Below are 57,671 nucleotides of genomic sequence, written 5' to 3'. Positions count from 1 at the left end.
AAGCTCGAATATATTGATATCGGCGCGGGTGATTACACCTTACTGGTGGAATCAGGCGTAGGGATGGGGGTTGGTTACTGGCAGCCTTTGTTAGCGGATTTGGCCAAGCTGAATGTCAGAACCATTGTTTACTCCAGAGCCGGTAATGGCCAGTCTGGCAGTGTTGATGATATCTCACTGCAGGCGTCGAATAACCGCCTTGCTCAACTACTAAAAATTATCAAGGCTGACGATAACAAACTCATACTGCTTGGGCATTCTTTTGGTGCTTTGCATGTGCGCACTTTTGCCGGCAGCCACCCTGAGAAGGTTGCCGGTATTGTGTTGCTTGACCCGAGCCATGAAGGTTTTCATAACGCACTTAGTGCGTTAGATAAAGATTGGGCAGACAGAGATAATTCCCGTCTCAATAAGATGTTGCAACAACAACCGGAGTGGCAGCAACTGCAACAGCTTTATCACAGAAATGCCGTGGCTGATAGCGATTTCACCCAAGAGCTGCCGGCTGTGTTGGTAACGTCATCCCGGTTAAATGAGAGCAATTGGTGGATTGGCCATAGTCCGCAAGGCAAAAAAGTTTGGCGGCAATTACATGCATCCTTGATTGATAAAAACCCAAATGCTGTGCATTTTGTTACCGATAAGTCTGGCCATAATGTGCCGTTAGACGATAAGGCGTTAACGCTTAAAGCGATTGATACGATGTTGCTTATGCTAAGTGCGGGTTAGCTCGTTAGCGACTAAAAGCATGCTGAATAAATCGCATATTGGAGCGTGAATGAATATCACTGTTAAGGAAAAATTACCTCTGCTGTTTCTGCTGGCTATATCGCTTAGCTGGGGCTTTTATTATCAGGGTGAGCATTGGCTTAATAACTACAGCGCTGGAAACTTTGAATGGTTGTTTTTGCTGGATGCTCTGCTGGTATTGCCGCTGTTGTGTTTTGTTTGTATTAAAGATAAAAAGCAAGCGGCGGTTAAAGCGGCATTACTGTGTGGCATAGCGGTTTTGGTAGGCAGTTACATTATTCCGGCGCAAAGTAAATTTATCTGGCACTACCTTGAGTCCGGCCGCTATCTGCTGCTTGCATTTATCCTGCTGTTCGAACTTGTTGCGATGCTGACGGTGTATCTGGCTATCAGTGCAGCTTTGCGACAGAAATCGGAACCGGAGCTGGCTATATCAAAACCGATACATCGCCTGTTAGGTAAAGGTGTAACGGCCGGATTACTTGAGTTTGAAACCAGAATTTGGACCTACGCTTTATTCGCAAAGCATATTAGTCCGGCACAGTTTCACGGTGAACAGCATTTTAGCTATCACCTGAAAGATGATGCTAAAACTAATGCCCTGGGCTTTATTTTGCTTATTGCATTGGAAATTCCGCTGGTCCATCTGCTGCTGCACTTTACCTGGTCGCCACTTGCGGCGAATATTGTCAGCGGATTAACTCTGCTTAGTTTGGTTTTCTTTATTGCTGAATATCGCGCTATGGCAAGAAGGCCACTATCAGTGGACAAAAAAAATCTGTACATCCGCTTCGGTATTTACAACACGCGGGTTGTAGCACTGGACAACATTGCCGGTGTAGCGCTCCACCGTAGTTATATTGCAAGAGGCGCTGACAATAAACGATACAACTTTGCAGGCCATCCTAATGTCGCTATCGAGCTGCGACAATCAGACAACACTATTAAACATCTGTATTTAGGTGTAGACCAACCGCAGGCGTTTATCGACTGCCTTCAGTTTTACATACAAAACAACCAAAGGAATGAATAACGTGCAAGATTCAATATGTAAAGCTTCGCTGCTGGTGTCAGCTTTGTTGTTATCGGCCTGTGCCACTAAGCCTGCTGCGCCAGAGCCGGTGGTGCAAGCAGTTGCGCAAATTCCTGCGCCGGCGAAGGTTATCAAAAAAACGGTATACACCGGCCAACCTTACACACCGCAGTTATGGTCCGGCCATAAAGTACTTACCTTGTCTGCACAGCAATGCGCGGCGAAAGGCAAAGCGGTGCTTGAAACCATGCAGTTTGGCTCTGTGGTGCAAAACGGCAACTATGTGTACGGCAACCACCTGCAAAATCGCGCTGCGGTTAAATGTGTAGCACTTGATAATGGCAGTTTTGTTTATGTGGCCGTTGCGGGGAAGACGAAAAAGGCTGTTGAAGCGCTGCGCAACGAGATTGTCTGGCAGTTTTAATTAATGGATATTGTCTATTTTACAAGGAGTAATAGTGAGCATTTCGTTGCGTGAAGTAAACCGGCAAAACTATGAAGCGGTGTGTGAGCTTGAGGTTACCACTGAGCAAGAGCCTTACGTAGCTTGCAATATGTGGTCTTTGGTGGAGGCTGCTTATAACGAAGGCCACAGCTGCAGGGCCATTTACCAGGCAGAGCAGCCGGTGGGATTTTTTATGTGGGTAAAAGAAACGCCGGAGCTTATATCTATCTGGCGTTTTATGGTTGATAAACAACATCAGCAACAAGGTATTGGCCGCGAGGCTATGGCGCTGGCGTTAGCAGAAATCAAGCAAGATGCTGATATTAAACAGATTGAAATTTGCTACAACCCGCAAAACCCGGTAGCTAAAAGCTTTTACAGCAGCTTTGGTTTTATTGAGCAAGGGCTGGATGATGAAGGCGAAGATATGCTGGCGCTAATTACGCTATAAAAGGTTTTTTACACCAGCAGGCAAATGTAAGGCTACTAACGGAGACTAATGTGACTTTACTTAAGCAGAACGGGCTTTGTGCGGCCAAGCCATATGTATATGCCGTATTGGCGTTGCTATTGCTGCTATCCGGCTGCACGGTAAAGCTGATTAGCAGCTATGATGAAAAAACCGACAATGCCGTCACGGCGCTGCAAAAAGACGTAACGCTGTTTTTTATCACGGTACAAAGCCAGGCCGGATCGCCGGAGTGTGGTTACAGCAACCATATTGGGTTTTATCAGCAGGCTAAAGTCGATCTCAGTGCCATAGCGGTGCGAAGCAAAGCCATTGCTGATAACGAGATAACCGTGGAGCAGGTAGAGCTGTTGCAAGACAGCCTGACTGCTTTGGAGCAGTTGCATCAGTTGGGTTGTTTTACGCCAAGCCAGGTAGATAACCTGCGCAGCAGCTTTGACAGCAGTATCACCGCCATTTTAAAACTTGAACTGGCGAAAAAGCGCGGCCAATAACCGGTTAGATTAAGGAAATAGCATGAGCTTAAATGTGGCAGAACTCAGCGCTACTATGCTGCAGGCGTTTAACAGTGAACTGTCGGATAAATGGCCCGACATTAAAGACTATGCCGCTGTGGAGGCCAAAAAGCTGGCTGAAAACCTGGTGATGATAGAGCGCTTACAACTGGCCGGCGAAATTACCCCGCAGCAAGCCAGGCTGCATCATCAGATCCAGCGCAATGCCACACGCACCGTGTTGCTTACGGTTACCGGGCTAAGCCGTGTGGCGGTGGAGCAAGCGATAAACGCGGCGATGGATGCGCTCAGAGACAGCGTAAATGGCGCTTTGAATTTCAGCTTACTTTAACAAACTCATTCAGTACTTTATAAGGGAGTAAATATGTACAAGGGCGCCTGTCTATGTGGTGAAGTCGCAGTTGAAATTAACGGGCCAATCAGCAGTATTATTCATTGCCACTGTTCGCTGTGCCGTAAATCCAGTGGTACGGCTTTTGCCACCAACGGCTTTGTACAAAGCACAGATTTTGCAGTAGTAAAAGGCGCAGCAAGCTTAAGCCAATTTTCCTTTAAACCCGGCCGGCTGCGGCATTTTTGCCGTAACTGCGGCTCGCCGGTATACAGCAGTAATGCAGACGACCCAGCGCGTATCCGCATCCGGCTGGGCATCTTAAACAGCGATATCAGCGAGCGGCCGCTATCACATAACTTTTACAGCTCCAAAGCCAATTGGGAAGATTTAGACGCTAACTTGCCGCGCTATGATAGCTTTGAACCCGGCCGCAGCTGAAATTAGCAGCCCGGTCGCTTTATTGTGTTATGTTAACAACTTAAGTTCATATCAAGTACCACAACACTATGCTTGCGCGCTACCGCACCGAAACCGTGCCGGGTAGGGTGTATGCTCAGCTGACGTTAGCCTTAGCCGGTTCGTGATCAATACGCCAATGTAGCGAGGATTTGTATGTCAGTAAAACCCCAACCGCATCCGCAGCAGAATCATCTGTTGGCAGCATTGTCGCCGGAGGTGCAGGCACGGCTGTTTCCGCATTTGGAATTGGTGCCGCTGCCGCTGCGGGCCTTAATGTACGAGTCCGGCCGCGCTATGGCACACGTGTATTTTCCCACCGACTCTATAGTGTCCTTGCAATATATGATGGAAAACGGCGCCTCGACAGCAATTTTGGTGGTGGGTAATGAGGGCTTACTCGGCATTTCGTTATTTATGGGCGGCGAGAGCACACCCAGCCGATCTTTGGTGCAAAGTGCCGGTTTCGCTTACCGCCTGCCCAGGCATCTGGTGAAAGAAGAGTTTAACCGTCACGGCCAGTTGCTGCTACTGATGTTGCGTTATACCCAGGCGCTGATCACGCAGATGGCACAAACAGCGGTGTGCAACCGGCACCATTCGATAGATCAGCAGCTGTGTCGCTGGTTACTGCTGTCGATGGACCGGTTGTCGCATAATCATCTGACCATGACGCAGGAATTTATCGGTAATATGTTGGGAGTGCGGCGTGAAGGCGTTACTCAGGCCGCGTCTAAATTGCAGCAATTGGGCGCTATATCTTATTCGCGCGGTTTAATTAAAGTGTTGGATCGCGCCAGGCTTGAAGCACTCAGCTGCGAATGCTACGGTGTGGTAAAAAAAGAAACCGACATTCTGTTGCCTTATCTGACTCAGCGACAGGTGCTCAAGGATGCGGCTGTTATTCCGGTAGCAACGCTGCCAACAAGGGCCGCCGGCACTTAGAGAGCGGCAAAATGGCTATCAGCATAGAAAACGGCCAACATTATTATGATTTTGATTACAACTTAAAGCCTTGATCTAACTTACTGCCGTGGGCAGTAAGTTTCGCTATTGACATCAGGATCAATTGCATACAACTAAATTAGCAGCTATAAAAGAACTACTCACTGAGTATTAAAGTTGTTAAGGTAGTAATACTGCTGTCATGGAGATGCAAAATGATAACAATGCGATGGATCCTGCTGCTGTGCGTCAGTTTAATATCATTACCGCTGTTAGCAAAAACCGGTATCAGTTTTAATACTGAACAAAATAAACTCTGCTGGCGCATGATAGAACAAAAAGCACCCGGCCATTGCCGCCTGCATTTTAGTGGCGTAAGCGCGCCAGCCGGCAACCAATTTGCCGACCGTGAGCAGGTATCACGTGCCTTTAGTGATTACCTTAGCGTACGCAAAGATTTCCCTACCTCTTTTCAGCAGTTAGAATTTGCGCTGCAATTTTTTTACTACAGCTTAGAGCGTTTTCCGGTACGCGACAGCCTGAATTTTATCCGCAGCAATGACGGCACTATTCAACTGAGTATGAGTATCCGCACCTCAAACACCGGCGGCTACAGCTTTGTATTGGCCGACAGCGACGCACAAATCCGGCAAATCATGGCTACGCTGCAAAATGATAACGCGGCCAAAGCCAGCAATTATCATCGTACTATCGCTAAATTGTTTGCCGATTAAATCTTAGCGCAACAGCATTAAACAAGCCGGTATTTATTACCGGCTTGTGTGTTTTTGTACCTTTAATTACCTAAGGTTAACCTTGGCGCGGAGTCGGCAAAGGCGACTGTGGCCCGTTGCTGGCGCTGCGGTAACAGCGCTGCCGTGCTGTGTTTAATGCCGTCAACATAAAACCAGTCACACTGCAGCTCTGTTGGGCTAAAGGTTAACAGCATAAAGCCTCTGTCGTACAAATTAGCGTATTGCAGCGCCGGTACTAACTGCACTAAGCCGGCTTCCGTGGCTGCGGCGGCAGCTCTGTCAGCCAGATTAATATACTGCTCAAGCCCGGGCGAGGTTACCGACGAGGTAGCCAGCTCAACGCCAACTGCTGTGCCATCGCTAAGATCCAGATGGCTGGCCCAGCTGTTATGGGTATCACCGGCCAGTACCAGCAACTTTTTACCCTGTGCCGCAGCTTGGGCAAGAATTTGTTCGCGCTCGGCCGGATACCCATCCCAGGCATCGAGGTTATAAGGGATCGCCGGCAACTGCAGCAACGCGATAACTTCCGGCGTTAACCGTTGCTGGTTGGCCTGTAGGTAGGCCAGTTCATTGGTGGTCAGCGTCGGGTCGCCGGCTTGTGCCCGGGCCGCCAATTGGGCTAAGGCTGCCAATTCGGCAAAGTCATTAATACTCAGTTGTTGCAATGCTATGGCGGCAGGTAGTTGCATGCGGCCCATTAATACCTGTTGTCCCAGTACCTGCCATTTGGCGTCTGACTGTTGCAGTTTATCCAGCAGCCATTGCAGTTGTTCAGCACCAAGCAGGGTGCGGTTGGCCTGGCCTAAATCACTGCTAAAACGGGCGGCATCTAACTGGCCGCTTACCGGGTCAATATAGTTGCCATAGGCCAGTTGTTCGTCGCGGCCGATAATGCGGGTGTCCAGCATTAACAAGTCGACCAGAGAACCAAAGCGGAACTGGCGGTAAATGGTTTCCTGATCGGTACTGCTGACAGGGCGAATCGGCATCCATTCAAAATAGGCCTGTAACGCCGCCAATTTGCGCGCGGTGAAGTCGCCCTCATCGCTTTGATGGTTTTCGGCGCCTTCGCGCCAGGTGTCATTAGTAATTTCATGGTCATCCCACACCGCAATAAAGGGTGCAGCTGCATGAATTTGCTGCAGTTGCGTATCGGTGCGGTACTGCGCATAACGTTGGCGGTAGTCGGCCAGGCTGAGTATTTCTCTGTCCGGCTTTACTACGCGATTAAGCGCCACTGCATCTTCAGAGGCATAGCCGTCGGCGCCGTATTCATAAATATAATCGCCAAGGTGAATGGCCGCGTCTAAATCGGTGATTTCTGCGGCTTTAGCATAAACATGAAAGTAACCGGCCGGATAATTGGAGCAGGAGAACACCGCCAGTTTCACGGAGCTGACATCGCCTTGCGGCAGGGTTTTACCGCGGCCAACCGGCGAGATAACAGTACCGGCGATAAAGCGGTAAAAATACACTGTGCCGGCGTTAAGGTCACGCACGTCTATTTTTACGGTGTAGTCGCTGTCTGCCGAGGTTTGGCTGTCGCCACTGCGAATCAGGTTGGTAAAACCGGCGTCTGTCGCCACCTGCCACTGCACCGGCACCTGAGCGGCATCGGCGCTGAGCCTGATCCAGAGAACTAACGCATCATTGGTAGGGTCGCCACTGGCAACGCCATGCAAAAACTGCACGCGGTACGGCAGCGGCTGTGGCGCGCGGGTGTCACTGCTGCAGCCCAACAGGCTGGTTGAAATCACCACGCTGCCAAAACCGGCAGCGGAGGCTTTAATAAAATCACGTCGGGTAAGGGTTGGCATTATTATACTCCTGAAATATCCGGCGCCAGCTAACCAAATCTATATGACGGTTGTGTGAATAAATAATAATCATAGTGTTACAGTGTGGGTTGGAAAAAAAGCCTGCTGACACACTTTGTCAGCAGCTTGAGGTAAACTGCAGCACAGGCCCCGGTAGAACAGTAAGTACTATGGATAAAACAGCGCGGTTATTTCGTTTAATGGACAAGTTGCGGCATTACCGGCATCCGGTAACGGCAGCAGTATTGGCAGAGCAATTACAGGTGTCGGTACGCACGGTGTACCGCGATATTCAAACGCTGATCACCCTCGGGGCGGGCATCGACGGTGAAGCCGGTATTGGTTATATCCTCAAAAGCGGCTTTTTTCTGCCGCCACTGATGTTTGACGAAGCCGAGCTGGAAGCCTTGGCCCTGGGCTTGCGCTGGGTTGAGGGACAGGGCGATGACGAGTTAGTTACGGCTGCGCGCAATGTGCTGGCAAAAGTGGCTGCCTCGGCACCAACAGATTTACGTGACCGGATCCATGATATAGGTTTGCTGGCCTTTCCGACCCGCGATGACAAAGGGGCGGCGTTTTTACGCCAGGTGCGTGAAGCCATCCGCCGTGAGCGCCGGTTGCAAATCAGCTATATCCGGGAAGACGGCACCGCCAGTGAGCGCATGGTGTGGCCTATTATGCTGGCGTTTTTCGACCGCAGCCGTATGCTGGTAGCCTGGTGCGAACTGCGTAACGAATTTCGTCACTTCCGGTTGGACCGGATTGGCCAGCTTGTCGTAGCAAAAGAGTCTTATCCGCGCCGGCGTATGCAACTCACCCGCGAATGGCGGCTTGAGATGAAACATCAACATCAGGGAGCATCGTAATGAAATCAACCGAACAAGTTACCGGGCAGCTTACCGAACAACAATGGCGTGAGCGCTTAACCGACGAGCAATACCGTGTCACGCGGCTTAAGGGCACAGAGCATCCGTTTAGCGGCGACTTGCTGCATAATGAACAAGCCGGTACTTATCATTGTGTATGTTGTGGGGCAGAGCTGTTTAGCTCAAACACCAAGTTTGATGCCGGTTGCGGCTGGCCCAGCTTTTATCAGGCGGTAGAGGGCCGGGTAAAATATCAAAAAGACAACAGCCATGGCATGACACGCACTGAAATTCTCTGCGCCAACTGCGATGCACACCTGGGCCATGTGTTTGACGATGGCCCGGCGCCCACCGGCCAGCGCTACTGCGTAAATTCAGTGTCGTTAAGCTTTAGTGATAGCGCAGAATAAAATTGTTGTAACTGTTGTCGTAGGCTTTCAACTTCTATTACAATACGCGCCGTTGGAGCATCAGCGGCGCAGACCGTGCTTTGGCATCACCGATTAATTCATCTTACTGAAGTAAAAGGCCTCTACACATGACCCTATCGCACGCAGAGCAGTACCAGAAAAGCTGGCAGGAACGCCAGGAATATGCCGAGAACATGCAGCCAATTATCGGCCGCTTATACCGTAACAAAGGTATTGAAGTGGTGGTGTATGGTCGTCCGCTGGTTAATGCCACCACTATCGACATTATTAAAGCCCACAAAAGTGTCGAACGGTTTGAAGGACAAAAACTGCGCCTGCGCGAGAGTTTTCCGGTACTCGAAGCGATAAGCAAAATGAATTTAGCCCCGGGCCGCGTAGATATCGGTAAGCTGGCATATGGCTATATTTATAAAAATGCTGCTAACGGCACTGAGCTGGAGCAGTATTTAGCGCGTGAACTGGCCGAACTGCTGGATCATGAAGATCAGGTTAAGCCGGTCGATGTGGTGCTGTACGGTTTTGGCCGTATCGGCCGCTTGTTAGCCCGCTTAATGCTGGAGCGCTCCGGCCCGAGCAGCAAACTGCGTTTACGTGCCATAGTGGTGCGCGGCGGTAAAAAAGGTGACCTGGAAAAACGTGCCAGCCTGCTGCGCCGCGATTCTATTCATGGCCCCTTTAACGGCAGCATCACCGTTGATGAAGAGAACCAGGGCATTAAAGCCAACGGTACCTTTATTAAAGTGATTTACGCCAATTCGCCGGAGCTGGTTGATTACACCCAATACGGTATACAAGATGCCCTGGTGGTAGATAACACCGGTATTTGGAAAGACGACAAAGAGCTTAGCATTCACTTTAAGAGCACAGGTTCGGCTAAAGTATTATTAACTGCGCCGGCCAAAGGTGACGTGCCGAATATCGTTTACGGTGTAAACCAGCATATGATTTTACCGGAGCACAAAATTGTCTCCGCGGCCAGCTGCACCACCAACGCCATTACGCCGGTATTAAAGGCGCTGGAAGATGAGTTTGGTATCCGTAACGGCCATGTTGAAACGGTGCATTCGTACACCAACGATCAAAACCTGATTGATAACTTCCACAGCGCCGAGCGCCGTGGTCGTGCTGCACCGCTGAACATGGTACTAACCTCTACCGGTGCGGCAAGCGCCGTGGCCAAGGCCTTACCGCAGTTAAAAGGCAAGTTAACCGGTAATGCTATTCGTGTGCCGACACCAAATGTATCTATGGCGATTTTGTCACTGAACTTAAACCGCGAAACTAACCGCGATGAGATGAACGATTTTCTGCAGCGCACCTCGCTGTTCTCCGAGCTGCAGGATCAAATCGATTTTACTGCTTCTACCGAAATCGTGTCGTCAGATTTGGTCGGCTCACGCTACGCCGGTGTCGTCGACTCGCAGGCCACTATTGTAGATGGCGATCGCTGTGTGTTGTACGTGTGGTATGACAACGAGTTCGGTTACAGCACCCAGGTGATACGCGTAATGAACGATATGGCCGGCATTAAGTACCCGACACTGCCGATAGCGCGTTAAAACGTTACTTTACCGAAAAGCCGCTTTTAAGCGGCTTTTTCTTTAGCGCTAACCTGTTAGAATCCGTTTTAATAATCTCAGGGCCGGCGGCGGTTGCGTAGCTGCCGGCTTATGTTAGTCTTTTCACAGTTTCAATTAATGGATCCGATTATGAAAATCAGCAGCAATTTTGACAGCGGCAATATCGAAGTATTACAGGCCGACTCTCCGGACAACATTCAACTGGCCATCCGCAAAGACAATCAATCCGACTTTTACCAGTGGTTTCACTTTCGCTTAAGCACTGAGCATGCCCAGTTGCATACGCTAACCATCACCAACGCCGGTGGTTCGGCTTATCCGGATGGCTGGAAAGATTATCAGGCCGTAGCGTCTTATGATCGGCAAACCTGGTTTCGTGTTGACACCAGCTTTGATGGCAAAGCCTTAACCATTAAGCATTTTCCTGAAGCTAACTCGGTGTATTTTGCTTATTTTGCGCCTTACAGTTACGAGCGGCATATGGATTTACTGCACCAGGCACAGTCTGACTATAACTGTCAGTTAGTTGAGCTGGGCGAAACCTTAGACGGCCGTGATATGAGCCTGCTAATTGTCGGTGAGCCGGAAGAAGGCAAAAAGAAAATCTGGATCACTGCGCGTCAGCATCCGGGTGAAACCATGGCCGAGTGGTTAATAGAAGGCCTGCTGGACCGTCTGCTCGACGAAGATGACGGCGTGGCGCGCGCACTTCTGGACAAAGCGGTATTTTACATAGTGCCGAATATGAACCCGGATGGCTCGGTACGCGGCCATTTGCGTACTAACGCTGCCGGCATGAACTTAAACCGCGAGTGGCTGAACCCGTCGCTGGATAAAAGCCCGGAAGTGTATCTGGTGCGGCAAAAAATGTTGGAAACCGGTGTTGATCTGTTCCTTGATATGCACGGTGATGAAAACCTGCCGTATAACTTTGTTGCCGGTAGCGAAGGCGTGCCTTCCTATAACGAGCGCATTCAACAGTTGGAAACGCTGTTTAAACAAACCTTGCTGGCGGTAACGCCGGAGTTTCAGACCGAATTTGGTTATGAGTTAGACGCACCGGGACAAGCCAATATGACCGTCGCTACGGCTTGGGTGGGAGAGCAGTTTAACTGTCTGGCTTATACGGTAGAAATGCCGTTTAAAGATAACGCCAACCTGGCGGATGATGCCTATGGCTGGTCTGATATCCGCTCAATGAAACTGGGTCAGGATATGCTGCCGGCCGTGCTGGCGGTGGTAGATAAACTGCGCTGATAACCTTGATGTTAACCGGGGCTAAGCGTTTGCTGTTAGTGTCAGTAATACTGACGCTAAGCAGCTGTGCTGCAGTGCAACACTGGCTGGCTGTATCGCCATTGCCGCTTGGCAGCCAAACTGAGACACAGCGCCAGGCACTGCTTAGCGGCAATGCTGTGGGGCAGTTGGATGTCAGCTGGCCGGAGACAAGCAGTAAACGCGCTCTGGTGAATAACCGGCGCAGTTTTACCGCCTATCGTCAGCAGGGACAGTTGCTGGTAGATTTAGGCAGCACCCAAGCTTTTACCTTAAGTATTAATGGCACTGTACTGCCAATAACCGCGCCGGCAGCGCTGGGCCGCTACCTGACGCTGGATATCAGCAAGGTAACGCGTGACGGCCTGAACCAGCTGGAACTGCTGGATATCCAGCCGCTGGGTGCGCAGCTGCGCATAGTGGTGCCTTATCCGCGCTTAGTTGACGGCACAGCAGAAGATGCCGCTATGTCTGTGCAGACTTTAGCGCAGTTAGATCAGCTGATTGAGCGCGAAATAACCATGGGCTTTGCCGGCGCTGTGTTGCTGATTGCCAAAGACGGCAAGATTGTTAAACACACTGCCTACGGCTATGCCAGCCGTTATGACACCAGCGGTAAAGCGCTGGCGCAGCCTGAGCCGATGCAGACAGATACCTTGTTTGATCTGGCCTCTAACACCAAGATGTACGCCACTAACTATGCCATTATGCAGTTGGTGCACAGCGGGCAGCTGGATATTAACCTGCCGCTGCAACATTACCTGGCCGAATATCAGGGCGATGGCCGCGAGCAGCGGCTGGTGCGGGATTTACTCCTGCACAATGCCGGCTACGAGCCGGAAGTGCATTTTCATAAACCGGATAACCATCATGGTGCGGCGTTTTACTCTACCGACCGTGCCCGCAGTATGCAGCTGATTGCCACCCGGGTGCCCTTTGTGCGCGAGCGCGGCGGCAAAGCGGTGTACAGTGACATCGACTACATGCTGCTGGGGCTGTTGATTGAACGCATCAGCGGTATGCCGCAGGATCAGTACCTGGAACAACAGCTGTACCGGCCAATGGGGCTGAACCACACCCTGTTTAATCCACTGCGCAAAGGTATAGCAGCAACACAGATCGCCGCCACTGAGCTGGATGGCAACAGCCGTGGTGGCCGTGTGCAGTTTCCGGCAGATCAGGGCGGGGTAGTGCGCGGTACCGTGCACGATGAAAAAGCCCGTTATGCGTTTGACGGCGTAGCCGGCCATGCCGGTTTGTTTTCTACCGCCCGCGAAACTGCTGAGCTTGCCATGCTGGCCCTGCACGGCGGCTATGAGTTAACGCCGGTGTTCAGTCAGGCCATTATCCAGCAATTTGTCCGGCCGTCGGTTAGCGACCATACCGTGGGTCTGGGCTGGCGCACGGCGGTGCAGGGCGATTTAAACTGGCACTTTGGCCCTTATGCCAGTGCTTATGCGTTTGGTCATACCGGTTGGACCGGAACCGCTACGCTGATTGATCCGTATTACGGTTTAGTCGTGGTGCTGCTGACCAATAAAAAGCACAGCCCGATTGTGGCGCAAGGCGACGACAGTTATTATTTTGCCGGCGATCAGTTTGAAACTGGTATGTATGGCAGCATCATGAGTAAAATATACCAGGCAATGCAGTAGGCGGAGCAAGCCGCCGCAATTTAGATTGGAGTACCATGGCTATTATTTCCTGTCCGTTTTGCGGACAAAAAATTTCTGATAAAAGTCCGCAATGCAGCGGCTGTAAACAAGACCTGAGCAATCTGTCGGCTGAAAAGCTGGAGTCGCTGGCCCGCGATAAGCGTCTGAGCAAATCACAAAGCCTGATGAATCACGGCATGTTGTCTATGCTGTTGTTTTTGGGTGGCTTTGGCTCCATATACTGGTTTTCGCCGGCGCAGGGCAGTTTGCAGCAAATTGCCTTTATGGGCCTGAGCGCTATCGGCTTTTGCTGGTACATTATTACCCGCATCCGCATTATGTTGTTGAAAAAAGGGCGCAAATAAATGCCGTTTAATGCCTTAGTGCAGGCGATGACACCTGACACCTATGAAAAATTGGCAGAAGCCGTGGCCACCGGCCGCTGGGCGGATGGTAATGCCATGACAGAAGCACAACGGGCGCACAGTTTGCAGTTGGTGATGGCGTACCAGGCACAGGTACTAAAATCAAACGAGCTCTTTACCATCGGCGCCGATGGTCAGATGATACAAAAATCCAAAGCCGAACTAAAAAAACAATTCGAAACTCAGCCGACCATTGCAAGGTTCCCGCACGATGATCTTTAAACGTTTTTTCAAACCGAAGTGGCAACACCCGGATGCCGCTGTGCGTCAATTGGCCATCACAGAACTTAATACTGATGAGCAGGCGCACAAAACGGTGCTGCATGAGCTGGCGTTTAACGACGGTGCTGAAGCGGTGCGCAAAGCAGCACTGCTCAAACTGAACGACTTTGCCCTGTGGTGGCAAGCCAGCAAACAGGACAGCGCAGAACGCCTGCAGCAACTGGCCGAACAAACCCTGATTAAACAGTTGCTGCACAATCAGGTCGAGCCGAAATTAAAGCAGCAATTTATTGCCCAGTGCAACCGCAGCAGTATTTTGGAGCAACTGGCGCAAACTGAAACCGACGCCGGCATTAAATTCAGCCTGTTACAGCGTTTAAATAAAGCCGAATTGAATGTGAAAGCACTGCAGGATCCGGTGCTGCAACCAGCGCAAAAGCAGCAGTTGCTGGCACAAATAGAGGATGAAAAACTGCTGGAAAAATTGGCCAAACAGCTCGATGGCGAATTATTGGTCAGCCTGCAACACAAACTGACACAGCTGCAGGAAGAAAAACAAAAGCCGCAACTGCTGCGTAAACAATTAACCCTGTTACTGGCAAAGCTGAATGCAGCGCGCGAGCGGGTTGATCTGGCAGAGCTGCCGGCACAACTGGCGGAGTATCAAACACAGTGGCAACAGCTGGAAGCAGAATTGCCGTGTCTGGGCAATGAAGCTGCAGAGTTTCGCGCCAAGTACGACAAAATTGTGGCGCAACTTAACCAGTGGTTAGCACCGCGCTTAGCAGAGCTTAGCCAACAACAGGCTGAGCAAGCCGCCGCCGCGGCCAAAGCAGCAGCACAACAGGCGCTACAGCAGCGTATTGATACGCTGGAGCAGGCGCTGCAACAGGCGTTATTGGCGACTGACATCAGTGCAGCGCAGCAGTTAGAACAACAGCTAAGCGGCCTGGCAACAGAGCTGGCCGCAGCTGAGGTAACAAATAAAACCGCGCTGCATAACCGCATCACTCAGTTACAGCAGCAGTTAACACAGCTGCCTGAATTAGCAGAGCAGTTAGCCGCCTTAACCCGTATCGTGGCAGATTGGGCGTCTCAGCCGCTGCCGGATACGGCAGAAGCCTTTGCGGCGGTAGCAGAGCAATTGCAGCAATGGCAACAGCAGTGGCGTCAGTTAAGTAAAGCCATGATCATTGCCGTGCCGGCCAGTTTATTGCAGGCAAAAAATGCCCTGGCACAGCAGTGGCAGCAAGCAGAAAAAGCCTTTAGTCAGCAAGCAGAGAAAACCCAGCGCCAGTGCCGTAGCAAGCTGGCGCAGTACCGTCGGTTATACAGTGCCGGTAAGTACAAAGTATTGTTTGGCTTATTTAAAGGCATTGAACAGGATTACCAGCAGCTGACTGCGGTACAGCAGGCGCAGTTGAGTAAAGACTACGACTTTGCCCGCGATAAAATGGCCGAGCTGGCCGATTGGCAGGAATATATTGCCACGCCGCGCAAGCAGCAGTTGTTGCAACAGATGCAGCAGCTAAGCAGTGAGCTGACAGAAAACCAGATGCGCCAACGTGCCGACGAGGTAAAACAGGCCAGAGCACAATGGAACAGTTTCGGCAAAGCCGACCCGGCGTTAGAAGCAGAGCTGAACGCGGCCTTTGACCAAGCGTGTGAACAAGCGTTTGCACCGTGCCGTGCCTATTTTGCTGCGCAGGATGCGCTGCGCGCTGAGCATGTGCTGCAACGTCAGCAAATTATCAATCGGGCACAACAGTTTGCCCTGAGCCAGCCGGATGCCAAAGCGCTGGATGCCGGGCTGCAGCAGCTAAAGCAAGCCTGGCAGCAAGCCGGTGCCGTTGATAAACAGCAGTTTGCGGCACTGAATGAGCAATTTAACCAGGCGTTGATGCCACTGCGTGAGCAGCTGAGTGCCTTGCAGCAACAAGCCGCTGCGGCAAAGCAGCAGCTGATTGAGCAAGCCAAAGCGGCAGTTAATCTGGCAGAGCCTAATCAAACCGCTAAGGTGCTGAAAGAATGCCAGCAGCAGTGGAAAAGCACCGGCAATGCGGCGCGTAAGCAGGATCAAGCGCTGTGGCAGCAATTTCGCGCCGTTTGCGATGGTTTCTTTAATGCCCGTTCAGAGCAGTTTGAGCAGCAAAAACACGCCGAACAAGCGCAGTTAAAACAGCTGGAAGCGGAGCTGGCAGCGTTAACTGCTGCAGTGGATGCCGCTGATGCCCCCGATGCTCTGGCACAGCTACAACAACAGTTGCAGGCGTTTCCGGCCGACAGCGGTGCGGCGCAGCAAGCGGTACGCCGCTTACAGGACAAGCTCACGCAGAAACAGCAACAGTGGCAGCAACAACAGCAGCAGCGTGAGTTTGCCCTGATGTTTGATCTGCTGGCCGCTAATGATGTCAGCGCAGAGCAATTAGCTGCCGGCTACAGAGAGTATTTTAACAAGCAGCAAGAGCAGCAATTCAGCCGGGCGCAACTCACCCTGGCGCTGGAGCTGATAGCCGATATGCCGTCGCCGCCTGGTGAACAAAGTGCGCGGCAACAGGTGCAGTTATTACTGTTATCGGATAAGCATAATCAGGGTAGTGCGCTGGATAAACACAGCCTGCTAAAACGCTGGCTGCAGTTTGGCCCGGTTACTGAAGCCGAGTTGCCGTTGCTGGCACGGGTTAAGCTGCTGTTTAGCTGAAAAGCAGGTGCGGCGGATCAATTTACCCTAAGCTAACCGTTGAAGGCATGGATGCCTGAGTCGAGCCCCCATGGATGGGTTTACGGCGTGTTAGTGTGGGTAAATTGGTCCTGTCGCCTTAGTCAAAAGTAAGTTCTCCGCGTAAGCTTTGCTGCATTTGTTGGCGTATTTGCTCTGCACTAAGCGGTTTGCTCAGCAGGTAATGCAGTTTGGTCAGCGCGGCTTCCAACGTCATATCGTAGCCGCTTATTACGCCGCTTTGTTGCAAAGCATTGCCGGTAGCATAACCCTGCATATTTACCGTGCCTTTAAAACATTGGGTACAGTTAACTATTATTAAGCCACGCTCTGTGGCATCGCGCAGGATTTGCAGCAGCTGTGGCCGCTGTGGCGCATTACCGACACCAAAAGACTTAATAATCAAGGCCCGTACCGGCGCAGCGGTCATATTACGGATCATATCGGTGTTAATGCCCGGATACAGCGTAACCACACTGATTGGCTGCGGTACCACAGAGGCCAGGGTTAACGGCGCGGCTACTTTGGTTTGGCTTAATTTACCGGCTACCAGGTTGATATGTATGCCGGCTTCGAGCAGCGGCGGAAAATTCGGCGAAGCAAAGGCATTAAAGCCATTGGCATCGGCTTTAGTCGCGCGGTTGCCGCGAAACAGCTGGTTATTAAAAAACAGTGCCACTTCAGCAATCGGGTAGTTGGCCGCCAGGTACAACGCATTGAGTAAATTAACCTGGCCGTCCGAGCGCATTTGCGCCAACGGAATTTGTGAGCCGGTAATAATCACCGGTTTCTGCAGATTTTCCAGCATAAAAGACAGCGCCGAGGCGGTATAGGCCATGGTGTCGGTGCCGTGCAGCACCACAAAGCCGTCGTAGTTGTGGTATTGCTGCTGAATATCTTCAGCAATATGGCGCCAATGCTCCGGTGTCATGTCAGATGAATCAATTACCGGATGGTATTCGTGAATATCAAACTCCGGCATTTCCGCGCGATAAAATTCCGGCATACTTTTAACGGTATCGGTTAAAAAACCCGGCACCGGCACATAGCCCTGCTCTGAATGCTGCATACCTATGGTGCCGCCGGTGTAGGCGACATAAATGCGTTTTCTGCTCATAATGCTCAAATTGGAATTGAAATAAAAATGCCCGGTGGGTACCGGGCATTGTAATAGACTTTGGTGTTACTGTCAGTGGTTAGTGATTGCTGTTAGCAGCGTCAGTTGACGCTGCAGCTAACGCAGTAGGAATATACGCCATTCGGATCGTTAAACTGGTTCAGCAACACAAAATCCTGTTTCAGCTGTTGGGTTAACTTGCCAAGCAGTTTTTGCTCGGCACTGATCGCAGTCTGCGGTAACCAGCCCCGGGCTTTGGCTTCGCCCAGCAGATCTTTAATCATTTGCTCAGCCGGCGTCAGTTTATGCTGCACAACTTTAACGTCATAGTTGCTCAGGCCGGCTTTTTCTGCCGCGGCTTTGATGGCGTCATCAATAGTGCCGAGTTTATCCACCAGGCCCAGCTCCTGTGCTTTACGTCCGGTCCAGACACGGCCCTGAGCCACACTGTCTACTTCAGCGTTGGTCATATTGCGGTTTTCACCCACCATGGTTAAAAACTCGGTATAACCGCGTTCAATCAGTAATTGAAACAAGTCTTTCGCTTTTGGCTCCAAGCCTTTAAACAGTGGTAAGCCGGCAGATAACCCTGCCAGCTCAGTAGTGCCGACACCGTCAACATTCAGGCCCAGTGTAGGCATAGCTTGCTCTGCGGTGTGCAGTAAACCAAAGATGCCGATAGAGCCGGTGATAGTGGTAGGCGCGGCCCAAATTTCATTCGCCGGTGCGGCTATCCAGTAACCACCGGAGGCGGCAACAGAACCCATAGAAGCGATTACCGGCTTGCCGGCTTCGCGCAGTAAGCTGATTTCCTGGCCAATCACTTCTGATGCGTAAGCACTGCCGCCAGGGCTGTCAATGCGCAGCACTACGGCTTTTACTTTGTTATCGTGGCGTGCCTGGCGTAACAGAGCAGCGGTAGTATCACCGCCGATAGTGCCGGCTTTGGCGCTACCATCAACAATTACGCCACGCGCTACTACTATGGCAACTTTGTCGGTCAGCGGGTTATCAAATTGCTGTGCCGGAATAACTAAATCGGCGTAATCCGCAAAAGTAACGTGGTTATAGGTGTGGTCGTCATTTTCACCGACGATAGCAATCAGGTCGCGGCGAAAGGCTTCGCGGCTTTTAATCTGATCAACCAGACCGGCGTTAACGGCATACTGGCTTAAATCGCCTTCGGCCGCGGTAAGTTTTTCCAGCAGGGCAGCGTAGGTTTCGTCAAAGTTATCTACGGCAAAGCCGCGACGCTGTGCTACCTGCTGTTTATAATCGCTCCACAGCTCAGTTAACCAGGCAACGTTAGCTTCTTTGGCTTCATCTGACATATCGTTGCGCAAGAATGGCTCAACGGCAGATTTATAAGTACCGACACGGAATACATGGGTGTTAATTTTCAGTTTTTCCAGTGCATTTTTGTAGTACATCGGGTAGCTGCCGTAGCCTTCCAGAATAACCGCACCCATAGGGCTTAAGTTAATTTCATCGGCGTAGCTGGCCAGGTAATATTGGTTCTGGCCATAGTAGCCGCCATAGGCCAGTACTTTTTTGCCGCTGGCTTTAAAGCCTTCAATGGCAGTACCTATCAGTTGCATTTTATCCAGCGAGGCCCGGCCCAGCATGGATAAATCCAGCACCAGTGCCTGAATGCGGTTATCTTTGCCGGCTTTGTTAATTACGGTGATGACGTCACTTACCAGCACTTCCGGCGATTCTTCCTGGCCGCCGATGCTTTCGTTTACCGCAGTGGCGATAGGGTCGGTCCAGCGTTTTTCTTCTACCAGATCGCCGTTAAGATCTAAGATCAGGGCGGCAGTGTGCGGCACTTCCACTTTATCGTCACCGCTGAAAATCGATACGGCTATTAAGGCCACTATAGCGATAAACAGCACGTTAAGAATAATGGAACGAAAGCCGCGGTAAACCCGGGCAATGGCGCTGAACAGCCGGCGGATCGGGCCGGGACGTCTCTCTGTCATAGGTAATTCCTGTTTAAATATCACAACTTGTGCATAATGCTATGCTAACCAATTTAGCGTTAAAGGCTAAACGGAATTTGTAAGTAAATGTGTTGCTGTAGCTAAGCCAGGCGGCACAGCTTGCTATACGTTAGCAAAGCAGCTAAAGTCTGCCCCAAACAACAGGTACGACCAGAGAGGGTGATGTGGCATACCAAAAATTATTACAACCACTGGACTTGGGTTTCACCACGCTGAGAAACCGCGTCATTATGGGCTCGATGCATACAGGGCTGGAAGAAGAAAAACACGGCTTTGCCAAATTAGCGGCCTTCTATGCCGAGCGGGCCAAAGGCGGTGTCGGTTTAATTATTACCGGCGGTATCAGCCCGAATTTTCGCGGCAATTTGGTGCCCTTTGGCAGCCAGCTGAGCTTTTGGTGGCAAACCGGTAAACATAAGCAGGTGACCCAAGCAGTGCATCAGCACGGCGCGAAGATTTGCTTACAGTTACTGCACGCCGGCCGCTATGGCTATCATCCGTTTAGCCTGGCACCAAGCAATATTAAATCACCCATTACACCGTTTAAGCCGGCACAAATGTCGGCCAGGCAAGTAAAGAGCACTATAAAAGACTTTGCCCATGCCGCGGCACTGGCCAAAAAAGCCGGTTATGACGGCGTCGAGGTAATGGGCTCGGAAGGTTATTTAATTAACCAGTTTATTTGCTCGCGCACCAACCAGCGTACCGATGAATGGGGTGGCAGTTTTGACAAGCGCTGCCGCTTTGCCATTGAAACGGTAAAAGCCGTGCGGCAGCGCTGCGGCGATGATTTTATTATTATCTACCGTTTATCAATGCTGGATTTAGTGGAAGACGGTAACAGCTATGATGAAGTGGTGGCGTTAGCCAAAGCGATTGAACAGGCCGGTGCCACCTTAATTAACACCGGTATCGGCTGGCATGAAGCCCGGGTGCCTACCATAGGCACTATGGTGCCACGCGCGGCTTTCAGCTGGATCACCGAACGGGTAAAAACCCAGCTGAGCATTCCGGTGATTGCCACTAACCGCATTAATGATCCCCAGGTGGCGGAAGATATTCTGGCCAACGGCCAGGCCGATATGGTGTGCATGGCGAGGCCGTTTTTAGCCGATGCCGACTTTGTTAACAAAGCGGCGGCCAATCAGGCCGAACTGATTAATACCTGTATTGCCTGTAACCAAGCCTGTTTGGACCATGTGTTTCAGAACAAACGCGCCAGCTGTTTGGTGAATCCGCGCGCCTGTTATGAAACTGAACTGAATTTTACCGCTGCGGCAACGCGGAAAAAAATCGCCGTAGTGGGCGCCGGCCCGGCCGGGTTGGCGTTTAGTGTGTATGCTGCGCAGCGCGGCCATGAAGTGCATTTGTTTGATAAATCGCACCAAATTGGTGGCCAATTTAACTATGCCAAGCAGATTCCGGGTAAAGAAGAATTTCATGAAACGCTGCGTTATTTTGGCCGCATGCTGGAGCTGCACGCGGTAAAACTGTTTTTAAACAGCGAGCAAACCGCAGACAGCTTAAAAGCCGCCGGTTTTGATGAGGTGGTGCTGGCCAGTGGCATAGTGCCGCGCGATATCGGCCTGGCCGGTAGCGACCATGCTAAGGTACTGAGTTACTTAGATGTACTGCGCGATCATAAAGCCGTGGGTAAAAACGTGGCTATTATCGGCGCCGGCGGTATCGGCTTTGATGTCGCGGAGTATTTGACCGAGCCACATTCGTTAACCTTACAGCCGCAAGCCTGGCTAAAAGATTGGGGTATCGATCAAAGCTACCAGGCCCGCGGCGCCTTGCTGCCGGACGAGCTGCCGCAACCGGCAGAGCGCAAAGTCTTTTTGCTGCAACGCAAAAGCAGTAAAGTGGGGGCCGGCCTGGGTAAAACCACCGGCTGGATCCACCGTGCTTCGCTAAAGAAAAAGGGCGTTGAAATGATTGCCGGGGTTAACTACCTGAAAGTCGATGATAACGGCTTGTGGGTAGAGATAGCCGGCGAAGAGCGTTGTTTAAATGTCGACAACGTAGTCATTTGTGCCGGTCAGGAGCCGCAGCGTGCGTTAGTTGCCGGTTTAACCCAACTTGGCATTCGCCCGCATCTGATTGGCGGTGCCGATGTCGCCGCCGAGCTGGATGCCAAGCGGGCTATCCGTCAGGGCGCAGAGCTGGCTGCTGTGATCTGATATAAGGCACCTGTCTGGTGCCTTGCTCTGCACTACATTAGTGAAGCTTACTAATAAAGGCACCATTTTGGTGCCTTTGTCATGTTTAAGACATTTACGGCTTTTATCTTGTGCTGGCGCAAACAGTTATGCATATTGACTGCTGGCCTTTTCGCCATGCAGGCTGCTATTCTGGTATCAGCTTTGCAAACTGCTTATAAAACACACACAGCAAGCACAACAGGGAGTTTCTATGTCCGGGGTATTAACCATGATACTGGCAGGCGGTGAGGGCACGCGCTTAGCCCCGTTAACCGGTGTCAGAGCAAAACCTGCAGTACCGTTTGGCGGTAACTACCGCATTATCGATTTCGTGTTAAATAACTTTGTAAACTCAGATTTACTGCAAATATTTGTTATTACTCAGTTTAAATCCCACTCTTTAATGAAGCATTTAAGCCGTGCCTGGCGGGTTACCGGTTTAACCAACCGTTTTATTGACCCGATCCCGGCGCAAATGCAAACCGGTAAACACTGGTATTTAGGTACAGCTGACGCCATCTATCAAAACCTGCATTTAATTCATGGCCTGGACCCGGAGCATGTCTGTGTGTTTGGCGGCGATCATATCTACAAAATGGATGTACGTCAGATGCTGGATTTTCATCGCCACAAGCAAGCCGTGCTTACCGTAGCCGCTATTCCGGTGCCGGTAGAGCAGGCGCATGAATTCGGTGTAATTGAAGTTGATGCCGATGGTAAAATGATTGGTTTTGAAGAAAAGCCGAAAACCAACCCGAAAACCATACCCGGCAAGCCCGGTTTTGTACTGGCCTCAATGGGTAATTACATTTTTGAAGCCAAAACCCTGGTGTCGGTATTAGAGGAAGATGCCAAACAGCCCGACTCGAAACACGATTTTGGCCATAACATTATTCCGGGGCTGTATCCGGCAGGTGAAGTGTATGTGTATGATTTTTCCTCCAATACCATTCGTGGTGAGAGCGAGAGCAGCAGCGGTTACTGGCGTGATGTCGGCACCATAGATTCGTATTACGAAGCTAATATGGACCTGATTTCAGTTGCGCCGCCGTTTGATTTATACAACAAATACTGGCCGCTGCGCGGTTATACGCCACCGGTGCCGCCGGCTAAATTTGTCCACGACGAGGCTAACCGCACCGGCCAGGCTATCAGCTCTATGGTGGCATCCGGCTGTATTGTCAGCGGCTCTATTGTGTATCAGTCCATTTTGGGCTTTAACGTGCATGTGCACAGCCACAGCTATATTGAAAAATGCGTGCTGATGGGCAACAACGATATTGGCCGCGGCTGCCGTATTCGCCGCGCCATTATTGATAAAGATGTAAAAATTGCGCCCGGTACTATTATCGGTGAAGACCCGGTGCTGGATAAACAGCGCTTTCATGTGTCGGCCAGTGGCGTTATCGTGATCCCCAAAGGCGCGATGATTGGTTTTGACTAAGCCGGCAGTGTAAGCGCAGATATTGAAAAGGGCGGAGCAGTAGTGCGGATCTTGTTTATATGCAGTGAATATGAAGGCCTGATTAAAACCGGCGGCCTGGCCGATGCGTGCCGTGGTTTGGCGCAAAGCCTGTTGGCTGCCGGGCATCAGGTAACAGTGGCATTACCGCGTTATGGCGCTTTGTATCAACACAGCACCGTGGAGTGGCAATCGGTGTATTTTAATCTGGCCGGGCGCGAGTTTGGTTGTGCTGTACGCCACTTTAACCTTGATGGCGTGGATATAGCGTTGGTGGAGCACGATGATTTTTTCCGCCGCGACCGGCCGTACGACGACGGCGAGCATGGCTACAGCGATAACCCGTTACGGTTTGCCTTTTTTTGCAAAGCGGCATTAGAGTGGGCGCAGCAAACAGAGCAAAAGTTCGATCTGATCCACGGCCACGACTGGCAAAGTGCCGCGACAGCCTGGTATTTAAAGCAGCATTACGCCAACAGCAGCCTGGCACAGGTGCCTTTTGTGTTCAGTATTCATAACGGCGCTTATCAGGAAAAGTGCGCGCCGCATTGGCGCCGGGAGCTGGATATTGAACCGCAGCGTCATGACGAGTTAAATTTTCTCGCCACGGCGCTGAGCTACGCCGATAAGCTGAACACTGTAAGCGCCGGTTACCGCGACGAGCTGATGCATGAGCCGGAAGCTGCAGGGCTATCGGGTTTGTATCAGCAGCGGGCCGCCGATTTTACCGGTATTTTAAATGGCTGCGATTATGCCATCTGGCATCCGGCCAAAGATCCCTACCTTAGCGCCAACTATGATGCCGGTGATTTAAGCGGCAAAGCCCGCTGCAAAGCGGCAATACGCCAACAATTACAGCTTAGTGAAGAAAAAGTACCGTTATTTGTTGCGGTAAGCCGTTTAACGGGGCAAAAGGGCTACGATTATTTGCTACCGGCACTGTCATTGTGGCTGGCACACACCGGGGCCCAGGTAGTGGTAATGGGCACCGGCGAGGCGCGTTATTGTAAAGCGCTGACGCTGTTACAGCAGCAATTTCCGGCGCAGTTTCGTTTTGTGCACGGCTTTAGTGAAGCTATGGCGCATCAACTGGAGGCGGCCGGCGATTTTTTCCTGATGCCATCCTTGTTTGAGCCTTGTGGTTTAAACCAGTTGTACAGCCTGCGCTATGGCACAGTGCCGCTGGTGCGGTTAACCGGTGGTTTAAAAGATACAGTTAAGCCCTGGCCGGTACGCGGCGCTAGCGGTATTGGTTACACTGAGCCGGATATCAGCGCCACGCTGCAAGCATTAAAACAGGCTGAAGAGTTGTACAGCAAGCCACGCAGTTACCGCACTGTGCAGCAAAACGGCATGGCACAAAATTTCAGCTGGCCAAAGGCCGCAGAGCACTATGTGGCGCTGTACCAACAGGCGTTATGGGTAAAAGCGCATTAAAAAACAGCAAACAGGTTGCAAGCCCGAAGTGCGGGCGTTACCTTGCCATAATCTGATGTTAAGCTTACTGTTAATTTGCAAGGCGGCACGCCGCTAACTTCATCGGGGTTTTTTATGGATGCATTGACGTTACTTACCGGGCGTTTTTCTTCAGCGCGTTTAACCGAACCGGCGCCGTCCGGCGAGGCACTGGATAATATTAAACGTGCCGCACTGCAGGTGCCGGATCACGGTAATTTACGCCCATGGCGCTTTGTTATTGCCGAAGGGCGCCAGGCTCTGTGCCGCCTCGGGGATATTTTTGCCGAAGCAGCAGTAGAAGACGATCCGGTTATTGCCACTGAACTGTTAGAACGGGCGCGGCAACTTCCGCTACGCGCACCTATGGTAATTATCTGCATCGCCAAAGCGGTAGAGCATGCCAAGGTGCCGTTAATTGAACAGCAACATTCTGCCGCCTGTGCCGTTATGGCGATGCAACAAGCTGCCTTCGCTCAGGGTTTTGGTGGCATTTGGCGCACCGGCGCTTATGCCCAGCTGGATTTTGTGAAACAAGCGCTGGAACTGGGCGAAGACGATGAAATTGTCGGCTTCCTGTATTTGGGCACGCCCAACAGCGAACCGGCCAAGCGCCACACGCCGGACCCGGCCGAGTTCTTTAGCTACCTCTAAGCTGCTTTAAAGCAAACTAACAGCCGGGCGTGTAACCACAACGCCCGGCTTTTTATTGCCTGCTATACCGCACGCCAACCTGCATTACTGCACAGTTATATTTATCAACATCGGCAAAACAGCCGATATATACCGTTTACACGGCACATATATATATTGCGCATGCAAAATACTTTCGATAAGTTAAATGCTTACTGAAGCGGGCCGCAGAAATATAATGCATGCATGTTTTTCCAGAGTGCGTGATAACCGCGTTAGATTTTTCCAAGTCTTTCAATAAATTAACTGTTATTGTTTAAGTTATCGGAAATTGGAAAACAGGTAAGCCCAAAAACAGAATATTAATCGATACAGTGTAAAAGGAAATATATGAACGAAATCGATAATACGAAGCAACCTGGCGCGTCTCAAGGTAAGCAGGTCGTGGCTGCGTTGAACCAGAGTGATCTTAGATCCATTTTTCATCTGCTCGTAGGCAAGCCAGATTCAACACAGCAACAATTTGCGCGGAGAGTGCATGTAAACGTTCATGCTATATGTGATTTGCATGAACGGATGAAAGATAAGCTTGCGAATCATAGAATAGAAGGCCTCGTTGCGACAGTTGATGTAAGTTTCGAGGATAAGACTACTATAGAGTTTGGTACGTGGGTAGAGTTTGAGGCGTTTCGCTGGACGGGGCCAAAAGAGACTACCGACGTCCGCTTGCGATGGGAATTCCTTGTGGCTGTGGAAGGATATGAAGTACCTCAGCGGCATGCAGTCACGGTTAAACTTTCTCCCAAGATGAAGCCATTCGAGTTTATGCGTGCTGTGTTTTCTAAAGATCCGAGTGAAATCGATAGTATCGAAATGGAGGCCGTGCCAATCATATGCAGAGTTGATTTTGTTAATCATGTGCTAAGCAAAGAATTACTAGCCATTGTCGATGAGTGGGTTCAAGGATTACCTCAACCATATGTAGTTAATTCTTGGTTTTCGTGGCTTGAGAATCATCATGGGATTACTTTAAATTTTCTGCGCTACTCTTCGCCATTAATTGCTGGGATAGCTGCGTACATGTCATTAGAGTTTTTGTTCGCGTCTTCAACTTCATTAGGGGCACCGATTTCCCTTGGCGACTCATTAATAATATCCAAGTGGGCATTGGCGTCGATTTTGATAGTGTACTTGATTGATAAGGCGTCCAGCGTAATCTCGCATAAGGCGTATGAGTCTATTCAAAAATATGGCAGTTACAGAATGTTCCAGCTGACTAACGGTGACACTTCTGGGGCACAGAAACTGCAAGCGCGAAACAACAAGCAAGTTAGAAATTTTCTACTTAATTTGAGCATCTCGCTGATTATTAATATTATCGGCGGTGTTGTTGTTTTCTATGGGTGGTCTACTTAACAAAGAACCTCAGGGTCAGATCTTGCTTTTTGCTCACTTGATGGAAGCCTCAGGGTCAGGTCTTGCTTTTTGACTTTTAAATCAAACTATCAATAAGCAAGACCCGACCTCGAAGTGCATCAGTTGATTGCCGCTTTTTCCAAGCTGGTTGTCACCAATTGCCGTTATTCGCCGCTGTACCATATTCCGTTTGACAATACCCTGCTGGGTTGTAAAAATGCGCTCATTGTAAATTTATTGTTTAGTAAAATAGCATTTTTATAAACAAGGTGGCAGGATGCTGGACAGACACTACGACGGCGTAATACTGGAAGATAAATGGGGCAAAACCTATCTGTGCAGCAGTTGTTTACTGGCTTACGCTGACTTGGGCGAAGACAGCCTCAGAGAAGTAAAAGACCTGCAGTTTGGCCGCTATTTTCTGCATGATTTAGAGCCGCATTGGAACCACCGTGCAATTTGGGCGCAAATGTATCAACACGCTAAACCGTGGCAGTTTGATTTATCCAAACTAAGTAATTTCCAACTACGCGACGCCCTGATAAAAATGTTCGCCGCTGATGAAATGCGTGTATGGCAACTTACTGAAGGCTGGGGCCAGCCACCGGAAGACAACGGCATAGGCGAGGGCGGCTTAGCAGCAGATACCGGCGGCGCTGGCACAGCCCCTGCACCGCCAACCAGAACAGCCAAACCAGGCGGTGGTGTAGCCGCAGAAAAATCTGCACAAGAACCAGTGCTCCATGAATCGTCTTCTAAACAAACTGAAGCCGCTGCAACGAGAGAAGAGCTTGAAAAGAGTATCTTGACGTCTGTCGGTGAGGGTTTTAAAAATAGTCCTTTAAGGCAGGAATATGAGCAGGAAGTTGCAGCATTGAGTAAATATGCAGATGAAATAAAATCAGGTAGCACTTTGGAAGAGCTGGAGAAGCTGGCAAATGAGGCGAATGAGGCTCGCCGGCAACTTGGTGTTAAGTATAAGAATGCAACTCCAGAACCTTTGCGCGACTTTATTTATGAAGTCAACCGCGCAAGGTACGATGGTGATCCTTTGGGACCGACGGTTGATTACTTAGTTAATGTAAAAGATAAATCGTATACAGATATAATACGATCAGCATCAAGACCAAACCCTGATGTTGACAAACTACTTGCGGGGTTCGCTGACTGGTTGAAGAAACAGCCGCCGGAATATTTGATTAAGCATCAACCATAGAAGAACACAGATGAATACAGAAATTATCAAACATAAACGTTTACAAGGTTCTTTTTTGGAAAGAGACACCCGCACTGGTTCTGTCTCTGAAATACAGGTATTACCACCAAACCAACTACCAAGAAAGAAAGCCTCGTATATCAAACATGACGACAGGTTCATCGGCGTTTTTGCCTCTGCGCAAGGTCCGGTACTGTTTATTGATGAAAAAGTATTTCTGTTTGCTGACCCATCATGGGCTGTTGAACTGATACAGGGTAGTGATAAAAACCAATTTAAATTATTACAGCAAGGGCAAATGGTCTACAACGCAGAATACCAACCACCTCAGCCTGACGATCTTGATCCTTGGTCTGACGCAGAGTCGGTAGATTTATTTGCCTGGGTAGTTGCAAAAAGACACGATAAAGAGATCTTCCAAATGTGGACTGTAAAATAGGTAAAGAGGTTGTCGGCGAGTAGCTAGATGGCAATATAGAGCAACTATGGCGGGAATTGACTCCGCCCGCTCTTCAAACGGCAAACGGGCGCATATAAATGATTCTCTCAATGCCTTTTCAACGAAGCATCAAAGTTAAGTTTGAGCCGCAATCCGGAAGCCACATGCAGATTTCAACGGTAGAAAATGTATCCGGGAATTTGCATCAAGTTAATGGCCATACAGTTGCCCTTTATGCTTTGGATGGCCAGCTATATCTGCAGATCGATACCAAAACCTGGCCATTCTCTGCTCAGCAACTGAAGCTTAGCTACCACCACAAGGTGCCGCAGCAACAAACTCATTTTGCTTTAACATCACCAACAGGTGACTTTGCCATCGATTATCCGGCATGGTGGGCTAATATCCCTGATTTTGAGCTTGTTGAGCCAGAGATGGATAAAGACGAGGATTATCTGGCGCATATTTATGAAGTATGGCAAACACCCTCTATTCAGCAGGCTCTGTTGAAAAAGTGGGCAGCCTAAACTGACTGATGGTCAGACGCATAAAATGACATTTGAACTCAGAGAAAAATTGCTGCTCCGACTTTTTTCTTCTCTTGAATACACAGAGCAGTTTTCTGAACATTTTATTGAATTCATTGATACCGGTTTGTTAGCGCTGGCGCAGTACGACGCTTTGCCGGTAAAACCGACGACAGCAACAAATTACAGCGAAATTAAGAAAGATGCGGATCTGTGGCATTTGAAAGTTAAGCCTAACTTTATCCGGATGAGGCAAGGAATGATTGAAGCTTTGGTAGAGGCAAAGCAGGGAGATTTCTCCTATGTCAGAGCAGCCGCCGGTAACTTCAGGGGGCTGAGCCGTGATATGGACGGCATTCGTGAAGCCTTTATGGATTACATCGAGCCGGAGATAAAACAACGCTATTTTGAGTTGTGGAAGAAAGCGGACTATGGGGCTACAAACATCTACCTGACTTTTAGTAACTTTTGGGATCCAGGTCAACCATTGAAAGAGAAAATTACCGGGCCAATTGATGAACAACGGTTACTCAAATACTTGCAACCAAGCGAGAAACCATAGCCTTAATCTCAATGAACGATACGGTAAAAAAAGGTACTCTGGGTGCATTTGAGGTACTGGAAATGCCCGGAAATATTCTGGTAACTCCGGTATTGCAGGAGAGCGACATATGGCCATCGGAATGCAGCTTAAATACCTTAACGAGAGCATAACTCTGTTGCATGAAAGCAGGTAACTGCAATATTAAGTCTGAGCTGGCACATATAATTTTATGCCATATCTGAATACTGATGCACTACCAGAAAATCATGTTGTTGAAGCGGTAGTACACAGCATTTTCACTTGCTTAGCTGCAACATAGAATTTAATCCGCAAGAAAAAGTAGTTTCTGTTTACGCTATGCGAGCTGAGAAAACGAGCATGCTTTAAGGTGAGTCAATTGAATAGAGATTATCTAATCAAATCAGGAAAGGAACTAGTAAAAGAGCTGCTTCTGCGAGCTGCAGGCTTTAACGGCAAATCGTCTCAGCATGATGAACTTTCATGGGAAGCGGTTGGTGTCGAAACCAGAGTCACAAAACTTGAGCAAAATGATCATGACCCGATCATAGTCGAAGCTGGTGAAAATGATGATTGGGGCAAAGGATTGTTTGCTCATAGCCCCGAACAAAGTAAAAAGGTAGCCGAATTCTATCGGAAACTCTATCAAGAATTGGGCACCAAGCAAGACCATTGACGGGACGCTTTGGCACTGCGGAAGCCTTTCAATGTGTCGTGAACACAGAGGATTAATGTGGTTTTGGGTGATTTGGTAAGTGCCCGTTGTCGCGATTTTATCGGTGAATGAGGATCGTCTTGAGAGAACTAACCCCCCGGGATAAAAAAGATATTGAGGAATTCAAACACACGACCGGCTCGGAGCTGATTGAATTAGAGCGCTACTTGTCATGCGAATGGGAATGGCATGAGCTTTGGGACTTCAATTTTGGCCGCATTGATCCCTTAAAGTTTGATTGTAAATGTAGATTTGAGGGCGTTAGGGCATTAAGAAGGCGTAAAGGATATCCTCACAGCATCGAGTATTTAGAGCGCTTCGGTTGTACTTTCACTCTGGTTAAAGGTGGGGAGAGTTGGTTTGTGGATGCTTATTACAGATGTTCGTGTGGACAATACTGGAAAGAAGTGTTTGTTGAAGCAATGCAGTACATGGGAAATCATGCTTATCCTATTGAGCAGGCAGAGTTAGAGCAAAGCTAACTTAGAGCAATAAAAAAGGCGCTGTTTAAAGCGCCTTTTTTGTATGTTGTGTATTGGGAATAAATGGGTCCAGATGAAAATTAAAAAACTGAAGAAATCATGTTTAATTTTCATCTGTCCCTAATGGTGCTAGTGGTTTCTGACCGGTTTTGTCTCACGATTGTTATGAATGTAAGCCATTTCAAAGAAGTCATTGTGCGTATCTAATGTTTTAAAAGTTATGCTATTGTTAATCGTGCTGGCCTAAAGTACTTTATTTTCAACAAAGACGGTATGGCTCTGGATGCAAAACTAACTTATTTTCGCGAGAGCCAGCACATCGTGTGGAAGTGTTTACAGAGGCATTATGTCTATGTGCGCACGCATACTCGACTTTCAAATATGGATCAAGAATTTCGAAAATGAATACTCATGCTGACATAACTCAAAAAAGTAAGACCCAATCTGCTGCAAATGCAGCTTTTAAAAAGCAAAACTTTGGTGAGTCTACTTTTCAGTTCGTGAACAATCGATCTGAAGCAATTGCACAAAAAAAACTGCAAGAGGACGCTAACAATAGCCCACAAGCTCTGCAGTCGAAGGCTGTTAGGGAAATGGTGAACAATAATTTTGCTCAACAAAAGCAGCCAATCCAAAAGAAAGAAAACACGACAGTTTTACCTGATAATTTGAAAACCAGGATGTTCCCCGGTAATGAAGCTGATGTTGTACAGCGAGTCATAACCCACGACAGTGGAGAAGAGATGAGCTATAGCGAGATGTGGGAAGAAATCGGTGCGGCAGTTGATGGTACTCCAGGCCAGGCTCTTCTGGAAAATTTTTGGGAGTCCTCAATTCCTTATACGCTCAGTCAAGTTATGGATCGTCTGTATGCTCACCCTATAGGTCTCTTAGGGGAACCGTCTATAGAGAATGATAACATGCGATATGGAGCATTGTATTGCCACACTGTAGTTAGTTCGACCGGAGATCTTAGGCATCTAAACGGTATGAAATGCAGGGAAATCGTGATGACAACATCACCTGATATCAATGTGAACGCTCCTGATATCATCAAGGAATTTTCGATAGTTAACAATTCTGGTCAGTTCAATGATACTCTTTTTACTCGACGAGATTTAGTCAAGATCATTGTAAATACTGCCAGAGAGCAGGGACTCCATTTGGTTCGTTTGGTTAGTATGCAGACATTCCAATGGCAGAATAACATAACACTCGAGTGGCAAGACTTCGCGAAGATTCCGATTGTTTTTGGCGTAGTTCGATTGCAAAGCGACAGTTTAATGGCCTATACCTCAAGTAATGGAAAGATTTCCACTGAACCTTACCAAGAAGATGAGTAAAGAACTCAGAGAGAATAAAGTATTGTCACATCGGAATAAACGGGGTCCGAATAAACGGGGTCAGATAAAAATTAAAAGGCTTTTATCTGACCTTAATCATTTCAAATTGGATATCAAATGACAAAAAGTAGTTTGCTTGCCTCGCTATATTTATTTCTCGCGGGCGCCGCCTGTGCCCAGACTTCAGCTATCGATACCCATGCCGCAGTTGATGCTCAACTGCGCGCTAACGCACAAGAACATGGCATTCCCGCACAGGCCGTGCTGGTGCTGCACAACAGCGATATTCTGTACCGCAATGCTACCGGCACGACCGCATTAGAAGGCGGCACACCTGTAACGCCGAAGACAGTTTTCTCTGTCTACTCAGTAAGCAAGCTGTTCGCTATCACCCTCACTATGCAATTGCAGGAGGAAGGAAAGCTGGATATTTCTGCTCCAGCCTCACGCTATGTCGGGAGTCTGCCGCATTCCTGGCGCAATATCCGTATCGATCAGTTTTTAAACCATGTCTCGGGCGTACCTGAATATTTCGACGGTAATGATTTCTCGCGCCCGTTTCCACCCAGCCTGGAAGCCGTTTTTGCAAACTTAAAAGATCTGCCTGTATCTGCGCCGGGTGAGCGAACGCGCTACACCAATACCAATAACCTTGTCATTGCAGCTGTTCTGGAGTCCGTAACGGGGACGCCATACCGCACACTGCTGCGCCAGCGGATCATTGAACCGCTTGGCCTGCAGGAGACGTGGTTCGATCTTGCTGACGTGCCCAAGGCTCGCCTTGTTGACAGCTATCGGGCGCAGGAGGGCCAGATTGTGCCTGATATGTCGATCGCGTGGCCGGATTACAGCGCCGCGCACGTAGGGGGTTACATGACACTGGATGACGTGGGCAAATTTATGTCCGCCATCGCGCATGGACGTCTTGTTTCCAGGGCGGAACTACTGCGTCTTTGGCAGCCCTATAAGTTTGCTAACGGTAATGTCGGCTTTTTTGCAACCGGCTGGGATTATGGTGAGTCGGGTCGTTGGCACGAGGTTGGCCACGACGGGGGGGCCAAGGTGCGGGTGCGCATCCTGTTCGATGAGAATCTCGATGATCATTACATCGTCATCTATCTGACCAACGGCAATAAAGATGGTGTCTGGTCGCGTACGCTTGTCGACTCGGTCCAGACACTGATATTGCCGAAATAGCTGTAGCATGGCAAAGTTGTCCCACCAACATTTAGCTTAAGCGGACGTGGGGTAAACCGGCAGCCGGCTTCGCCGGACAAGGCCCGTGACTGCGGCGTTTGGCGCTTACGTCCCTTGCTATATTTTATAACCGTGTTTGTAGGCACTCAGTGATTGGCTATGTCAGCCCGGCTGAGTTTGAGCGCAAACTCGCATAACCTAGAGTCTACTTTTTATAGATAAGAACAGCGTATCGAGAGATGATCAAAATCAACAAATGGACAGGAACGGTTAATGTGGGCGGCTTTAAAATTAAGCCAAGTACAAAAATTACAGATCTGCCAGAGTCATTCGAAATAGGTCAAGAAATGATCGTTCAAATAATACGGGATAAGGTCCCTTGCAAGTTTTCCTCATACGCTGAGACCGCCGATAACGTTGAAACTAGAGTAAACCTAAGATTTGAGCGAAACGAATTAGTAAGCGTTTTTATTCATCTCACTGACTTATCGAAAAACTATATAGAAGCAGATGATTTTTACTCAAGTACACAAGACCGTAAGCAAATGCATCTTAATTGGTTGCAGTTAAAACTCGGCAAAGAGCAAGGGTCTTATTCAGTTTATAAGTGGGGTAAGGCAGGCGTAGCTCAAGACCGAAGTGATAATGTCCATATATTCTTGCATTATCAAAACAATAGTTGGGCGCGCTAATGCGCGCCGCTACTTTTGGCGCTATTTTCTTACGAGGCAAAAATGGATTTTGATTTGACTGCAAAATTTTTGCTGGGTGCTTTTTCAGCACTTGGAACGATGGCATTAGTTTTCTTCAATCTCAGCCAAACGAGAAAAATTAAGGCTGAGCTGTTGGAAAAATTTGAAGATGCCGTTTCTCGAGCGAATAAACACTCGGTTACAGAGCTATTTCGATTGATTCATGGTTTACGGATGAACTATGCCGATATAATTGAACTGGTTAAACACGATAACTGTTCAAAGATCATATTTTCGCTCAAAAAAACTCCGGGCCTTGTTTCTTATCGTGGCGGAAAGTTTCGTTACTCTAAAATAGCAAGTAATCGAATTTTTAGGTTTGTAGATAAGTTCTTCATGCGTCTGAGTATTTTCACTTTCAGTGCATTTACTCTGTTCTCTTTTGGCGTGCTAATCTTCGGTAAAGGTACAACTGCAGTTGTAGGATTCGTATTCTTGATACTCAGTTCAATGATGTTAGCGTTTCAGCTTCGTCAAAGAAATTATGATCAGATGGTTTCAGATTTAGTTGAACCAGAACATAACAATTTAATTCAGCAGACCGAAAATGTGTCGGCTGATTAAGGAGTTATGAATCATCATGAGCATCAAGCGACTTAAACATGTAGCTCAAAATTTCGGCCAAATTTTTTGCGGCTGGGAGCTGATGTTCGACTACAAAACATTGGCGGAGCTTGGGTCAGGGGTCCTATCTATCGACATCCTCCGTCAAGAATGTAAGCACAATGATAAAGAAATTAAGCCACTAAAAATTGTTGCTGGCATCCACAATTGGATGGTTAGCGACCTTGAGGGCAATAAATTATCAATTGGTGACATTGATATCGCAGAGCTAAAAGTGGAGTTCTCAACAAATCGGCAGGTTGGTCAAAAGTTACAAGGCGCAAGCTGGGCTGACCCGACGAAGCACTTTATAAGTTGCGCCCTTAAGTGCAATAGTATTGTAAAGTCAAAGGGGCGCGAGTTTACTTCAATCTATTACGATCAAGAAGAGTGGCCGGAGAGTTATTCGTGGGTAAATTCATAACAAGGCTAAGCACAATAGGACCTCGATGCATTTGCCTGTGTTTACGGTGTTAGAGTTTCAAGGGGCAGCATGAGTACTGAACAAAAGGCCAAAGAGTTAATTGCCATATCTATAGAAATATCCAAGGGAAACGTGCCGGAGTATCAGTCCAATGAAACCTTCACTTCCGGCGCGTATGACCTGCTACTTTTCAATTTATCTGATGGATCCAATTCCTTTGATTTACTGCAACAGATATGCAATGAATACCAAACAATCAAAGAAGAACACAGAGCGGCATATCTAGGCTTGCTTAAACAGGCAGTGCAATCAGCTCAAACCACTGAATTGCCAAAGGGTATGCAAAATATCATTTCAGCGAATAGTGAGTTAGCAGCTGCAAAGGAGTTGGCAGTGTGGTATCGCATAAAGGTTTAACAAGGCAAAAAATGGATACATCTGAACACTGCAAAGAAGTCTACGCATACTTTGGTCTCGCAATGTATCGAGCGCAATGTGTTGAGCAATCAATAGTTCAGTTACTTATTTTCTTTGATTTTTTTAAGGAGAACGTGCCTAAATTCGAAAGTCGTGCGAAATGGGAAGCAGATTTTGACCGATTTGATGGTGCTTTGTCGAAGAAAACTATGGGCCGCTTATTGGGTGCAATAAAAGAAATAGGTGTGCTCAATGCCGATATTGAAAATACTCTTTCTTTGGCGTTGCAGAAAAGAAACTGGTTGGCGCATGCATACTTTGTTGATCGTGCTTTAGATTTCATAAACGAAGCTGGCCGAAAAAAAATGATAAATGAACTCGAAGATGCTATTAAGTTATTTAATTCAGTTGAAGATATTTTAAATCCGATTTCTAAATCTGCTTCAATTAAGTACGGTTTAACTGACGAGATATTGGAAAAGCTTCAAAAAGAAATGTATGAGTCTGCAAAAGGTGAGCTTTAAGAAGGCGTCAACATCGCTCCTTTTGTCGCTGGATCTCAATCGCTGCGCGGCTTTTCGGCCGCTGCCGGCTGAGTTGCTTTCTTGGAAAACATCAAGTAATAAACAGCAGGGTTATGCTTAAACTAAAATTTATTGTGTTATTAATCAGTATCTTGGGCTTACTGGTTTTCGCTTTTTACGCCAACGAAGCAAGAAAGGAAGTGTATTATCTTTGCGGCAATGTTAGTAAAGGCACTGCTTACTCAAGTGTGATCCGGCAATTAAACACGGTTAATTTGTCGGAATACAAAGTGGAAAACCTGCAGCAGGGTAAGCGCGTTATTCACAGCAGCGCACTGCATTTTCACTTGCTTAGCTGCAATATAGAATTTAACCCACAAGAAAAGGTGGTTTCTGTTTCATATGGTTAAGCATAAGCAACCGGTATGTTGAGCAATAAAAAAGGCGCTGTTTAAAGCGCCTTTTTTGCATGTTGTGCATCGGGGGTATTAAAACTCTGCGTTGCCAGGCGTACGCGGGAAAGCGATAACATCGCGCACGTTACCTACACCGGTAACGTATGACACTAAACGCTCAAAGCCCAAACCAAAACCGGCGTGGGGTACTGTGCCGTAGCGGCGCAGGTCGCGGTACCAGCTGTAGTCTTCTTTATCCAGGCCCATTTCCGCCAAACGCTTATCAAACTCTTCCAGACGCTCTTCACGCTGGCTGCCACCGATAATTTCACCAATACCCGGCGCCAATACGTCCATTGCCGCTACGGTTTTGCCGTCGGCATTTAAGCGCATATAAAAGGCTTTAATGTCTTTCGGGTAGTTTTGCATAATGATAGGTGCGCCGATGTGCTCTTCAGCCAGGTAGCGCTCGTGCTCAGATTGCAAATCGACACCCCATTCCACAGGGTATTCGAACTTCTTACCGCAGGTTTTTAAAATTTCGATAGCGTCGGTGTAATCCATCCGCACAAAAGACGAGTCAACCAACTGCTGTAACCGCGTTACGGCGGTAGGGTCGATACGCTCGGCAAAAAAGGCCATATCATCGGCGCGCTCGGTCAGTACGGCTTTACACACGTACTTCAGCATATCTTCTGCCAGTTGGGCGATGTCTTTTAATTCGGCAAAGGCCACTTCCGGCTCTATCATCCAAAACTCGGCTAAATGGCGGCTGGTGTTGGAGTTCTCGGCACGGAAAGTAGGGCCGAAGGTGTAAATTTTTGACATGGCACAAGCATAGGTTTCGCCGTTTAACTGGCCGGATACGGTTAAGAAGGTTTCTTTACCGAAGAAATCTTTGCTGTAATCAATGTTGCCTTTATCAGTACGCGGCAGGTTTTCCAGATCCAGCGTGCTGATGCGGAACATTTCCCCGGCGCCTTCTGCGTCTGAACCGGTAATAATAGGCGTGCTGATCCAGTAATAGCCCTGCTCATGGAAAAAGCGGTGTACCGCCTGAGCTAAACAGTGCCGTACCCGGGTAACGGCACCCATAATGTTGGTGCGGGCGCGCAGGTGCGCGTGTTCACGCAGGTATTCCATGCTGTGGCGCTTCGGTGCCATAGGGTAGGTGTCCGGGTTTTCTACCCAGCCTAATACTTCAACCACAGTAGCCTGCAGTTCAAATGCCTGGCCCTGGCCTTCAGAACGTGCCACAGTGCCGGTTACCGCCACTGAGCATGAGGTGGTCAGGCGTTTTACTTCAGCTTCGTAATTGGGTAAGTCTGAAGGGGCTACGGCCTGTACCGCATCGAAGCAGCTGCCATCATGAATAGCTAAAAAGGAAATACCGGCTTTTGAATCGCGGCGGGTGCGGATCCAGCCTTTAACGGTGATTGATTCACCAACGGCATAGCGACCAGCTAAAACATCTTTAATAACGGCGTGCGTCATGCAACAAACTCCAGAGGGTGTAAACTTAGACAACTGCGTAAAGCGGTAATGATACTGAGCCAGGCGCACAAAACAAGTAAAAGTTATCAGGACTTTAAAATTGACCACAGAGCAGGAAAAACCGGAAAAATATGAGCGTCGCCAAGGGCCGGATCTGTTATGTCGGGCCTTTAACTGGCTGGCGGTATTTGGCTGGTTATTATTTATTGCCGGTATGGTGGTGGCGCATTATGCCAGCCCGGATCTGGATACCGGGCTGGTGCGTTACTGGGGCATAGAAATTCGCAGCGACTGGCATCCGCAGCTAACCGTTTATCTGCAATACCTGCTGTGGGCCGTGGCGCTGGTCAGTGCTTTAAGTTTATCGTTAAACCGGCTGCGGTTGCGCCGGCGCGGCGATCATCTGCACTTTAATATAGTGATGTTACTGCTTAGCAGTATAGGTTTGCTGCTGTACCTGTATTGGCAGGTCTGAGTTAAACTCCGGTTACTGTCCGCATGGCTGCAGTAAGTTGGCTTAGCTGCTCAGGGCGGATAATAAACGGCGGCATTACGTAAATCAGCTTGTTAAACGGCCGGATCCACACCCCCAGCTCAACAAATTGCTGCTGCAGTGCACCGACATCTACCTTGTTATGCATCTCCAACACTCCAATAGCCCCCAACACCCGTACGTCTTTTACCAGTGGCGATTGGCGACAGGCGGCCAGTTCCTGCTTTAATTGTTGCTCAATAGCGGCCACCTGCTGTTGCCAGTCGCCTTGTGCAATCAGCGCTAAACTGGCATTGGCCACCGCGCACGCCAGCGGGTTGGCCATAAACGTAGGGCCGTGCATTAAACCGCCGGCCCGGCTTTGGCTAATACCGCGCGCCACTTCATCGGTGCACAGTGTGGCCGCCAGCGTGATATAACCACCGCTGAGTGCTTTACCCACACACATAATATCCGGCGCTATGCCGGCATGCTCGCAGGCAAATAACTTGCCGCTGCGGCCAAAGCCGGTGGCAATTTCATCGGCAATCAGCAACACCTTATATTCATCGCACAAAGCTCTGGCGCGGCGTAAAAATTCCGGGTGATAAAAGCGCATGCCGCCGTAGCCCTGTACTATCGGCTCTAAAATCAGCGCAGCGATTTCAGTGTGGTTTTCTGCCAGCAGTTGCTCAAGCGGCGCTATGTCACTGTGTAAAAACTCGCCGTCAAAGCGGCTTTGCGGCGCCGGTAAAAAGTAATGCTGTGGCAGCAAAGCAGCGAACATATCATGCATGCCATCGACCGGGTCGCATACCGCCATAGCGGCAAAAGTATCGCCATGATAACCCTTACGCAGGCTGATTAACTTCTGCTTTTGCGGTGTCTCACTGGCCAGCCAGTACTGCAGCGCCATTTTAATCGCCACTTCTACCGCGATGGAGCCACTGTCGGCGAGAAATACCTTGGTTAAATTTGGCGGCACCATACTCAGCAGTTGTTTACATAAATCAACCGCCGGCTGATGGGTAATGCCACCAAACATTACATGCGCCATTTTGCCAAGCTGCTCTGTAACTGCAGCGTTAAGGGCAGGGTGATTATAGCCATGTACCGCCGACCACCAGGATGCGGTACCGTCAATTAAACGCTGAGCATTTTCCAGTATCAGTTCACAACCTTTTGCTGCCACTACCGGATACACCGGCAAGGGATCTTGCATCGAGGTATAAGGGTGCCAGATATGGTTGCGATCAAAAGCTAAATCAATGCTCATTATTTAACCTGTAGTAAAGTTTTAATTCTGGTCAGCGTTGACAACGCGAAGGTGGCGGTTAGACTAGCCGAAAACACCTTTAACCTCAATTTAAACAGGGATTTTTATGCAGGCTGTTGTCCGCCACGACTGGACCCTCGCGCAGGTCAATGCACTTTATGCGCTGCCGTTTAACGATTTATTGTTTCAGGCGCAAACGGTGCACCGCCAGCACTTTAAACCGAATGAAGTCCAGGTAAGCACCTTGTTGTCGATTAAAACCGGTGCCTGCGCCGAAGACTGCAAATACTGCCCGCAAAGCGGCCACTACAATACCGGGCTGGAGCGTGAGCGTCTGTTGGAAGTGGAAAAGGTGTTAACCCAAGCCAAAGCCGCTAAAGACAAAGGCGCCAGCCGCTTTTGTATGGGCGCGGCCTGGACCAACCCGAAGCAGCGCGATATGCCGTACATTATTGAAATGGTGCAGGGCGTAAAAGCCATGGGGCTGGAAACCTGTATGACACTGGGCATGTTAACCGGTGAGCAGGCGCAAACCCTCGCCGGTGCCGGGCTGGATTACTACAACCACAACCTGGATACCTCACCGGAGTTTTACGGCGAAATTATTACCACCCGCACCTATCAGGACCGCTTAGACACCTTAAGCCACGTGCGCGATGCCGGTATGAAAGTATGCTGCGGCGGTATTTTGGGCATGGGCGAGAGCGCTAACGATCGCTCGGCGCTGTTAATGCAGCTGGCTAATTTGCCGGAGCATCCGCAAAGTGTGCCGATTAACATGCTGGTAAAGGTGGCCGGTACGCCGCTGGAAAATGTTGATGATTTAGATGCCTTTGAGTTTATCCGCACTATAGCAGTGGCGCGCATTATGTTGCCGCAAAGCCATGTACGCTTATCGGCCGGCCGCTCACGCATGAACGAGCAAATGCAGGCGCTGTGTTTCTTCGCCGGGGCTAATTCGATTTTCTACGGCGATAAATTGCTGACCACCGATAACCCGGAAGCCGATGCTGACATGCTGTTGTTTGCCAAACTGGGTATTCAGCCGGAGCAGCGCCATGATGTGTCTGACGAAGCGCATGAACTGGCGCTGGCCGATGCGATACAAGAGCAGGCTAACCCGCCACTGTTTCACGCGGCACAGTAAGCATGTTACAAGCCAGGCTGGCACAGTTAAGCCAGGCGCTTGAGCAGCGCGCCGCCCAGCAGTTACTGCGCCGCCCGGTAACCCTGGATAGCTACAACGGTAGACTGGTAGGTGTTGCCGGCAAAAGTTATCTTAACTTTTGCGGTAATGACTATCTGGATCTTGCCACAGCAGCACCGGTGTTGCAGGCCTATGCCGATGGCGCGGCACAGTTTGGCGCCGGCAGCAGCGGCTCGCCACTGGTTACCGGCCAGCATGCGGTGCATCAGCAGCTGAGCGACAGCTTATGCGACTGGCTTGGAGTAGAGCGGGTATTGCTGTTTTCCTCCGGCTTTGCCGCCAACCAGGCTATGCTGCTAACGCTAAGCAGTAAAACGGATACTTTATTGCTGGATAAACTCAGCCACGCCTCGCTGATAGATGCGGCGCGGCACAGTGACGCCGGTTTTAAACGTTTCGCCCACAATGACGTATCTGCCTTGCAGTTGTTACTGCAGCAATATGAACAGCCTATGGTGGTGACCGAAGGTGTGTTTAGTATGGATGGCGACAGCCCGGATCTTAGAGCAATGTTGGCGCTGTGCCATCGCTTTGATGCACCGCTGCTGTTGGATGATGCCCACGGCTTAGGCGTATTGGGGCCTGAAGGCAGAGGCACTGCCGCGGCACAGGGCATTGCGCAACGCGAGCTGTTTTGCACTATGGCCAATTTTGGTAAAGCACTGGGCGCAGGCGGGGCTTTTATCGCCGGCAGTAAAACGGTGATCGATTATATCGAACAATTTGGCCGGCATTATATTTACAGCACGGCGTTGCCACCACCGCTGTGTGCGGCGGTACTAAAAAGCATTCAGCTGTGCCGCAGCGACAGCTGGCGGCGCGACAAACTACACAGCAATATCGCCTTGTTTCGCCGCCTCGGCGCCGATCTGGGGCTGCTTAATTCGCACAGCGCCATTCAGGGCCTGGTGCTGGGCAGTAGTGAGCGCGCTGTGGCCGTCAGCAACCAGTTAAAACAACAGGGCATTTGGCTTAGCGCCATTCGCCCGCCAACAGTACCCCAGGGCAGTGCCCGTTTACGTATTACGCTAAGTGCAGCGCACACGGCAGAAGATATTACACTGTTGCTGCAACAATTAAGGCAGGTGCTATGACCGCAGTTAGCGCTGAAACCGCAGAGGGCTTTATCCGCCAGGTGGCACACAGTTTTGGTAAAGCCTGCGACAGCTATTTACCGGCCGCCCGGCTGCAACAACAGGTGGCACTGGATGCGCTGGCACTGTTGCCGGCGGATAAACAGGGCCATTTACTCGATTTAGGCTGTGGCCCGGGTTGGATCCATCCGCGCTTTGCGTCTTATTGCAACCAGTTTAGCGCAGCAGATTTAAGCGCCGGCATGCTGGCCAAAGCGGCAACTCAGCAGTTAGCGACAAACTACGTGCAGGCCGATGCGCAGCAGTTGCCATTGGCAGCGCACAGCGTTGATAAGCTGTTTTCCAGCTTAATGCTGCAGTGGTGTCCCAAGCCGGCGGCGGTCTTTGCTGAAATAGACCGCATATTGGCCCCTGGCGGCCGGGTAGTGCTGACGACGTTGGTCGATGGCACCCTGGCAGAGCTGAAACAGGCGTTTGCCCGTGTTGATACACTGGCGCATGTAAACCACTTTTTGCCTGCCGCCGCTGTGGTCGCGGCCGCTGAGTCTGTCAGCACTATTAACTGGCAGTTTGAGCAACGTTGCTACCCGCTGTTTTATCCGGATGTTGTCAGCCTGGCGCGCGAGTTAAAAGCGCTGGGCGCGAATCAGGTTGCCGGCCGGCAAAGCCGTGGTTTAACCGGCAAGGGCTACTGGCAAAGTCTGGCCGCTGCTTATGATGACAACCGCACCACGCTGGGGTTACCGGCCAGTTATCAGGTGCTGATTATCAGCGGATATAAAAATGCCAATTAACAGCTGCTTTATTACTGCTACCGACACCGACGCCGGCAAAACCTATATCAGCGCTATGTTGTTGCAAGGTTTTAAAATGCTGGGCACAGCCGCGGCTGGCGTAAAGCCAATAGCGGCGGGGGCTGACGGGCAAGGTTGCAATGGTGACGCGTTACTGTTGCAGCAACATTCCGGTATCGCGTTACCTTATAAAATGATCAATCCAATCTGTTATCAGGCGCCGGTGGCACCGCATCTGGCGGCCGCCAACGAGCAATTGCCGATTGACGAAGCACAGTTAGATGCTGCGTTGGCGCAGTGGCAGCAATTACCTGTGCAGCAGTTATTAATTGAAGGCGCCGGAGGTTGGTTATTGCCGATAAGCGATAAACGCTATCTGGCGGACTGGGTGGCCGATAAGCAGTTACCGGTAGTGCTGGTGGTTGGGTTGAAACTGGGCTGTTTAAACCATGCCATGCTAACGGTGCGCGAGATTGAGCGCAGTGGCTGTAAGCTGTTGGGCTGGGTGGCGAATTGTATTGATCCGGATATGGCGTTACCGGAGCAAAATATTACTGATTTACGCCAGCGTATCACCGCACCTTGTTTGGGGGTTGTACCTTTTGCGCCGGACCCGGCTCAGTATCAGCATCTGGCAACAGAGCTGGCGACACAACTTTGCACCAACGCCGGTTACAACACCCGATAAGCTCGCCACAGCAACTCGCTACCGCTTGCGCGTCCGCTCAGACACTCTGTGTCGACTGATCGGGTATTCTAACCTCTGAGTCTCAGCAGTTGATGGTTGTCGCGTTACAACAAAAACTCAGCTAAATCGCTATTTTCTGCCAGCGGCGTTTTATTACCGCTGAGAAACAGATAACCGCCTTCGCTACCAAGCAAGGTCAGGCTGTTGCCACTGCGTTTTAGTGCGGTACCTTCGGGCAGGGCAATAATCGGCGTCGCAGGATGCAGCTGCATAAACTCCGCTAAGCGCATATCGCGGGTTTCACCGTGAAAACCCTCCGGTTTATAGTCAGTGTAATGCGGGTTTAATTGCAGCGGTAACAGGTTTAACGCATTAAACGAAGCCGGTTCAATAATCGGCATATCATTAGTGGTGCGAATGGTCGCACCGGCAATGTTGGAGCCGGCACTCCAGCCAATATAGGGCACGCCTTCGGTTACGCGTTTTCGGATTAATTGCACTATATCCTGTTGATATAACTGATAAAGAAGGTGGAAAGTGTTGCCGCCACCGACAGCGATAGCCTGAGCTTGCGTAACAGCCTGGCGCGCATCGGCAAACTGATGAATACTGCGCACTGTAATGCCCTGTGGTGCCAGTGCCTGCTGCACTGTGGCCAGGTAGTCGTCATAGTTAATGCTGATGCCGGCGTAGGGAATAAACAGTAACTCATTAACGCCTTGCAAATGCTGCGTTATCCACGCCATATATGGGGCGAGGTAAGCGCTGTTATTGGCGCGCGAACTGCTCAGTAGTAATAATTGCATGGCTAACTCCTTCATGTTGCTGCCATTGTAGCCAAAAGCACTACGGCAGACACCTTTTCTTACAAATAATCCGCTGCGATTAAATTGAAAATGGCCTCTAAGCCCATATAGTACAGTGCAGTAAGCCAATTGAGGAAAGCAGTATGAAGCGTATTTTTTTATTTTTAGCCACTAACCTGGCGGTTATTTTGGTGCTGAGCATAGTGCTCAATATCGTATTCAGTTTCCTTGGTGTCGATCGCAGCAGCATTGGTGGTTTATTGGTGTTTGCTGCCGTGTTCGGTTTTGGCGGCTCTTTTATATCGCTGGCTATGTCAAAATGGATGGCAAAGCGTTCTACCGGCGCGGTGGTGATTGAACAGCCACGTAACGCCACCGAACAGTGGTTAATGACCACGGTAGCGCGCCAGGCTAAAGCCGCCGGTATTGGTATGCCGGAAGTGGCCGTGTACGACTCGCCGGAAATGAATGCCTTTGCCACCGGCATGAACCGCAATGATGCTTTAGTTGCAGTAAGCACCGGTTTGCTGCGCAATATGCGCGAAGACGAAGTCGAGGCAGTGCTGGCACACGAAGTGTCGCATATTGCTAACGGCGATATGGTAACGCTGACGCTGATCCAGGGCGTGGTAAACACCTTTGTTATTTTCCTTGCCCGTTTAATCGCCGGCATGCTGAACAATAACAGCAATAATAACCAGGGCGGTGGTATTGCCTATTTTGCCACTGTAATTGTGCTGGAAATGGTGTTTGGCGTTCTGGCCAGTATTATCGTGATGTGGTTCTCGCGTCAGCGCGAATACCGTGCCGATGCCGGTGCCGCGAAATTGGAAGGCGGGCCGAATAAAATGATCGCCGCGCTGGAGCGGTTAAAGCATAACCATGAAAGCCGGCTGGAAGGCAGTATGATGGCCTTTGGTATTGCCGGTGGTGCGGCGAAATCTGAGCTGTTTTTAAGCCATCCGCCGCTGGAAAAACGTATTGCGGCCCTGCGCGGACGTTTTTAACCGGCAGCAGTTAATAAACCAAAACGGGGCTTAAAGCCCCGTTTTGTTATGCTGGTCTTGTACTTTTTTAGTCTTGTACCTTACGCACAAATTCCGATTTTAAGCTCATGGCGCCAAAGCCATCAATTTTGCAGTCGATATCATGATCGCCCTCTACCAGGCGAATGTTTTTCACCTTAGTGCCGATTTTTACTACCGACGATGAGCCTTTTACTTTTAAGTCTTTAATTACCGTTACCGTATCGCCATCCTGCAGCACATTGCCGGCGCTATCGCGAATTTGCTTGCTGTCTTGTGTGTCAACCGCATTGGCCGACCATTCATGGCCGCACTCCGGACACATTAGCAAGGCGCCGTCTTCATAGGTGTAAACAGACTGGCAGTTAGGGCAGGCGGGTAATGTACTCATAGCAGGGTTCCTGAAACAGCGCTTAAGCGCAAAAACGCGCATTATACCTCAGCCGGCGCGGCGGTGGCACTACTGATCCTTTGAACTATTAATCCTTTGAGCTATTGATCCCTTGAATAGCGGCAATAGCCGAACAATACTGGCATCAAAGCGTGATTTTGCTATGGTAAAGCAAAAATAACTGCACGGAGTTACTATGCAACAGGCACCGAAAATAGACGCATTTTTGCCACCACGCCGCATTTTAATGGGCCCGGGGCCATCTGATGTGCATCCGCAGGTTTTAGCTGCCCAGGCCAGGCCAACAGTCGGCCACCTGGACCCGCTGTTTATCGGCATGATGGATGAGCTAAAACAGCTGCTGCAGTATGCCTTTCAAACCCAAAACGACATGACACTGGCAGTATCTGCGCCCGGCAGTGCCGGTATGGAAACCTGCTTTGTTAATCTGTTGGAGCCCGGTGATACGGTAGTGGTGTGCCGTAACGGCGTATTTGGCGAGCGCATGCGCCAGAACGTGGAACGCTGTGGGGCCACCGCCATTATAGTAGACAATGGCTGGGGCGAGCCGGTAGACCCGGCAGCAGTGGAAACGGCATTAAAAGCCAACCCGCAGGCTAAGTATCTGGCCTTTGTGCATGCTGAAACCTCTACCGGCGCCTTGTCGGATGCGAAAACCCTGTGTGCGCTGGCGCAGCAATATGGCTGCTTATCTATTGTTGATGCCGTAACCTCGTTAGGCGGCGTTGAGCTGCGGGTAGATGACTGGGGTATTGATGCCATTTATTCCGGCAGTCAGAAGTGTTTATCCTGTGTGCCGGGTTTATCGCCGGTGTCATTTTCGCCCAAGGCGGTTGAGCGCATTAAAGCGCGTACGCGGCCGGTGCAAAGCTGGTTTTTAGATCAAAGCCTGGTCATGAGCTACTGGAGTGGTGGCGCCAAACGCAGTTATCACCATACGGCACCGGTTAATGCGTTATATGCCTTGCATGAGTCGCTGCGCTTGCTGGCTGGCGAAGGGCTGGAGCGAAGCTGGCTGCGGCATAAGCAAATGCATGAGCTGCTAAAACAAGGCTTAACCAATTTGGGGCTGGAGTTTGTTGTAGCAGAGCCGTACCGCTTGCCGCAGCTTAACAGTATATATATTCCGCAGGGCGTGGATGATGCTGCTATGCGCAAACAGTTGCTGGCGCAATACAACCTGGAAATAGGCGCCGGCCTGGGTGATCTGGCAGGTAAAGCCTGGCGCATCGGGCTGATGGGTTATGCGGCCCGGCGCGAGAATATCGCGCTGTGTATCAAAGCGCTAGAGGATGTTCTGCGCTAGCCTGCAGTGGTTACCATGGTAGAGGCCCGGCACGATACCGGGTTTTTACTGCGGTATTTTACATCAGCCCTTTGCTTTTAGGCTAAGGCCAGCTATGGTGAGTAAAACAACAGAGCAGGAACGCACCTATGCCAATATCACCGCAACTCAATGCTGAAATTCGCGTGTTAACCTTGTTTAATCTCGACAGTGCCATGGAAGGTATTAAGATCCACCAGTCCGCCGACGCCGAAACGCAACAGGCAATAAAACGGCTGTATGATAAAGGCCTGGTGTCGCAGGCCGATGGCGGTTACTTAACCGACTTGGGCATTCACTGTGCAGAGCATCTGCAAACCGCGCTACGCATTCTTAATACTGCTTCGTAATTGTTTTATTTGTTGCCGCCGGTGTTTAAGCAGTGCAGCCAACTGCATAAGCGCCTGCGGCCTGTCGGCATAAACAGCCTGCTCATACACATCTGCTAACTGCTGCAACCATTCGCGGTGTTGCGGTTGGCTTATGGCTAATTGCTGCAGATAAACAGAAAGCGGTTGCGAGGGAGTTTTAAGGAGCAAAACCGGCCGCAGAGCGCGTTGCAACAGCATTGTCGCCGGTGGTAATCCAGCCGGTACCCTGCGCTTAAGCAAATAGCTACCGGCAAACAGTAGCAACAGTGCCAATATAGCCGCTATGGTTGCGGCAATAGCCGGCAGTTGCTGTTTAAGTTGGCGCCACAACTGTTGCTGGCTATTGTCATTAAACCCCAATACCCAAACCGACCAGTAATAATCAAGATGCATTAATTGTTGCCGTGCCGCCTGTAAAAAAGCCAGTTGCCGCCAACCGGCATTGAGCAAGTCGCGCTGCGCTTGCGGTAAAACGGCATCCAGATCATTTAAAATGCGCTCCGGGGCGACAGCGGCGGTAGGATCAAATTGCTGCCAAACGCCGTTATCCAGATACTCTACCCAGGCATGCGCTTCCCGCTGCCTTACCGCCAGATAGTTTTGCTGCGGGTGCCATTGCCCACCCTGATAACCACCCACCACTCTGGCAGCGATGCCGGCAGCTCTGAGGATAACGGCAGTAGCGGACGCATAGTGGCTGCAAAACCCGGTACGGCTGTTAAACAGAAACTGATCTACGCTGTTTGCACCAGGCAATAATGGCGGCGTAAGGCTGTAGTAAAACGGCTGGCTGCGAAAGTGCTCTGTCAGCGCTTGTACCAACTGTGCCGGCTGCGGATATTGCTGCAATAACTCTGCGGCAAATTGTTTTGTTGCCGGATTGCCGGCACCCGGTGCCAGGTTAAGTTGTTGCTCCTGCGCTGACAGCAAAGCCGGCGGGCCATAAATACCGTTAACCTGATAACTCAGGCGCTGACTAACCGGTTTAGGGGCACTGATCAGGTCGCCGGCGTTTAGCCGCACGTTAGCGCTGGTGCTAAGTGGCCGTGCCAGAGCATACAGGCTGGTTTGCCGGCTGGCTTCGGCGATAACACGATAACTGAGTGTCGCTGTGTCGTTATCAGCCTCAGCAGATGGCGCGGTATAGCGTGCGGCTGTGCGAGGCAACGCAGCAACGTGCCAGCTGCGGCCGTCAAATTCTTCATATAGCCTGGCCCGCCAGTACAACTGCTGGCGTGGTGGTAAAGGGCCATCAAACTCAACCCGAAACGCCAGGCTGTCGTCCTGCACCAGTTTTTCAATACTGCCGGGGTCAATGCTGTCACCAAGCCCGGTGGCAGCTACATTAGCATCCGGAATTTGCCAGAAGGCCGGCAACCTGGGGAAGAGTAAAAACATCCCCAGCCACAGCGGTAAAATAATCAGCACAGCACGGCCGGTTTGCGGCCAGTTCAGCTGCGCGCCAGTCGGCGCGAACAGACGATAATGGCTGTATACATTGAGCAAAAAGACGCCAAACACCAGCATGGCAATGGCCATATCCTGATGCAGAATAAAACAACAGCCAATTAAGAAGTAATGCACCCACACTAATTGCCTGGCTTCATATAAATGCTGCAGTGCCAACAGCCTGGCCACCGCCGCCAGCAGCAGTATCTGTAACATAAAATGCAGCACGCCGGCCTGGCGCAGGTTAACAAATAAAGCAATGGCCACAACGCCGGCCAGCAGGTTAACCCATTTCAGGCTAAGCGTGGCCCGGTTACGCAGTACGCTATCAACACGATACAATAACAGCAGCAAAAACACGCCGATAATCCAGCCGCTAAAGGCTTGTTGCAGCAACAACAGTATGCCCAGCTGTAACCCGGCCCACAGCAATAAGACATTTTTTTGCTTTAACACAGGGCCAACTCCTGCAGGCAACGTTGCAGATGGGCTGCGCCGCAAGATTGCGGCAATGTCAGCCCGGGCAATTTTAACCCGTAGCGCTGTGCGGATTGCTCTAACGCCAGTAATTGCCAGGCGGCGTGACTCAGGCGGCGCTCTAAGGCTTCGCCGGTTGCCGGCGTCACCACCACCCAACACGGCTCAGCTTCGGGCGAAAACTGTTGCTGGCGTACCACCGGATTTTGCGGATCCCGTGCCAGCCGTTTCCAAACCATATGGCGCAGGCTGTCGCCACTGCGGTACGGCGCTAATATATCGCCGCTTTGTGTCTGCGGCTGCTGGCCGCTATCCGCTACCGGGCTATCGTCATGCTGTTGCAGCATTTTTTCGGCGCGCGGATACAGCCAATAATCTTGTGCCAGGGCAACATAGCTCCAGGCCCGCCATAAACCAAACGGATACTGGCTACTGATTTTAATACGTGGCAGCGCATATTTACCGCGCCGGCCCGCCGGCAACGGTAATGTCAGTTCAGCGCTCAGGCCCGGCATCAATACGCTGTGCTGTTGTTGCATAAAACTAAAATTCAGCATCAGGTGGGGTTTATCAGCACTGAGTTGCAGCACGGCATTAAGCTTCTCAGAGGCAAAGCCAGCCGGCGCAGTGCGGCATTGCAATGTTAAACCGCGCATATTCTGGTACACCAGCACTATGCTGAGCAAAAACAGGCTCAGCAGCAAGTAGCACAGTAGCAGGATCAGGTTATTCTGATAGTTAGTACCCAATAAATACAGCAGGGTAATCAGCAGTACAAACCACCAACCGTAACGGGTGGGTAAAATAAAAATCAGCTTTTGTACCAGGGTAACCCGGTCGGCCGGCGGTTGGCGTTTATCCAGATAGCGGCCGATAACAGCGAGGTATCGCTGGTACAACCGTTGTTTCAGGGTCAAATCGGACATGGCGTTTGTTGCAATAACATCTGACTTAAGCGGCTGTCCTGGGCAGCAGATGACGGATCCAGCCGGTGCTCAGCAACATAAGGAAACACTTGCTGCACATCTGCTGCGCTGACGTAGTCATGGCCGTTGATAAAGGCGAAAGCTTTAGCGGCACGTAACACGGCTTTTGATGCTCTGGGTGACAGCGGTAACATATCACTGCGATGGCGGCTGCTGTTAACCAGTGCCAGCAGATAATCAATTAAGGCATCGGAAGCCTTAACTTGCGGCACCTGCTGCTGCAGGGCACGCAGTTGCTCGGTATTCAGTTGCTCGCTTAGTAATTCCAGCCGTGAGCGGCTGCTGTCACGTTGTAATAACTGATGTTCAGCCTGATGATCAGGAAAACCCAACGATAACCTGAACATAAAACGGTCCAGTTGTGACTCCGGTAAAGCAGAAGTGCCGGCATGAAATAACGGATTCTGTGTGGCAATGACAAAGAAAGGTGTGGGTAGGGCGCGGGTTTCGCCATCAACAGACACCTGCTTTTCTTCCATGGCTTCGAGCAGGGCACTTTGTGTTTTCGGACTGGCGCGGTTTATCTCATCGGCCAGCAACACCTGGCTGAATACCGGACCGGCCTGGAAACGAAATTGCTGTGACCGGGCATCATAAATGTTTAACCCGACCAAATCGCCGGGCAGCAGATCGCTGGTAAACTGCACGCGGCGGTAACTCAGGCCCAGGCTATTGGCCAGTGCATGCGCTAAGGTGGTTTTACCCATGCCCGGTAAGTCTTCTAACAACAGATGACCTTCTGCCAGCAAACAGCACAGCGCTAAGCGGATCTGTTGCGGCTTGCCAAGGATCACCTGGTTTAAACTTTGTTCTACCTTGTGCAACTGTGTTAACACCTGAACTCCTTACTGCGTGCTCAGCCTGATGCTGAAATCGTTATTCGCGGTTTTTATTGTTGTTACGCGCCGGTTGTTTAATGGCTACCCGCTATAGTAGCGCCAGTCTTTGGAACTGCAACCATAAAAAAAGGCGGCCAAAGCCGCCTTCACCTCAAACTGAGCGGGGGTTAGAAATTCACCACCACATCAGCTGAACACGCATCGGTTGCGGTTAAACAAAGTTTGTATGTAACAGATACGGCTTGCGAGTTAAAGCGATCACGATAACGGCCGGTGTTATCCAGCGTATCGACCAACTGCCCGTCGCGATACAAATCCACCATAGCATCGGCACCGCTCCAGCGCAGGTCAACAATGGTTGAGCCGGTGCGGGTACGAATAGAGCGCAGCACGCTAAGGTCAATATTGCTGTCGGTCACGGTAACGGTTTGCTCTGCAGTATCGCTAAGCCCTGTCGCATCGGTGGTGGTTAAGCTGACATTGTAGCTGCCGGCGGCTGCATAGCTGTGTGTCGGGTTAGCATCAGCAGAGACATTGCCATCACCAAAATCCCAGCTCCAACTGCTGATATCGTCGTCAGCGTCTGTCGACATGTCACTGAAGTTAACGCTTAAACCAGAGGTGACAAAGCTGAAATCTGCTACCGGCGCTACCGGGCCCGGCGGTGTGCCATCATCCGATAATGCGGTTAATGTCAGATCCCAGCTGTTCAGCGTACCGGTATCCAGCCCGGCATTGTCTGATACCAGTAAGGTCCAGTCACCTTGCATGCTTTCGCCGTTAAAGCTGTCCAACTGCCAGTTTTGTACCAGATCATCTTCACTGCCACCGGTACGGTTATGCAGGGTATGCTCTGTTCCCTCCGGCGAACGCAGTTTAACAATTAAGTCACCACGCCAGGTGTGAGTGATGTTTACACCCACATCAGTACCAAATACATTACCTGCTTGCGGCACATTAATAACACTTTCTATACCGTCGGCAATGTTATCCGGGATATCCACCGGAGTAGTGTTGCTGTAAGGGTAATCTTGCAGCCCTTGTGGCAGCACACTCAGGCTGGCATTAACCGATTTTACCAGTTCGCCGCTGGCGGTGTCGGTACCTGTGATGGTGAACTGATAACTGCCCCAGGCCGTTTCAGCCGACGTAACCACATCCAGGGTTAACGTCTGGCCGGGTTGAGCGGTAGTGGCAGATAAGCTGACGCCTTCCAGTGCCGGTTGCACGTCTACGCTTAGCGCGACATCACCCATCCAGTCGGCAATATTGCCGATATCCAGCGTATATTGTGCAGCATCGCCGGCGGTGATCTGTTGCGTGCGTGGTGTCAGCGTCAGTTTAAACGATGGCGTAGGATCCGCTTCAACCATGGCATTTACCAGATTAACGCGTTTACCGGAAACGGTTTTGCCTTCCAACGCCGGCAAGCTGTCGCCTGAGTCCATCAGAATAGTTTTCATTTCTGAGGGCGTAATCTCCGGATTTACTGACCACAGCAAAGCTGCAGCACCTGCAACGTGTGGCGATGCCATAGAGGTGCCGGAGTATGTGGCGTAGCCGCCGCCAGGGATAGTGGACAAAATAGCGGAGCCTGGTGCACCTAAATCAACAGATGTTAGGCCGTAGTTGGAAAAGTCTGACATATTGTCATTTCTGTCGGTAGAGGCAACAGAGACAATTACGTCGAGATCGTAGGCAGCAGGGTACATAGGCGCTGCATCTGCATCGCCACCGTCATTACCTGAGGCGGCAATAAACAGAATACCGGCATCGCCACCGGACTGAATCGCAGCGCGCAGGGTTTCAGAAAAGCCACCACCGCCCCAGGAGTTGTTAGTAGCCTTTATATCGACACCATGGTTCAGCTTTAAATCGGTAAAATAGTTGATACATTCAATAGCGCCGGCTGTGCTGCCGCCGGTTGGGCCAAGGAATTGACACGGCAGCAGGGTAACATTCCAGTTTACGCCAACCACACCGGTGCCGTTATTGCCCGAAGCGCCGATAGTACCGGCCACATGGGTACCGTGGCTGTCACTGTCCATTGGGTCTTGTTCAGCATTTAACGTCGAGTAGCCGTAGGTACTGCCCGGTAAACTGCCCGGATTCACCCAGCGGTTATCAATCAGATCAGGGTGGTTATAATCCATGCCGGTATCAATAACACCGATGATGATGTCATGGCTGCCGGTAGAAATATCCCAGGCATCAACCGCTTTAATATCAGCACCGGCAGTACCACCGCTTTGACCGGTATTGTGCAGACCCCACAGCTCGCCAAAGCTTGGATCATTGGGCGTTGCCAGTGCTTTTACCGGGTAATCGGGCTCTGCGACTTCAACGGCAGGATTTGCCGCCAGCTTTTTAATCAAATGATCGCGGTCCACGCCCTTGGGCACCTTAACTTTAACAATGCGGCCATCAGCCACATAACGCATCTTCATATCACGACCCTGCGCATCTAACTGGCGCAGGCTGGCACCTTGTTGCGTAATCAGTTGCTGGCGTTCTTGTTTGGATACGCCGGGTTTAAACATCACGAGGATAGAATCTTCAGTACCTGTACTGGTATTGGCTACTGCACCGGCAGAAACCAGAGCCGTCGCTACGGCAAGGGCAATAAGTGTTTTATGAGTCATAACTGTCCCTAATTTAACTAATTGTTAATCATATGCTTACTTTTTAGCACAATTAGGGATAGCACGGATGTTAACTTTATATAAACTTATTTTAAAAAATAGCCCTAAAGTCTTAGTTGCTTTGGTGGGGGTTTTGTTAATTAAAACTCATAAGATGATGATTTTAAATGCTTGAAACATTTACAGCTAATTAATAACTAATTAGTAAAATAGCTGTTTTTTCCTATTGCGGCTTTCTGTTAGTGCTTTAGCCTAGCTTTTGTAACAACAGTGAAAGGGAATAGCGGTGTTTAATGTTACTAAATGGCTACTGATATTTGGCGTTGTAATGAGCTCAGCTACCGCAGTAGCGGATGTCTCTGTGCAAATTACATCGTTGCTGGAGCGCCATGCGCTGGCAAACGGTGTTGATATAACCCAGCTTGGTGATCTTAACGTTGCTGATGTCACTCAATCCGGTAACGGCCATTACGCAGTGTTACTGCAGCAGGGCGTGTTAAATCAAATTTTGCTGCAACAAAGCGGCATGGGGAATCAAGCCGAACTGCGCCAGTTTGGCAATAACAATTCAGCTCAGATCATTCAAAGCGGTACCGATAATTTGATCCGGGTTGAGCAGTGGGGTAACCGGCATTTTTCCATTGAGCAGTCCGGTGTCGGTGCAGAAATTTCGATTGTTCAATACTAATAATGAGTTAGGGAGAATTTTATGAACGTAACATTTCCACGTAAACATATTTTGGGGTTAGCTATCGCGCTGGTTGTCAGCGGCCCGGCATTAGCTGTCAGCAATGAAATTGTGATTAATCAAACCTCTGCCGTTGCGGCTGTTAGCGGCAACCTGGCTGAAGTGACACAAAGCGGCGAGATAAGTTTGATCGCTATTGATCAAAATGGTGATGCCAACAGCAGCGCTGTTACTCAGGACGGTGTCTGGTTAGAAGCCTACAACTTTATTGCCGGTAACGGTAACCAGGTGCGTACAGAGCAATTAACCGATTGGCATATTGCTTATATCGACATTGCCGGCGATGACAACACTGTTACCGTTAGCCAGGATGGCTTTTTTAACCAGGCCGAAGCGATAATCAGCGGCAATACCAATGATGCTGCCGTGCTGCAAACCGGTGATGTTAACGAAGTTTTTGTTAACCTGTCAGGTGATTTTAACCTGGTTGAAATAGAGCAGCAGGGTATGGCGAACTGGAGCAATGCCGGTTTTAGCGGCAATGACAACAGCTTATTCAGCGTGCAGGTAGGTGATAACAACGAATCCGGCATGTTTAACTTAAGCGGTAACCGTAATGCCTTTGAAGCAGAGCAAACAGGTAATGCCAACGTAGGCGGTATTGTCGGTTTAACCGGTGACAACAACAGCTTCTTCGTATCACAACAAGGCGATAGTAACGTATTTATTGCTTATGATGTTGCCGGCAATGACAACCTGATTGATGTGATGCAAGATGGTAACGGCAACCAGTTTTTACTGGACCCGCTGGCCGGTGAGCAAAACCTGGTGTTAATTGACCAGCGTGGTGACGGTAACCTGGTAGAGGCACCCATTGGCCTGATAGGTAATGATAACCAGATAGATGTGTGGCAAAACGGTAACCTGAACAGCGCTGTATTTGCAACCGACGGCGATGGCCATAATGTTGAGATCCGCCAAAACGGTGATGGCAATATCAACGAAATGATCCTGATAGGTGATGCTAACGTTGGCACTATATACAGCCGCGGCGATAACAATATTGCCGGTGTTGGTTTGGTTGGCGCAGGCAACATTGCCGATGTACAGCAGTTTGGTGACGAAAACTATGCCGTGGTTGATGTTATGGGTGATACCAATGACATCTATGTTGACCAATCCGGCATGGCTAATGAAGTGTTGCTGACCAGTGATGTAGTGGTATCGGCCAATACTATTGCCATTGAACAGAATGGTGATATTAACCTGGTTGATATTCTGGTATCCGGTAACGGTAACAGCTTAGATATTCTGCAAGACGGCAGCGGTAACTGGGTAGCCGGTGACGACGGCTATTTTGCCCTCGCTGGTAACGACGGTTTGGTATCCATTGTGCAACAAGGTAATGATAACCTGGTATTAGGTGGTCAAGCCGGTAGCGGTAACCTGATGTCTGTAACACAGACCGGTGATTATAACACCGCCATTGTTGTGCAAAACTAAGCTTGAGGTCAGCGCCGGCGCAAAGTGCCGGCGCTGACCGTTTTTCAGGTAAGCAATGAAATGAAGTTTATCGCCACACTGTTGTTACTCTGTTGCTCCGCTATCGTGCCGGCGACAGATATTGAATTGGGTGGTTTGGTACTGGACCGCACTATTTCCCGCTTCGGTAAAGATTTCACGTTTTATTACTCCGGCTACTGGCGTGATATGCCGTCCACCGACGGTATCACGGTAGTGATCTATGAGCAGGTGTATCCTCAGGCCGGCACTTTTCTTTGGGTAGAAATGAACCAGACCCGGGTGTATCAAACCTATTTTGGCCGGCGTTATAACGACGTTAAACAAATGGCTGAGCAAGCCGTAATATTGAGCATTAATGAACTGGCTAATATTCAAACCGGCAAAATGCTGGGTGAACAGCTGGCTGACAAGTTGTAAAGGAATAATAATAATGAAGCTGATGTCGCTGATAGGGCTGCTGTGCTGCAGCACTGCTTACGCTACCGAGTTGGTGTATACGCCGATAAACCCCAGTTTTGGCGGTAATCCGTTAAACGGCAATTTTCTGCTGCAAAAAGCCCAAAGCCAAAATGATCACAGCGCTGATCAAGACGGCTTGTCTTTTGTCGACAAGTTTCAGGACGCGCTGGAGCGTAACATTATTAACTCGTTAACGCGGCGCATTGCCGATGGCGAGTTAGTTGAAGGTGTGTATAACACCGGCGAGTTTATGGTGGAAGTCAGCGGCGGAGCCGATGGCAGTGTGGTGGTGCACATTACCAACCTTAACAGTGGTGAAGTTACCGTTATTACCATACCGGCTATCGGAGGCTAAGATGAAGTACTTAATATTAGCTGCCACTATGCTGCTAAGCAGTTGCTCATTGCTGCCAAAGCCACAACTTAATATCTCCGGTGCTGCCATCGATAGCGTCAGCCCGTTAATGCAAAATCTGCAACAACAGGGTAAACCGCGTACGGCTATTCCGGTGTCAGTGTATGCGTTTCGCGACCAAACCGGACAATACAAACCCCAGGCTAATGTGTCGAGCTTCTCTACTGCAGTAACCCAGGGCGCCACTTCAATGCTAACGCAAATTTTGCTTGATAGCGGCTGGTTTGCGCCACTGGAGCGCGAAGGCTTACAAAACCTGCTGACTGAGCGCAAAATTCACGGTTCGAATAAAAAAGCCGCAGAGTTACCGCCACTGAAGGAAGCACGTTTACTGTTTGAAGGCGGCATTATCGGCTATGAAACAAATTTAACCACCGGCGGTATTGGCGCAGAGTATTTCGGTATCGGCGCCTCAGAGTTGTATCGTGAAGATCAGGTCACCGTTTATCTGCGGGTGATAGATGTTTATACCGGACAAGTACTGTTATCTGTATCAAGCAGCAAAAAAGTGTTTTCGCAAGAGCTACGGGCCGGCCTGTTCCGTTATGTGTCGCTTAACCGTTTGCTGGAAGCAGAAGGCGGCTATTCGACTAATGAGCCGGTGCAGTACTGCGTGAAGCAAGCGATAGAAGCGGCGTTAGTCGAGTT

60 protein-coding genes (2 of these 60 only partly in view) are annotated in these 57,671 nt (G+C 49.9%); 49 read left to right on the top strand and 11 right to left on the bottom strand.

The window, feature by feature from the left end:
* The 9 genes from Q8O77_RS01320 to Q8O77_RS01280 all read left to right on the top strand — a co-directional run.
* Positions 1-729, top strand: partial view of an alpha/beta fold hydrolase gene (locus Q8O77_RS01320; protein ID WP_305550935.1) — the 3' portion only. Its footprint begins 57 nt before the window's first position; 729 of the gene's 786 nt are visible here — the last part of the coding sequence; its start codon lies off the left edge, out of view; the stop codon is at positions 727-729.
* 49 nt (positions 730-778) lie between these two features.
* Positions 779-1,783, top strand: coding sequence for a hypothetical protein (locus Q8O77_RS01315; RefSeq protein ID WP_305550933.1), 1,005 nt, complete (start codon positions 779-781; stop codon positions 1,781-1,783).
* 1 nt (position 1,784) lies between these two features.
* Positions 1,785-2,207, top strand: coding sequence for a hypothetical protein (locus tag Q8O77_RS01310; RefSeq protein ID WP_305550931.1), 423 nt, complete (start codon positions 1,785-1,787; stop codon positions 2,205-2,207).
* A gap of 34 nt (positions 2,208-2,241) precedes the next feature.
* Positions 2,242-2,679 (top strand): N-acetyltransferase, encoded by a 438-nt coding sequence (locus Q8O77_RS01305; protein WP_305550929.1) that lies wholly within the window; start codon positions 2,242-2,244, stop codon positions 2,677-2,679.
* A gap of 50 nt (positions 2,680-2,729) precedes the next feature.
* A complete protein-coding gene (locus tag Q8O77_RS01300; RefSeq protein ID WP_305550927.1) occupies positions 2,730-3,191 on the top strand; it encodes a hypothetical protein in 462 nt (153 codons plus the stop codon).
* Positions 3,192-3,213: 22 nt separating this feature from the next.
* Positions 3,214-3,543 (top strand): hypothetical protein, encoded by a 330-nt coding sequence (locus Q8O77_RS01295; RefSeq protein ID WP_305550926.1) that lies wholly within the window; start codon positions 3,214-3,216, stop codon positions 3,541-3,543.
* Between the two features lie 33 nt (positions 3,544-3,576).
* Positions 3,577-3,984 carry a GFA family protein gene (locus Q8O77_RS01290; RefSeq protein WP_305550924.1) on the top strand — a complete coding sequence of 136 codons (408 nt, stop codon included), beginning with the start codon at positions 3,577-3,579 and terminating at the stop codon, positions 3,982-3,984.
* Between the two features lie 174 nt (positions 3,985-4,158).
* On the top strand, positions 4,159-4,947 hold the full coding sequence (locus Q8O77_RS01285) for a Crp/Fnr family transcriptional regulator (protein ID WP_305550923.1): 789 nt from the start codon (positions 4,159-4,161) through the stop codon (positions 4,945-4,947).
* Between the two features lie 215 nt (positions 4,948-5,162).
* Positions 5,163-5,681 carry a hypothetical protein gene (locus Q8O77_RS01280; protein WP_305550922.1) on the top strand — a complete coding sequence of 173 codons (519 nt, stop codon included), beginning with the start codon at positions 5,163-5,165 and terminating at the stop codon, positions 5,679-5,681.
* Positions 5,682-5,743: 62 nt separating this feature from the next.
* Here the strand turns inward: Q8O77_RS01280 and Q8O77_RS01275 are convergent, their stop codons facing one another.
* On the bottom strand, positions 5,744-7,522 hold the full coding sequence (locus tag Q8O77_RS01275; protein ID WP_305550921.1) for an alkaline phosphatase: 1,779 nt from the start codon (positions 7,520-7,522) through the stop codon (positions 5,744-5,746).
* A gap of 170 nt (positions 7,523-7,692) precedes the next feature.
* Between Q8O77_RS01275 and Q8O77_RS01270 the strand changes: the two genes are divergently transcribed.
* The 8 genes from Q8O77_RS01270 (at position 7,693) to Q8O77_RS01235 (ending at position 16,677) form a co-directional block, all read left to right on the top strand.
* Positions 7,693-8,388, top strand: coding sequence for a YafY family protein (locus tag Q8O77_RS01270; protein WP_305550920.1), 696 nt, complete (start codon positions 7,693-7,695; stop codon positions 8,386-8,388).
* The gene (gene msrB, locus Q8O77_RS01265; RefSeq protein WP_305550918.1) at positions 8,388-8,798 is read left to right on the top strand and encodes a peptide-methionine (R)-S-oxide reductase MsrB; all 411 of its coding nucleotides are present in this window, start codon (positions 8,388-8,390) and stop codon (positions 8,796-8,798) included. The genes Q8O77_RS01270 and msrB overlap by 1 nt, the downstream gene beginning before the upstream one ends.
* Positions 8,799-8,926: 128 nt before the next feature.
* Positions 8,927-10,378, top strand: coding sequence for a glyceraldehyde-3-phosphate dehydrogenase (locus Q8O77_RS01260; protein WP_305550916.1), 1,452 nt, complete (start codon positions 8,927-8,929; stop codon positions 10,376-10,378).
* 150 nt (positions 10,379-10,528) lie between these two features.
* Positions 10,529-11,656: a M14-type cytosolic carboxypeptidase gene (locus Q8O77_RS01255; protein WP_305550914.1), complete on the top strand. Its 1,128-nt coding sequence runs from the start codon at positions 10,529-10,531 to the stop codon at positions 11,654-11,656.
* An 8-nt stretch (positions 11,657-11,664) separates the two neighbouring features.
* On the top strand, positions 11,665-13,329 hold the full coding sequence (gene pbp4b, locus Q8O77_RS01250) for a penicillin binding protein PBP4B (protein WP_305550912.1): 1,665 nt from the start codon (positions 11,665-11,667) through the stop codon (positions 13,327-13,329).
* A gap of 35 nt (positions 13,330-13,364) precedes the next feature.
* On the top strand, positions 13,365-13,694 hold the full coding sequence (locus Q8O77_RS01245) for a zinc ribbon domain-containing protein (protein WP_305550910.1): 330 nt from the start codon (positions 13,365-13,367) through the stop codon (positions 13,692-13,694).
* Positions 13,695-13,976 (top strand): YeaC family protein, encoded by a 282-nt coding sequence (locus Q8O77_RS01240; protein WP_305550908.1) that lies wholly within the window; start codon positions 13,695-13,697, stop codon positions 13,974-13,976.
* On the top strand, positions 13,966-16,677 hold the full coding sequence (locus Q8O77_RS01235) for a DUF349 domain-containing protein (RefSeq protein ID WP_305550906.1): 2,712 nt from the start codon (positions 13,966-13,968) through the stop codon (positions 16,675-16,677). The genes Q8O77_RS01240 and Q8O77_RS01235 overlap by 11 nt, the downstream gene beginning before the upstream one ends.
* Positions 16,678-16,795: 118 nt before the next feature.
* Here Q8O77_RS01235 and ansA read toward each other — a convergent pair whose 3' ends face one another.
* Positions 16,796-17,812 carry an asparaginase gene (ansA, locus tag Q8O77_RS01230; RefSeq protein ID WP_305550904.1) on the bottom strand — a complete coding sequence of 339 codons (1,017 nt, stop codon included), beginning with the start codon at positions 17,810-17,812 and terminating at the stop codon, positions 16,796-16,798.
* 101 nt (positions 17,813-17,913) lie between these two features.
* A complete protein-coding gene (gene sppA / locus Q8O77_RS01225) occupies positions 17,914-19,794 on the bottom strand; it encodes a signal peptide peptidase SppA (RefSeq protein ID WP_305550902.1) in 1,881 nt (626 codons plus the stop codon).
* Positions 19,795-19,979: 185 nt separating this feature from the next.
* On the opposite strand from sppA, the gene Q8O77_RS01220 reads away from it, so the two are divergent.
* From Q8O77_RS01220 to Q8O77_RS01130, 19 genes are all read left to right on the top strand, one after another.
* Entirely contained in the window at positions 19,980-21,998 is a 2,019-nt protein-coding gene (locus tag Q8O77_RS01220) for an NADPH-dependent 2,4-dienoyl-CoA reductase (protein WP_305550900.1), read from the top strand.
* 232 nt (positions 21,999-22,230) lie between these two features.
* Positions 22,231-23,463, top strand: coding sequence for a glucose-1-phosphate adenylyltransferase (gene glgC / locus Q8O77_RS01215; protein ID WP_305550898.1), 1,233 nt, complete (start codon positions 22,231-22,233; stop codon positions 23,461-23,463).
* A gap of 42 nt (positions 23,464-23,505) precedes the next feature.
* Positions 23,506-24,918 carry a glycogen synthase gene (locus Q8O77_RS01210; protein WP_305550897.1) on the top strand — a complete coding sequence of 471 codons (1,413 nt, stop codon included), beginning with the start codon at positions 23,506-23,508 and terminating at the stop codon, positions 24,916-24,918.
* Positions 24,919-25,032: 114 nt separating this feature from the next.
* Positions 25,033-25,590: an NAD(P)H nitroreductase gene (locus Q8O77_RS01205; protein WP_305550895.1), complete on the top strand. Its 558-nt coding sequence runs from the start codon at positions 25,033-25,035 to the stop codon at positions 25,588-25,590.
* 369 nt (positions 25,591-25,959) lie between these two features.
* Positions 25,960-26,985, top strand: coding sequence for a hypothetical protein (locus Q8O77_RS01200; protein WP_305550893.1), 1,026 nt, complete (start codon positions 25,960-25,962; stop codon positions 26,983-26,985).
* Positions 26,986-27,262: 277 nt separating this feature from the next.
* A complete protein-coding gene (locus Q8O77_RS01195; RefSeq protein ID WP_305550891.1) occupies positions 27,263-28,201 on the top strand; it encodes a hypothetical protein in 939 nt (312 codons plus the stop codon).
* Positions 28,202-28,211: 10 nt separating this feature from the next.
* Positions 28,212-28,640: a hypothetical protein gene (locus tag Q8O77_RS01190; protein ID WP_305550889.1), complete on the top strand. Its 429-nt coding sequence runs from the start codon at positions 28,212-28,214 to the stop codon at positions 28,638-28,640.
* A 98-nt stretch (positions 28,641-28,738) separates the two neighbouring features.
* The gene (locus Q8O77_RS01185; protein ID WP_305550887.1) at positions 28,739-29,167 is read left to right on the top strand and encodes a hypothetical protein; all 429 of its coding nucleotides are present in this window, start codon (positions 28,739-28,741) and stop codon (positions 29,165-29,167) included.
* Between the two features lie 25 nt (positions 29,168-29,192).
* A complete protein-coding gene (locus tag Q8O77_RS01180; protein WP_305550885.1) occupies positions 29,193-29,729 on the top strand; it encodes a hypothetical protein in 537 nt (178 codons plus the stop codon).
* 379 nt (positions 29,730-30,108) lie between these two features.
* Positions 30,109-30,405: a hypothetical protein gene (locus Q8O77_RS01175; protein WP_305550883.1), complete on the top strand. Its 297-nt coding sequence runs from the start codon at positions 30,109-30,111 to the stop codon at positions 30,403-30,405.
* A gap of 119 nt (positions 30,406-30,524) precedes the next feature.
* On the top strand, positions 30,525-30,926 hold the full coding sequence (locus Q8O77_RS01170) for a hypothetical protein (protein WP_305550882.1): 402 nt from the start codon (positions 30,525-30,527) through the stop codon (positions 30,924-30,926).
* A gap of 401 nt (positions 30,927-31,327) precedes the next feature.
* Positions 31,328-32,269 carry a hypothetical protein gene (locus tag Q8O77_RS01165; RefSeq protein WP_305550880.1) on the top strand — a complete coding sequence of 314 codons (942 nt, stop codon included), beginning with the start codon at positions 31,328-31,330 and terminating at the stop codon, positions 32,267-32,269.
* Between the two features lie 117 nt (positions 32,270-32,386).
* Entirely contained in the window at positions 32,387-33,466 is a 1,080-nt protein-coding gene (locus Q8O77_RS01160; protein ID WP_305550878.1) for a serine hydrolase, read from the top strand.
* 239 nt (positions 33,467-33,705) lie between these two features.
* Entirely contained in the window at positions 33,706-34,158 is a 453-nt protein-coding gene (locus Q8O77_RS01155) for a hypothetical protein (RefSeq protein ID WP_305550876.1), read from the top strand.
* A 42-nt stretch (positions 34,159-34,200) separates the two neighbouring features.
* Positions 34,201-34,782, top strand: a complete 582-nt coding sequence (locus Q8O77_RS01150) for a hypothetical protein (protein ID WP_305550874.1) — start codon at positions 34,201-34,203, stop codon at positions 34,780-34,782.
* Between the two features lie 16 nt (positions 34,783-34,798).
* Complete coding sequence (locus tag Q8O77_RS01145; protein ID WP_305550872.1) at positions 34,799-35,245, top strand: hypothetical protein; 447 nt, start codon at positions 34,799-34,801, stop codon at positions 35,243-35,245.
* A 69-nt stretch (positions 35,246-35,314) separates the two neighbouring features.
* Positions 35,315-35,662, top strand: coding sequence for a hypothetical protein (locus tag Q8O77_RS01140; protein WP_305550870.1), 348 nt, complete (start codon positions 35,315-35,317; stop codon positions 35,660-35,662).
* Positions 35,641-36,186: a hypothetical protein gene (locus Q8O77_RS01135; RefSeq protein ID WP_305550868.1), complete on the top strand. Its 546-nt coding sequence runs from the start codon at positions 35,641-35,643 to the stop codon at positions 36,184-36,186. The genes Q8O77_RS01140 and Q8O77_RS01135 overlap by 22 nt, the downstream gene beginning before the upstream one ends.
* A 113-nt stretch (positions 36,187-36,299) precedes the next feature.
* Positions 36,300-36,596, top strand: a complete 297-nt coding sequence (locus tag Q8O77_RS01130) for a hypothetical protein (protein ID WP_305550866.1) — start codon at positions 36,300-36,302, stop codon at positions 36,594-36,596.
* A gap of 78 nt (positions 36,597-36,674) precedes the next feature.
* Here the strand turns inward: Q8O77_RS01130 and asnS are convergent, their stop codons facing one another.
* Positions 36,675-38,075: an asparagine--tRNA ligase gene (asnS, locus tag Q8O77_RS01125; protein ID WP_305550864.1), complete on the bottom strand. Its 1,401-nt coding sequence runs from the start codon at positions 38,073-38,075 to the stop codon at positions 36,675-36,677.
* Positions 38,076-38,175: 100 nt separating this feature from the next.
* On the opposite strand from asnS, the gene Q8O77_RS01120 reads away from it, so the two are divergent.
* Positions 38,176-38,550, top strand: a complete 375-nt coding sequence (locus Q8O77_RS01120) for a hypothetical protein (protein WP_305550863.1) — start codon at positions 38,176-38,178, stop codon at positions 38,548-38,550.
* A gap of 1 nt (position 38,551) precedes the next feature.
* On the opposite strand, the gene bioA is transcribed toward Q8O77_RS01120, so the two are convergent.
* Positions 38,552-39,823, bottom strand: a complete 1,272-nt coding sequence (gene bioA / locus Q8O77_RS01115; protein ID WP_305550861.1) for an adenosylmethionine--8-amino-7-oxononanoate transaminase — start codon at positions 39,821-39,823, stop codon at positions 38,552-38,554.
* Positions 39,824-39,929: 106 nt separating this feature from the next.
* Between bioA and bioB the strand changes: the two genes are divergently transcribed.
* Genes bioB through bioD form a run of 4 tightly spaced genes read left to right on the top strand, consistent with a single transcriptional unit; the run spans position 39,930 to position 43,606 of the window.
* Positions 39,930-40,970 (top strand): biotin synthase BioB, encoded by a 1,041-nt coding sequence (bioB, locus tag Q8O77_RS01110; protein WP_305550859.1) that lies wholly within the window; start codon positions 39,930-39,932, stop codon positions 40,968-40,970.
* 2 nt (positions 40,971-40,972) lie between these two features.
* A complete protein-coding gene (locus tag Q8O77_RS01105; RefSeq protein ID WP_305550857.1) occupies positions 40,973-42,124 on the top strand; it encodes an 8-amino-7-oxononanoate synthase in 1,152 nt (383 codons plus the stop codon).
* On the top strand, positions 42,121-42,918 hold the full coding sequence (locus tag Q8O77_RS01100; protein WP_305550855.1) for a methyltransferase domain-containing protein: 798 nt from the start codon (positions 42,121-42,123) through the stop codon (positions 42,916-42,918). The genes Q8O77_RS01105 and Q8O77_RS01100 overlap by 4 nt, the downstream gene beginning before the upstream one ends.
* Entirely contained in the window at positions 42,908-43,606 is a 699-nt protein-coding gene (gene bioD / locus Q8O77_RS01095; RefSeq protein WP_305550853.1) for a dethiobiotin synthase, read from the top strand. Before Q8O77_RS01100 ends, bioD begins: the two co-directional genes overlap by 11 nt.
* 104 nt (positions 43,607-43,710) lie before the next feature.
* Here bioD and pepE read toward each other — a convergent pair whose 3' ends face one another.
* Positions 43,711-44,412 (bottom strand): dipeptidase PepE, encoded by a 702-nt coding sequence (gene pepE / locus Q8O77_RS01090; protein WP_305550851.1) that lies wholly within the window; start codon positions 44,410-44,412, stop codon positions 43,711-43,713.
* A gap of 143 nt (positions 44,413-44,555) precedes the next feature.
* Between pepE and htpX the strand changes: the two genes are divergently transcribed.
* Positions 44,556-45,419, top strand: a complete 864-nt coding sequence (htpX, locus tag Q8O77_RS01085; RefSeq protein ID WP_305550849.1) for a protease HtpX — start codon at positions 44,556-44,558, stop codon at positions 45,417-45,419.
* 67 nt (positions 45,420-45,486) lie between these two features.
* On the opposite strand, the gene Q8O77_RS01080 is transcribed toward htpX, so the two are convergent.
* Complete coding sequence (locus Q8O77_RS01080) at positions 45,487-45,828, bottom strand: zinc ribbon domain-containing protein YjdM (RefSeq protein WP_305550848.1); 342 nt, start codon at positions 45,826-45,828, stop codon at positions 45,487-45,489.
* Between the two features lie 196 nt (positions 45,829-46,024).
* Here Q8O77_RS01080 and Q8O77_RS01075 point away from each other — a divergent pair, with 196 nt between their 5' ends.
* Both Q8O77_RS01075 and Q8O77_RS01070 read left to right on the top strand, forming a co-directional pair.
* Positions 46,025-47,155 carry an alanine--glyoxylate aminotransferase family protein gene (locus Q8O77_RS01075; protein WP_305550846.1) on the top strand — a complete coding sequence of 377 codons (1,131 nt, stop codon included), beginning with the start codon at positions 46,025-46,027 and terminating at the stop codon, positions 47,153-47,155.
* Positions 47,156-47,283: 128 nt separating this feature from the next.
* A complete protein-coding gene (locus Q8O77_RS01070) occupies positions 47,284-47,523 on the top strand; it encodes a TIGR02647 family protein (protein WP_305550844.1) in 240 nt (79 codons plus the stop codon).
* Here the strand turns inward: Q8O77_RS01070 and Q8O77_RS01065 are convergent.
* The 4 genes from Q8O77_RS01065 to Q8O77_RS01050 form a co-directional block, all read right to left on the bottom strand.
* On the bottom strand, positions 47,497-49,449 hold the full coding sequence (locus tag Q8O77_RS01065; protein WP_305550843.1) for a DUF3488 and transglutaminase-like domain-containing protein: 1,953 nt from the start codon (positions 49,447-49,449) through the stop codon (positions 47,497-47,499). The two genes, Q8O77_RS01070 and Q8O77_RS01065, sit on opposite strands and share 27 nt — an antisense overlap.
* Positions 49,443-50,396 (bottom strand): DUF58 domain-containing protein, encoded by a 954-nt coding sequence (locus Q8O77_RS01060; RefSeq protein ID WP_305550841.1) that lies wholly within the window; start codon positions 50,394-50,396, stop codon positions 49,443-49,445. The genes Q8O77_RS01065 and Q8O77_RS01060 overlap by 7 nt, the downstream gene beginning before the upstream one ends.
* Positions 50,384-51,292, bottom strand: a complete 909-nt coding sequence (locus Q8O77_RS01055; protein WP_305550839.1) for a MoxR family ATPase — start codon at positions 51,290-51,292, stop codon at positions 50,384-50,386. Before Q8O77_RS01055 ends, Q8O77_RS01060 begins: the two co-directional genes overlap by 13 nt.
* Positions 51,293-51,462: 170 nt before the next feature.
* A complete protein-coding gene (locus Q8O77_RS01050) occupies positions 51,463-53,937 on the bottom strand; it encodes a S8 family serine peptidase (RefSeq protein ID WP_305550837.1) in 2,475 nt (824 codons plus the stop codon).
* A gap of 328 nt (positions 53,938-54,265) precedes the next feature.
* Here Q8O77_RS01050 and Q8O77_RS01045 point away from each other — a divergent pair, with 328 nt between their 5' ends.
* The 5 genes in view from Q8O77_RS01045 to Q8O77_RS01025 are tightly spaced (at most 60 nt apart) and all read left to right on the top strand, a layout consistent with a single transcriptional unit that may run on beyond the window.
* Entirely contained in the window at positions 54,266-54,625 is a 360-nt protein-coding gene (locus tag Q8O77_RS01045) for a curlin subunit CsgB (RefSeq protein WP_305550835.1), read from the top strand.
* Positions 54,626-54,646: 21 nt separating this feature from the next.
* Positions 54,647-56,128 (top strand): hypothetical protein, encoded by a 1,482-nt coding sequence (locus tag Q8O77_RS01040; protein ID WP_305550833.1) that lies wholly within the window; start codon positions 54,647-54,649, stop codon positions 56,126-56,128.
* A 60-nt stretch (positions 56,129-56,188) separates the two neighbouring features.
* Complete coding sequence (locus Q8O77_RS01035; RefSeq protein ID WP_305550832.1) at positions 56,189-56,566, top strand: curli production assembly/transport protein CsgE; 378 nt, start codon at positions 56,189-56,191, stop codon at positions 56,564-56,566.
* Positions 56,567-56,579: 13 nt separating this feature from the next.
* Positions 56,580-56,963 carry a curli assembly protein CsgF gene (locus Q8O77_RS01030; RefSeq protein ID WP_305550830.1) on the top strand — a complete coding sequence of 128 codons (384 nt, stop codon included), beginning with the start codon at positions 56,580-56,582 and terminating at the stop codon, positions 56,961-56,963.
* 1 nt (position 56,964) lies between these two features.
* Positions 56,965-57,671, top strand: the 5' portion of a protein-coding gene (locus tag Q8O77_RS01025) for a CsgG/HfaB family protein (RefSeq protein WP_305550828.1). 76 nt of this gene lie beyond the right edge of the window; 707 of the gene's 783 nt are visible here — the first part of the coding sequence; it begins with the start codon at positions 56,965-56,967; its stop codon lies off the right edge, out of view.

The sequence above is a fragment of the Rheinheimera sp. genome (assembly GCF_030690345.1).
In the GTDB taxonomy this organism is placed as follows: Bacteria; Pseudomonadota; Gammaproteobacteria; order Enterobacterales; family Alteromonadaceae; genus Alishewanella.
The sequence above is the reverse complement of the archived record's forward strand: the minus strand, read 5'-3'. Positions and strand labels throughout refer to the sequence as shown.

Bases quoted from the DNA above. Each gene is read 5' to 3' on its own strand.
- Q8O77_RS01315 (WP_305550933.1), top strand. From the start codon at position 779: ATGAATATCACTGTTAAGGAAAAATTACCTCTGCTGTTTCTGCTGGCT.
- Q8O77_RS01295 (WP_305550926.1), top strand. From the start codon at position 3,214: ATGAGCTTAAATGTGGCAGAACTCAGCGCTACTATGCTGCAGGCGTTT.
- Q8O77_RS01290 (WP_305550924.1), top strand. From the start codon at position 3,577: ATGTACAAGGGCGCCTGTCTATGTGGTGAAGTCGCAGTTGAAATTAAC.
- Q8O77_RS01285 (WP_305550923.1), top strand. From the start codon at position 4,159: ATGTCAGTAAAACCCCAACCGCATCCGCAGCAGAATCATCTGTTGGCA.
- Q8O77_RS01280 (WP_305550922.1), top strand. From the start codon at position 5,163: ATGATAACAATGCGATGGATCCTGCTGCTGTGCGTCAGTTTAATATCA.
- Q8O77_RS01275 (WP_305550921.1), bottom strand. From the start codon at position 7,522: ATGCCAACCCTTACCCGACGTGATTTTATTAAAGCCTCCGCTGCCGGT.
- Q8O77_RS01270 (WP_305550920.1), top strand. From the start codon at position 7,693: ATGGATAAAACAGCGCGGTTATTTCGTTTAATGGACAAGTTGCGGCAT.
- msrB (WP_305550918.1), top strand. From the start codon at position 8,388: ATGAAATCAACCGAACAAGTTACCGGGCAGCTTACCGAACAACAATGG.
- Q8O77_RS01260 (WP_305550916.1), top strand. From the start codon at position 8,927: ATGACCCTATCGCACGCAGAGCAGTACCAGAAAAGCTGGCAGGAACGC.
- Q8O77_RS01255 (WP_305550914.1), top strand. From the start codon at position 10,529: ATGAAAATCAGCAGCAATTTTGACAGCGGCAATATCGAAGTATTACAG.
- pbp4b (WP_305550912.1), top strand. From the start codon at position 11,665: ATGTTAACCGGGGCTAAGCGTTTGCTGTTAGTGTCAGTAATACTGACG.
- Q8O77_RS01245 (WP_305550910.1), top strand. From the start codon at position 13,365: ATGGCTATTATTTCCTGTCCGTTTTGCGGACAAAAAATTTCTGATAAA.
- Q8O77_RS01240 (WP_305550908.1), top strand. From the start codon at position 13,695: ATGCCGTTTAATGCCTTAGTGCAGGCGATGACACCTGACACCTATGAA.
- Q8O77_RS01235 (WP_305550906.1), top strand. From the start codon at position 13,966: ATGATCTTTAAACGTTTTTTCAAACCGAAGTGGCAACACCCGGATGCC.
- ansA (WP_305550904.1), bottom strand. From the start codon at position 17,812: ATGAGCAGAAAACGCATTTATGTCGCCTACACCGGCGGCACCATAGGT.
- sppA (WP_305550902.1), bottom strand. From the start codon at position 19,794: ATGACAGAGAGACGTCCCGGCCCGATCCGCCGGCTGTTCAGCGCCATT.
- glgC (WP_305550898.1), top strand. From the start codon at position 22,231: ATGTCCGGGGTATTAACCATGATACTGGCAGGCGGTGAGGGCACGCGC.
- Q8O77_RS01205 (WP_305550895.1), top strand. From the start codon at position 25,033: ATGGATGCATTGACGTTACTTACCGGGCGTTTTTCTTCAGCGCGTTTA.
- Q8O77_RS01200 (WP_305550893.1), top strand. From the start codon at position 25,960: ATGAACGAAATCGATAATACGAAGCAACCTGGCGCGTCTCAAGGTAAG.
- Q8O77_RS01195 (WP_305550891.1), top strand. From the start codon at position 27,263: ATGCTGGACAGACACTACGACGGCGTAATACTGGAAGATAAATGGGGC.
- Q8O77_RS01190 (WP_305550889.1), top strand. From the start codon at position 28,212: ATGAATACAGAAATTATCAAACATAAACGTTTACAAGGTTCTTTTTTG.
- Q8O77_RS01185 (WP_305550887.1), top strand. From the start codon at position 28,739: ATGATTCTCTCAATGCCTTTTCAACGAAGCATCAAAGTTAAGTTTGAG.
- Q8O77_RS01180 (WP_305550885.1), top strand. From the start codon at position 29,193: ATGACATTTGAACTCAGAGAAAAATTGCTGCTCCGACTTTTTTCTTCT.
- Q8O77_RS01165 (WP_305550880.1), top strand. From the start codon at position 31,328: ATGAATACTCATGCTGACATAACTCAAAAAAGTAAGACCCAATCTGCT.
- Q8O77_RS01160 (WP_305550878.1), top strand. From the start codon at position 32,387: ATGACAAAAAGTAGTTTGCTTGCCTCGCTATATTTATTTCTCGCGGGC.
- Q8O77_RS01155 (WP_305550876.1), top strand. From the start codon at position 33,706: ATGATCAAAATCAACAAATGGACAGGAACGGTTAATGTGGGCGGCTTT.
- Q8O77_RS01150 (WP_305550874.1), top strand. From the start codon at position 34,201: ATGGATTTTGATTTGACTGCAAAATTTTTGCTGGGTGCTTTTTCAGCA.
- Q8O77_RS01145 (WP_305550872.1), top strand. From the start codon at position 34,799: ATGAGCATCAAGCGACTTAAACATGTAGCTCAAAATTTCGGCCAAATT.
- Q8O77_RS01140 (WP_305550870.1), top strand. From the start codon at position 35,315: ATGAGTACTGAACAAAAGGCCAAAGAGTTAATTGCCATATCTATAGAA.
- Q8O77_RS01130 (WP_305550866.1), top strand. From the start codon at position 36,300: ATGCTTAAACTAAAATTTATTGTGTTATTAATCAGTATCTTGGGCTTA.
- asnS (WP_305550864.1), bottom strand. From the start codon at position 38,075: ATGACGCACGCCGTTATTAAAGATGTTTTAGCTGGTCGCTATGCCGTT.
- bioA (WP_305550861.1), bottom strand. From the start codon at position 39,823: ATGAGCATTGATTTAGCTTTTGATCGCAACCATATCTGGCACCCTTAT.
- bioB (WP_305550859.1), top strand. From the start codon at position 39,930: ATGCAGGCTGTTGTCCGCCACGACTGGACCCTCGCGCAGGTCAATGCA.
- Q8O77_RS01105 (WP_305550857.1), top strand. From the start codon at position 40,973: ATGTTACAAGCCAGGCTGGCACAGTTAAGCCAGGCGCTTGAGCAGCGC.
- Q8O77_RS01100 (WP_305550855.1), top strand. From the start codon at position 42,121: ATGACCGCAGTTAGCGCTGAAACCGCAGAGGGCTTTATCCGCCAGGTG.
- bioD (WP_305550853.1), top strand. From the start codon at position 42,908: ATGCCAATTAACAGCTGCTTTATTACTGCTACCGACACCGACGCCGGC.
- pepE (WP_305550851.1), bottom strand. From the start codon at position 44,412: ATGCAATTATTACTACTGAGCAGTTCGCGCGCCAATAACAGCGCTTAC.
- htpX (WP_305550849.1), top strand. From the start codon at position 44,556: ATGAAGCGTATTTTTTTATTTTTAGCCACTAACCTGGCGGTTATTTTG.
- Q8O77_RS01080 (WP_305550848.1), bottom strand. From the start codon at position 45,828: ATGAGTACATTACCCGCCTGCCCTAACTGCCAGTCTGTTTACACCTAT.
- Q8O77_RS01075 (WP_305550846.1), top strand. From the start codon at position 46,025: ATGCAACAGGCACCGAAAATAGACGCATTTTTGCCACCACGCCGCATT.
- Q8O77_RS01070 (WP_305550844.1), top strand. From the start codon at position 47,284: ATGCCAATATCACCGCAACTCAATGCTGAAATTCGCGTGTTAACCTTG.
- Q8O77_RS01060 (WP_305550841.1), bottom strand. From the start codon at position 50,396: ATGTCCGATTTGACCCTGAAACAACGGTTGTACCAGCGATACCTCGCT.
- Q8O77_RS01050 (WP_305550837.1), bottom strand. From the start codon at position 53,937: ATGACTCATAAAACACTTATTGCCCTTGCCGTAGCGACGGCTCTGGTT.
- Q8O77_RS01045 (WP_305550835.1), top strand. From the start codon at position 54,266: ATGAGCTCAGCTACCGCAGTAGCGGATGTCTCTGTGCAAATTACATCG.
- Q8O77_RS01040 (WP_305550833.1), top strand. From the start codon at position 54,647: ATGAACGTAACATTTCCACGTAAACATATTTTGGGGTTAGCTATCGCG.
- Q8O77_RS01035 (WP_305550832.1), top strand. From the start codon at position 56,189: ATGAAGTTTATCGCCACACTGTTGTTACTCTGTTGCTCCGCTATCGTG.
- Q8O77_RS01030 (WP_305550830.1), top strand. From the start codon at position 56,580: ATGAAGCTGATGTCGCTGATAGGGCTGCTGTGCTGCAGCACTGCTTAC.